Source organism: Vibrio sp. A1-b2 (genome assembly GCF_021726015.1).
GTDB lineage: Bacteria > Pseudomonadota > Gammaproteobacteria > Enterobacterales > Vibrionaceae > Vibrio > Vibrio diazotrophicus.
Map to the genome: position 1 here is coordinate 346,028 of NZ_JAKKCI010000001.1, position 57,671 is coordinate 403,698.

The 57,671-nt window shown below is 44.7% G+C and carries 49 protein-coding genes (2 of these 49 running past the window's edge); 26 read left to right on the forward strand and 23 right to left on the reverse strand.

The features are described 5' to 3' along the window. The 10 genes from L3V23_RS01535 to L3V23_RS01580 all read left to right on the forward strand — a co-directional run. Positions 1-403: the final stretch of an aromatic amino acid ammonia-lyase gene (locus L3V23_RS01535; protein ID WP_237291828.1), read on the forward strand. 1,142 nt of this gene lie to the left of the window's left edge; 403 of the gene's 1,545 nt are visible here — the last part of the coding sequence; its start codon lies beyond the left edge, outside the window; its stop codon occupies positions 401-403. 8 nt (positions 404-411) lie between these two features. Further along, complete coding sequence (locus L3V23_RS01540; protein ID WP_042481787.1) at positions 412-858, forward strand: acyl-CoA thioesterase; 447 nt, start codon at positions 412-414, stop codon at positions 856-858. Further along, on the forward strand, positions 855-1,481 hold the full coding sequence (locus L3V23_RS01545; RefSeq protein ID WP_102963456.1) for an outer membrane lipoprotein carrier protein LolA: 627 nt from the start codon (positions 855-857) through the stop codon (positions 1,479-1,481). The genes L3V23_RS01540 and L3V23_RS01545 overlap by 4 nt, the downstream gene beginning before the upstream one ends. Further along, positions 1,453-3,777, forward strand: coding sequence for an MMPL family transporter (locus tag L3V23_RS01550; protein WP_237291829.1), 2,325 nt, complete (start codon positions 1,453-1,455; stop codon positions 3,775-3,777). Before L3V23_RS01545 ends, L3V23_RS01550 begins: the two co-directional genes overlap by 29 nt. Continuing rightward, positions 3,774-4,388 (forward strand): DUF3261 domain-containing protein, encoded by a 615-nt coding sequence (locus L3V23_RS01555; RefSeq protein ID WP_237291830.1) that lies wholly within the window; start codon positions 3,774-3,776, stop codon positions 4,386-4,388. The genes L3V23_RS01550 and L3V23_RS01555 overlap by 4 nt, the downstream gene beginning before the upstream one ends. Before the next feature lie 10 nt (positions 4,389-4,398). Continuing rightward, complete coding sequence (locus L3V23_RS01560) at positions 4,399-5,586, forward strand: beta-ketoacyl-[acyl-carrier-protein] synthase family protein (protein ID WP_237291831.1); 1,188 nt, start codon at positions 4,399-4,401, stop codon at positions 5,584-5,586. After that, positions 5,579-6,043, forward strand: coding sequence for a hotdog family protein (locus tag L3V23_RS01565; RefSeq protein ID WP_237291832.1), 465 nt, complete (start codon positions 5,579-5,581; stop codon positions 6,041-6,043). The genes L3V23_RS01560 and L3V23_RS01565 overlap by 8 nt, the downstream gene beginning before the upstream one ends. Beyond that, entirely contained in the window at positions 6,040-6,765 is a 726-nt protein-coding gene (locus L3V23_RS01570; RefSeq protein WP_102986969.1) for a 3-ketoacyl-ACP reductase FabG2, read from the forward strand. The genes L3V23_RS01565 and L3V23_RS01570 overlap by 4 nt, the downstream gene beginning before the upstream one ends. Next, the gene (locus L3V23_RS01575; protein ID WP_042481765.1) at positions 6,762-7,991 is read left to right on the forward strand and encodes a beta-ketoacyl-ACP synthase; all 1,230 of its coding nucleotides are present in this window, start codon (positions 6,762-6,764) and stop codon (positions 7,989-7,991) included. Before L3V23_RS01570 ends, L3V23_RS01575 begins: the two co-directional genes overlap by 4 nt. A gap of 201 nt (positions 7,992-8,192) precedes the next feature. Further along, positions 8,193-9,113, forward strand: a complete 921-nt coding sequence (locus tag L3V23_RS01580) for an aminoimidazole riboside kinase (protein WP_102967895.1) — start codon at positions 8,193-8,195, stop codon at positions 9,111-9,113. A 94-nt stretch (positions 9,114-9,207) separates the two neighbouring features. Here the strand turns inward: L3V23_RS01580 and L3V23_RS01585 are convergent, their stop codons facing one another. Both L3V23_RS01585 and L3V23_RS01590 read right to left on the reverse strand, forming a co-directional pair. Next, entirely contained in the window at positions 9,208-10,848 is a 1,641-nt protein-coding gene (locus tag L3V23_RS01585) for a glycoside hydrolase family 32 protein (RefSeq protein WP_237291833.1), read from the reverse strand. Between the two features lie 180 nt (positions 10,849-11,028). Further along, positions 11,029-12,015, reverse strand: coding sequence for a LacI family DNA-binding transcriptional regulator (locus L3V23_RS01590; RefSeq protein WP_102967897.1), 987 nt, complete (start codon positions 12,013-12,015; stop codon positions 11,029-11,031). Positions 12,016-12,343: 328 nt separating this feature from the next. Here L3V23_RS01590 and L3V23_RS01595 point away from each other — a divergent pair, with 328 nt between their 5' ends. Further along, positions 12,344-13,783: a sucrose-specific PTS transporter subunit IIBC gene (locus tag L3V23_RS01595; RefSeq protein WP_042481754.1), complete on the forward strand. Its 1,440-nt coding sequence runs from the start codon at positions 12,344-12,346 to the stop codon at positions 13,781-13,783. A 78-nt stretch (positions 13,784-13,861) separates the two neighbouring features. Here L3V23_RS01595 and L3V23_RS01600 read toward each other — a convergent pair whose 3' ends face one another. The 8 genes from L3V23_RS01600 to L3V23_RS01635 all read right to left on the reverse strand — a co-directional run bounded on the left by L3V23_RS01600 (position 13,862) and on the right by L3V23_RS01635 (position 24,032). Then, the gene (locus L3V23_RS01600; protein WP_237291953.1) at positions 13,862-14,224 is read right to left on the reverse strand and encodes a DMT family protein; all 363 of its coding nucleotides are present in this window, start codon (positions 14,222-14,224) and stop codon (positions 13,862-13,864) included. A 94-nt stretch (positions 14,225-14,318) separates the two neighbouring features. After that, positions 14,319-15,584, reverse strand: a complete 1,266-nt coding sequence (locus tag L3V23_RS01605) for a HAMP domain-containing sensor histidine kinase (RefSeq protein ID WP_237291834.1) — start codon at positions 15,582-15,584, stop codon at positions 14,319-14,321. Next, positions 15,581-16,258, reverse strand: coding sequence for a response regulator transcription factor (locus tag L3V23_RS01610; RefSeq protein ID WP_237291835.1), 678 nt, complete (start codon positions 16,256-16,258; stop codon positions 15,581-15,583). Before L3V23_RS01610 ends, L3V23_RS01605 begins: the two co-directional genes overlap by 4 nt. A 224-nt stretch (positions 16,259-16,482) precedes the next feature. After that, positions 16,483-18,618: a TonB-dependent siderophore receptor gene (locus tag L3V23_RS01615; protein WP_237291836.1), complete on the reverse strand. Its 2,136-nt coding sequence runs from the start codon at positions 18,616-18,618 to the stop codon at positions 16,483-16,485. A 122-nt stretch (positions 18,619-18,740) separates the two neighbouring features. Then, the gene (locus L3V23_RS01620; RefSeq protein WP_042481744.1) at positions 18,741-19,646 is read right to left on the reverse strand and encodes a helix-turn-helix domain-containing protein; all 906 of its coding nucleotides are present in this window, start codon (positions 19,644-19,646) and stop codon (positions 18,741-18,743) included. Between the two features lie 158 nt (positions 19,647-19,804). After that, positions 19,805-21,340 (reverse strand): multidrug efflux MFS transporter permease subunit VceB, encoded by a 1,536-nt coding sequence (vceB, locus tag L3V23_RS01625; RefSeq protein WP_237291837.1) that lies wholly within the window; start codon positions 21,338-21,340, stop codon positions 19,805-19,807. A gap of 8 nt (positions 21,341-21,348) precedes the next feature. Then, positions 21,349-22,545, reverse strand: a complete 1,197-nt coding sequence (locus tag L3V23_RS01630; protein WP_237291838.1) for an HlyD family secretion protein — start codon at positions 22,543-22,545, stop codon at positions 21,349-21,351. 20 nt (positions 22,546-22,565) lie between these two features. Further along, the gene (locus tag L3V23_RS01635; protein WP_237291839.1) at positions 22,566-24,032 is read right to left on the reverse strand and encodes an efflux transporter outer membrane subunit; all 1,467 of its coding nucleotides are present in this window, start codon (positions 24,030-24,032) and stop codon (positions 22,566-22,568) included. A gap of 106 nt (positions 24,033-24,138) precedes the next feature. On the opposite strand from L3V23_RS01635, the gene L3V23_RS01640 reads away from it, so the two are divergent. The 4 genes from L3V23_RS01640 (at position 24,139) to L3V23_RS01655 (ending at position 28,429) form a co-directional block, all read left to right on the forward strand. After that, positions 24,139-24,741 carry a TetR/AcrR family transcriptional regulator gene (locus L3V23_RS01640; protein WP_042481732.1) on the forward strand — a complete coding sequence of 201 codons (603 nt, stop codon included), beginning with the start codon at positions 24,139-24,141 and terminating at the stop codon, positions 24,739-24,741. Between the two features lie 180 nt (positions 24,742-24,921). Next, positions 24,922-25,617 carry a pirin family protein gene (locus L3V23_RS01645; RefSeq protein ID WP_237291840.1) on the forward strand — a complete coding sequence of 232 codons (696 nt, stop codon included), beginning with the start codon at positions 24,922-24,924 and terminating at the stop codon, positions 25,615-25,617. 235 nt (positions 25,618-25,852) lie between these two features. Then, positions 25,853-27,289: a 6-phospho-beta-glucosidase gene (locus L3V23_RS01650; RefSeq protein WP_237291841.1), complete on the forward strand. Its 1,437-nt coding sequence runs from the start codon at positions 25,853-25,855 to the stop codon at positions 27,287-27,289. A gap of 117 nt (positions 27,290-27,406) precedes the next feature. Next, complete coding sequence (locus L3V23_RS01655) at positions 27,407-28,429, forward strand: LacI family DNA-binding transcriptional regulator (RefSeq protein WP_102966050.1); 1,023 nt, start codon at positions 27,407-27,409, stop codon at positions 28,427-28,429. A gap of 46 nt (positions 28,430-28,475) precedes the next feature. On the opposite strand, the gene L3V23_RS21375 is transcribed toward L3V23_RS01655, so the two are convergent. The 6 genes from L3V23_RS21375 to L3V23_RS01685 all read right to left on the reverse strand — a co-directional run bounded on the left by L3V23_RS21375 (position 28,476) and on the right by L3V23_RS01685 (position 35,985). Next, the gene (locus L3V23_RS21375; RefSeq protein ID WP_276573984.1) at positions 28,476-28,934 is read right to left on the reverse strand and encodes a CatB-related O-acetyltransferase; all 459 of its coding nucleotides are present in this window, start codon (positions 28,932-28,934) and stop codon (positions 28,476-28,478) included. Positions 28,935-29,408: 474 nt separating this feature from the next. Next, entirely contained in the window at positions 29,409-30,587 is a 1,179-nt protein-coding gene (locus tag L3V23_RS01665; RefSeq protein WP_276573985.1) for a sugar transporter, read from the reverse strand. A 202-nt stretch (positions 30,588-30,789) separates the two neighbouring features. After that, complete coding sequence (gene glpC, locus L3V23_RS01670; protein WP_102952906.1) at positions 30,790-32,001, reverse strand: anaerobic glycerol-3-phosphate dehydrogenase subunit GlpC; 1,212 nt, start codon at positions 31,999-32,001, stop codon at positions 30,790-30,792. Next, positions 31,998-33,338, reverse strand: a complete 1,341-nt coding sequence (gene glpB, locus L3V23_RS01675; RefSeq protein ID WP_102966053.1) for a glycerol-3-phosphate dehydrogenase subunit GlpB — start codon at positions 33,336-33,338, stop codon at positions 31,998-32,000. The genes glpC and glpB overlap by 4 nt, the downstream gene beginning before the upstream one ends. Next, positions 33,335-35,005, reverse strand: a complete 1,671-nt coding sequence (glpA, locus tag L3V23_RS01680) for an anaerobic glycerol-3-phosphate dehydrogenase subunit A (RefSeq protein WP_102966054.1) — start codon at positions 35,003-35,005, stop codon at positions 33,335-33,337. The genes glpB and glpA overlap by 4 nt, the downstream gene beginning before the upstream one ends. Positions 35,006-35,223: 218 nt before the next feature. Next, positions 35,224-35,985, reverse strand: a complete 762-nt coding sequence (locus tag L3V23_RS01685) for a DeoR/GlpR family transcriptional regulator (RefSeq protein ID WP_042481714.1) — start codon at positions 35,983-35,985, stop codon at positions 35,224-35,226. A gap of 327 nt (positions 35,986-36,312) precedes the next feature. Here L3V23_RS01685 and L3V23_RS01690 point away from each other — a divergent pair, with 327 nt between their 5' ends. The 4 genes from L3V23_RS01690 to ahpF all read left to right on the forward strand — a co-directional run bounded on the left by L3V23_RS01690 (position 36,313) and on the right by ahpF (position 41,277). Then, complete coding sequence (locus L3V23_RS01690; RefSeq protein ID WP_042481712.1) at positions 36,313-37,173, forward strand: MIP/aquaporin family protein; 861 nt, start codon at positions 36,313-36,315, stop codon at positions 37,171-37,173. Positions 37,174-37,218: 45 nt separating this feature from the next. After that, entirely contained in the window at positions 37,219-38,730 is a 1,512-nt protein-coding gene (glpK, locus tag L3V23_RS01695; RefSeq protein ID WP_042481709.1) for a glycerol kinase GlpK, read from the forward strand. Positions 38,731-38,953: 223 nt separating this feature from the next. After that, positions 38,954-39,511 carry an alkyl hydroperoxide reductase subunit C gene (ahpC, locus tag L3V23_RS01700; protein ID WP_042481706.1) on the forward strand — a complete coding sequence of 186 codons (558 nt, stop codon included), beginning with the start codon at positions 38,954-38,956 and terminating at the stop codon, positions 39,509-39,511. A gap of 197 nt (positions 39,512-39,708) precedes the next feature. After that, positions 39,709-41,277: an alkyl hydroperoxide reductase subunit F gene (gene ahpF / locus L3V23_RS01705; RefSeq protein ID WP_102966055.1), complete on the forward strand. Its 1,569-nt coding sequence runs from the start codon at positions 39,709-39,711 to the stop codon at positions 41,275-41,277. A 102-nt stretch (positions 41,278-41,379) separates the two neighbouring features. Here the strand turns inward: ahpF and L3V23_RS01710 are convergent, their stop codons facing one another. The 5 genes from L3V23_RS01710 to dsrO form a co-directional block, all read right to left on the reverse strand. Then, on the reverse strand, positions 41,380-42,432 hold the full coding sequence (locus tag L3V23_RS01710) for a c-type cytochrome (RefSeq protein WP_102966056.1): 1,053 nt from the start codon (positions 42,430-42,432) through the stop codon (positions 41,380-41,382). Positions 42,433-42,441: 9 nt separating this feature from the next. Next, entirely contained in the window at positions 42,442-43,020 is a 579-nt protein-coding gene (locus L3V23_RS01715) for a c-type cytochrome (RefSeq protein WP_237291954.1), read from the reverse strand. A 183-nt stretch (positions 43,021-43,203) separates the two neighbouring features. Beyond that, positions 43,204-46,296 (reverse strand): tetrathionate reductase subunit A, encoded by a 3,093-nt coding sequence (locus tag L3V23_RS01720; RefSeq protein WP_102966058.1) that lies wholly within the window; start codon positions 46,294-46,296, stop codon positions 43,204-43,206. Positions 46,297-46,308: 12 nt separating this feature from the next. Continuing rightward, positions 46,309-47,406: an NrfD/PsrC family molybdoenzyme membrane anchor subunit gene (nrfD, locus tag L3V23_RS01725; protein ID WP_102966059.1), complete on the reverse strand. Its 1,098-nt coding sequence runs from the start codon at positions 47,404-47,406 to the stop codon at positions 46,309-46,311. Further along, entirely contained in the window at positions 47,403-48,170 is a 768-nt protein-coding gene (gene dsrO / locus L3V23_RS01730; protein WP_102952899.1) for a sulfate reduction electron transfer complex DsrMKJOP subunit DsrO, read from the reverse strand. Before dsrO ends, nrfD begins: the two co-directional genes overlap by 4 nt. A 176-nt stretch (positions 48,171-48,346) precedes the next feature. On the opposite strand from dsrO, the gene L3V23_RS01735 reads away from it, so the two are divergent. The 7 genes from L3V23_RS01735 (at position 48,347) to L3V23_RS01765 (ending at position 55,651) form a co-directional block, all read left to right on the forward strand. Next, positions 48,347-50,134 (forward strand): PhnD/SsuA/transferrin family substrate-binding protein, encoded by a 1,788-nt coding sequence (locus L3V23_RS01735; protein WP_102966060.1) that lies wholly within the window; start codon positions 48,347-48,349, stop codon positions 50,132-50,134. Between the two features lie 22 nt (positions 50,135-50,156). Beyond that, positions 50,157-50,771: a response regulator gene (locus tag L3V23_RS01740; RefSeq protein WP_102966061.1), complete on the forward strand. Its 615-nt coding sequence runs from the start codon at positions 50,157-50,159 to the stop codon at positions 50,769-50,771. Between the two features lie 158 nt (positions 50,772-50,929). Next, entirely contained in the window at positions 50,930-51,643 is a 714-nt protein-coding gene (locus L3V23_RS01745; protein WP_237291955.1) for an AzlC family ABC transporter permease, read from the forward strand. Beyond that, positions 51,633-51,950: an AzlD domain-containing protein gene (locus L3V23_RS01750; RefSeq protein ID WP_102966062.1), complete on the forward strand. Its 318-nt coding sequence runs from the start codon at positions 51,633-51,635 to the stop codon at positions 51,948-51,950. The genes L3V23_RS01745 and L3V23_RS01750 overlap by 11 nt, the downstream gene beginning before the upstream one ends. A gap of 101 nt (positions 51,951-52,051) precedes the next feature. Next, complete coding sequence (locus L3V23_RS01755) at positions 52,052-52,888, forward strand: AraC family transcriptional regulator (protein WP_237291842.1); 837 nt, start codon at positions 52,052-52,054, stop codon at positions 52,886-52,888. A gap of 22 nt (positions 52,889-52,910) precedes the next feature. Further along, positions 52,911-53,525: a LysE family transporter gene (locus L3V23_RS01760; protein ID WP_102966063.1), complete on the forward strand. Its 615-nt coding sequence runs from the start codon at positions 52,911-52,913 to the stop codon at positions 53,523-53,525. Positions 53,526-53,770: 245 nt separating this feature from the next. Further along, positions 53,771-55,651, forward strand: a complete 1,881-nt coding sequence (locus tag L3V23_RS01765; protein ID WP_102966064.1) for a methyl-accepting chemotaxis protein — start codon at positions 53,771-53,773, stop codon at positions 55,649-55,651. Positions 55,652-55,785: 134 nt separating this feature from the next. On the opposite strand, the gene L3V23_RS01770 is transcribed toward L3V23_RS01765, so the two are convergent. Together L3V23_RS01770 and L3V23_RS01775 are read right to left on the reverse strand one after the other, a co-directional pair. Then, positions 55,786-56,724 carry a diguanylate cyclase gene (locus L3V23_RS01770; RefSeq protein ID WP_237291843.1) on the reverse strand — a complete coding sequence of 313 codons (939 nt, stop codon included), beginning with the start codon at positions 56,722-56,724 and terminating at the stop codon, positions 55,786-55,788. Next, on the reverse strand, positions 56,717-57,671 hold the end of the coding sequence (locus tag L3V23_RS01775; protein ID WP_237291844.1) for a CHASE domain-containing protein. 3,845 nt of this gene lie beyond the right edge of the window; 955 of the gene's 4,800 nt are visible here — the last part of the coding sequence; its start codon lies off the right edge, out of view — the gene reads right to left on this strand; the stop codon is at positions 56,717-56,719. Before L3V23_RS01775 ends, L3V23_RS01770 begins: the two co-directional genes overlap by 8 nt.

The window sequence follows — 57,671 nt, forward strand, 5'->3', positions numbered from 1 at the left end:
ACGTAAACCGATCAACCACGGCTTCAAAGCGGTACAAATTGGCATTTCAGCTTGGACAGCAGAAGCATTGAAACACACCATGCCTGCAAGCGTATTCTCGCGCTCAACGGAGTGTCACAACCAAGATAAAGTCAGCATGGGTACAATCGCCGCTCGCGACTGCTTACGCGTATTGCAATTGACTGAACAAGTGGCGGCGGCTTCTCTACTTGCCTCCGTTCAAGCCATTGAGCTGCGCAAGCGCCATAATGAGATCGATGAGCGTCATATGAGTGCCAGCGTGAATCAAATCGTTGCTAATGTTCAGCAGGACTTTAAGTTTGTGGTAGAAGATCGCCCGTTAGAAGCAGAGCTACGTTTGTGTATTGAACGCATTCAAACCCAGCACTGGAAGCTGTACTAGGAGTGTTAATGGAGAACATTAATTTCCCATTAGAAACCGAAGTGACAGTCACCACTTCGTTTCAAGATGCCGATCCTATGGGCGTAATTTATCACGGTAACTACTTCCGCTATTTCGAAGAAGCACGACGTGTATTACTAGATAAAATCGCTTACGGTTACATAGCGATGAGTGAATCAGGCCACATGTGGCCTGTTATTGATACTCGCGTAAAATATGTCAAAGCGATTCCGTTTAACCATGAAATCCGCATCAACGCCAAGCTGACCGAATGGGAAAACCGTCTGCGCATTGATTACGTAATTTTTGATGCACAGACAGGTCAAAGAATGTGTAAGGCACATACCACTCAAGTTGCGGTCAGCATCGCTGAGCAAGAAATGTGTTTTGTCTCACCAAAACTGTTCTTAGATAAAGTTGAACATTGGCACCAAACCGGAGAATGCTTGCAATGATTAAGGTGTTTAAAAACATCACTATGTCTGTTTGTTTAAGCTTAATTGCTACTACTGGTGTTTTAGCTCAAGTAACGGATTTAGCCTCCTTGCAAGCTCAGCTTCAACAATCTCCGATTATTCGTGGTGATTTTACTCAAAGCCGCACCTTAGCCATGTTTGAACAGCCTTTGGTATCGGAAGGCTCATTTCTGCTTGAAAAACAACACGGCTTACTGTGGCAGCAACACACACCGTTTCCTGTCAACTTGGTGCTGACACAGGACAAACTACGCCAAACTTTCGCCAATCAGCCTGCACAGGTGATTAACGCCAAAGAAAACCCGATGGCGTTTTACTTCAGCAAAATCTTTTTGTCCGTATTCCATGGCGACACAGAACAACTTCAGAGTCAGTTTGATCTGCAGTTTGCTCCTCAAAGTGAACACTGGCAGTTAGTACTGACACCAAAAGAAGCGCCACTGAATGCGGTGTTCAAATCGATCGTTTTGCAAGGCAATCAAAATATTGATTCGTTGGTTCTGCAAGAAGTAAGAGGCGACAAAACTGAAATCACCTTCACCAATCAAACTCACCAACCTGAGAATTTAACGGATGCTGAACAAGCTCAGTTCCAGTTTTAGTCATTCCAAGCTGGCGATAATCTGGCTTGTTTTGGTGGTACTAAGCTGCGCCCTACTGTTGAAACAGTGGGGCTTTAGCTCATCGGTACCCATTGAAACGGACATCATGAAGCTGCTTCCTCAAAGCCGACAAGATCCGTTAGCTCAAGTGGCGTTTGATAGAGTCACCAGTAGTGTTAGTGACAAGGTGGTGTTTGTCCTCAAAGGCAATAACGATCAGCAATTGTTCGGCGCTGCTGAGAGTTTGCAAAATTCACTCTCAAGCCTGAACGCATTTTCCCAAGTTACCGGCAAAATTGACCAACAAAAACAAAATGCTTGGAGCCGTTACTACTTCTCCCATCGTTTTCAGTTTTTAACCGACGAACAGCGTTCTCGTCTTGAACTCGCTCCAGAACAGCAAGTTCAGAAAGTGATTCAAACCATTTATAACCCTTTTTCCGGCGTTACCGGTTCAGAACTAAGCAATGATCCGTTTTTGCTGTTTCGTGATTACTTAAGTCACTTAAACCAGCTGACAACGCAATTTCAGATTCAACAAGGTTTCCTCACGACGCAATTTCAAAACGATACTTATGTGCTGATAACAGCAACGTTGGCGGATTCACCTTACAGTATGTCTGCACAGCAAGTTGTGCCTAAATTGAAGAGCTTAGAGCAGACGCTAAAAGCACAATACGATGTGGATAGCGCACACACTGGTGTGTTGTTTTATGCCGACTTTGGTACTCAAAGTGCGAAATCGGAAATCAGCACCATTGGTTTGTTCTCCCTACTCGGCGTTGTCGTCATTGTCCTGTTTGTCTTTCGCAGTGCCGCGCCGCTGTTATTAGCACTGCTCTCTATCAGCGTTGGGCTTTTAGTTGCACTTGTTGCGACCACCGCCATCTTCGGCAAAGTGCATCTGTTCAGTTTGGTATTTGGCGCGAGCTTGATCGGTGTTTCTATCGACTACGCGTTTCACTATCTGACTGACCGCCTAGCAGCACAAGACAAATGGGATAGCATCCAAGGGCTTAAACATATCTTCACTGCGATTACTCTTGGTTTGATTACCAGCTTAATTGGCTACTTAGGTTTATTAATTGCTCCATTTCCCGGTTTGCAGCAACTGGCGCTATTCTCAGCCATCGGTTTAATCGCGGCCTACGCTACTGTTGTCGCTTGGTATCCTATCCTTGCACGCAAAGCGACAGCAAATCGTCCCTTACCCGGCGAGATGTTATGGCGTTGGTGGTTAGCACAATGGCAAAAACGCAGTGTCAGAACGTCTCTACCTCTGGCGTTAATGATTTTCAGTGCAGTTCAATTAACGCAAGTGAACTACGACGATGACATTCGTCAGCTTCAAGCCATGCCTAAAGAACTAAAGCAGCAGGAAGAGCTGATTAATCAAGTCTCTGGTGTGAAATCTTCACAGCAGATGCTGGTTGTGCGTGCAGAGGGCGATGAACAACTACTTATAAAACTTGAACAGCTAGACCGCACACTTGCTCAATGGAAGCGGCAGCAAACAATCAGCGGCTATCAAAGTCTCAATCAGTATTTGCCATCAATTGCGAGACAAAAATCCGACTATCAACTGGTTAGCAAGCTCTATCAGAATTATGGTCCCTCACTCTCTGAGTCTTTAAAGTTGTCGGCTCAGCCAACGCTCACTGAGCCCATGATTCCGGTCAGTTTAGCGGACTACCTCAATCAAAACGTTTCAGAACCGGTTCAGTTCCTTTATCTAGGTAAAATTGGAGAAAGCGTTGCGTCTGTCATCATGCTAAGAGATGTGAGTAACTCAGATGAAATCACCGCTTTTACCAGCCAACGGGCTGATATCAGTTACTTGGATAAAGCAGGAGAAATCTCAGCCTTGTTTGGAGAATACCGAACTAAAGTGATGGAGCTGTTAGCGGCAGCTTTGATCGGCATATCTTTGCTGCTGGTTAAACGTTATGGTGCTGCCCATACAATACGAATTGTCTTCCCATGTATGGTTGCCTGCTTAGTCGGCATTGCGGTTACCACATTAACCGGTTCAACACTTAACTTGTTTAACTTGTTGGCGTTGGTGCTTGTCGTCGGTATTGGTATTGACTACACCTTGTTTTTTGCCGAACAGGCACAGAGTCGGAGCACTTTACTGGCGATTACTCTGTCAGCTATGACCACCCTACTTTCATTTGGCTTGCTGTCACTAAGTGAAACCCACGCGATTCACAGTTTCGGCTTAACGACATTAAGCGGCATTTTTGTCGCTTGGCTGCTTTCTCCACTTGCAATAAAAAGGCAAAAAATCCAATGAAATGGTTAACAACACTCTTTGCTTGCTTGTGGCTCAGTGGCTGTAGTTTGCAACCTCACACCTCTTCGACACAAGTGGAAATCGGTCAGGATATATGGGTAGAACTTCCCTTACCCAGTGAGCTGGGACAGTCTCTTAACGCCACTCAGTTGATCTCAGCACAGTGGCAAGATGAACAAGGCAATACGCAAACTCAACAGTTACCAGTGCAGTTACAAATCGATGACCAGCATATCGTGCTAGCGGGATTTTCTTCATGGGGAACTCGATTGCTGTCATTGGATTACAATGGTGAAAATATTTCCACCCAAGTGTTAAGCGGCCTAGAAAATACCCTTCCGAAACCGGAACAAGTACTATTTAATCTGATGATCACCCTATGGCCTCGAAGTGCTTGGGAAGCACCGTTAAATAAGGTAAGGTGGTCAATCATTGATGCCCCACATCAACGCATTATAAAAAACGAAGCTGGAGAACCCGTACTGATCATTAGCTATGCTGGAAAAACACCACTCGATGGTGATATTCAGTTTTTAAATAAGCCATTGGACTATTCGATCACGATCCAGACATTAAGTCATCAAGCTAAATTAACAACTTCAGAACAGTAGAAAAACCTAGATGAATTCTTCAACTTCATTTCCAGTGTTTATTCATGATTGTGGTTTTCACTCTGCGCTAGGGAGTGAAACGGTCGCTATTCATCAAGCACTACAATCCGGGCAGTCAAAAGGCATGCTCATAGACAATGAGATTCTCAACACCCATACGCCCACGGTGATTGGGCGAGTTACTGAGGCGCTACCAAAAATTCCTCAGCCTTTGTCAAAATATGCGACACGTAATAATCAGCTCGCTTTATCTGCTCTCTTGCAAATCAAATCCAGCGTTGAAAATGCTATTCAGCAATACGGTGCTGACCGTATTGCCGTCATTGTCGGTACCAGTACCTCTGGCATTTCTGATGGTGAAATCGCCTATGGGCAAAAAATCGCTCAAGGAGCATTCCCAGAAAACTATCACTACACCAAGCAAGAGTTAGGTGACAGTGCTCATTTTGTTGCGGATTACTTCAAGATCACCGGTCCTAGTTACTCGATTTCAACCGCTTGCTCTTCCAGTGGCCGCGTTTTTATCAGCGCAAAACGTCTGCTACAGGCAGGCATTGTTGACGCTGTATTGGTTGGTGGTGTCGATTCCATCTGTAAACTGACACTGAATGGATTTAATGGCTTAGAAGCTCTGTCGAATCAGCTTTGCCAACCATTTAGCGCAGACCGTTCAGGCATTAATATTGGTGAATCGGCGGCATTTATGTTGTTGGGCACAGAACCAAGTGATGTCGCATTGTTGGGTGCAGGTGACAGCTCTGATGCACACCACATTTCTGCGCCTCATCCAGAAGGTAACGGTGCAGAACAAGCCATGCAAAAAGCGCTTGAAGATGCCAGTCTTACACCAGAAGATATCGGTTACATCAACGCCCATGGCACAGCGACCCCACTGAATGACAGCATGGAAAGCAAAGCCATTTACCGTGTCTTTGGTAACAACGTACCCGTCAGTTCAACCAAGTCTTTAACCGGTCACACCCTTGGTGCTGCAAGTGCGACTGAAGCCGCTATCGCTTGGCACATTTTGCGTCATCATCTACCACTGCCTATGCAGCGCTGTGCAAACAAAGCAGACGATATTGAAATTTTACTGGTAGAAAGCGAGCAATTTTTGGGTGGCAAAGCCATTCTCAGTAACTCTTTTGCTTTTGGTGGCAACAACATCAGCTTAATTTTTGGATATCCCCATGACTGAACTACCTGCAATCGCAACACTGTTGCCTCATGATAATCCAATGATTTTGGTTGACCGCGCTTTGTCTATCGGGGCGACATCCATCCATAGTCAGGTGGATATTGATAAACATCTTATGTTCTTCAATCCCGAAACCAATACAGTACCAGCTTATGTTGGCATTGAATTTATGGCGCAATCCATCGCGGCTTGGTCTGGCTATCAAGCATTACAAAAAGGGCAAGAGCCTCCTATCGGATTTTTATTAGGCAGCCGCCGCTACGCCACAGAGTGTGACCAATTCACCCTAGGTCAGACTCTGGATATCTTCGCAGACCAAGTGATGGAAGATAACGGAATGGCTGTTTTCTCTGGCCGTATAGAATACCAAGGGAATACAATTGCTCAGTGCCAACTGAACGTTTATGTTCCTACACAAGAAAAATTACAAGAAATGAAAATTAGGAGTCATGTATGACCCGACAAGTTCTCGTCACTGGTGCCAGTAAGGGAATAGGCAAAGCAATTGCTATTCAGCTAGGTAAAGATGGCTTCAACGTCGTCGTTCATTACATGGGAGACCAGAATGGTGCCCAAGCAACACTTGATACGATTGTCGAAAATGGCGGTTCTGGCCGATTGATCAGATTTGATATTAGTAACCGTGCTGAATGTAGAAGCCAGATTGAAGCGGATATTGAACAACACGGCGCTTACTACGGTGTTGTTAACAATGCGGGTATCACTCGTGATACTGCTTTCCCTGCAATGACAGAAGAAGAGTGGGACGGCGTTATCCATACCAACCTCGACAGCTTCTACAATGTGCTGCACCCTTGTGTGATGCCGATGGTTCAACTGCGTAAAGGTGGACGAATTGTCACTTTAGCGTCAGTGTCCGGCATTGCGGGTAACCGTGGCCAAACCAACTACAGTGCAGCAAAAGCGGGCGTGATTGGCGCAACGAAGTCACTGGCTTTAGAGCTGGCAAAACGCAAAATCACGGTGAACTGTGTTGCTCCGGGTTTAATTGATACTGGCATGGTCGATGAGCATGTGAAAGAACATGCACTGCCGCTTGTTCCGTTGCGTCGTATGGGTGAACCAGAAGAAGTGGCAGGTCTGGTTAGTTATTTAATGTCTGATATCGCTGGGTATGTCACTCGCCAAGTTATTTCTGTAAACGGAGGTCTCGTATGAACCGCAGAGTTGTTGTAACCGGTATGTCCGGTGTTACTGCGTTTGGTAACGACTGGGAAAGTATCGAACCTCGTTTACGCGCTTGCGAAAACGCCACCCAATACATGCCCTCGTATGAACAATATGACGGACTGAATACAAAACTGGCTGCACCGGTCACTGATTTTGAATTACCGAAACACTATAAGCGAAAGCAAGTACGAGGTATGGGACGCGTTTCTATGCTCGCAACAGTCGCGACAGAGAATGCACTGATTCAAGCTGGCTTAATCGGTAATGAAGTACTTACTAACGGCCAGACAGGTATCGCTTACGGATCTTCAACAGGTAGTACAGACGCTGTTGGTGCATTCGGCGTGATGCTGAATGAAAAGACCACCAGAGCGATTACCGCAACGACTTATGTGCAAATGATGCCGCACACCACAGCAGTCAACGTAGGTCTGTTTTTCGGCCTTCGTGGTCGTGTAATTCCGACTAGCAGTGCTTGTACTTCAGGAAGCCAAGCGATTGGTTATGCCTATGAAGCGATCAAACATGGATATCAGACCATAATGGTCGCTGGCGGCGGTGAAGAGCTTTGCCCTACAGAGTCAGCGGTATTCGATACCTTGTTTGCAACCAGCCTGAAAAACGATGCACCAAAAACCACGCCTAGCCCATACGATAAAGATCGTGATGGTCTGGTGATTGGTGAAGGTGCTGGCACACTGGTTTTAGAAGAGTATGAACATGCCAAAGCTCGTGGTGCCAAAATCTATGCAGAAATCGTTGGTTTTGCCAGTAACTGCGATGCGGCGCACGTTACACAGCCTCAAATGGAAACCATGCAGATTTGTATGGAGCAGGCGCTGAAAAACGCGAATCTCTCTCCGGATAAAATTGGTTATGTGTCCGCCCATGGTACGGCGACGGATCGTGGAGACATTGCCGAAAGCAATGCTACAGAAAAAGCCGTAGGCAGAGTGCCAATCAGTTCCCTAAAGAGCTACTTTGGTCATACTTTAGGTGCATGTGGTGCGGTGGAAGCTTGGCTGGGCTTAGAGATGATGCATACAGGTTGGTTTAACCCTACCCTTAACCTTAATAACCTTGACCCAGAGTGTGGCGATCTTGATTACATCACTGGCTCTGGTCGTGAAATGCAAATCGATTACCTGATGAGCAACAACTTCGCTTTCGGCGGTATTAACACCTCGATTATCTTCAAACGAATTGCTGATTAAGCGTTAGCAATCCGTTTAAGCTTCAACAACGATTTTTTAAGCCGCCCTTATTGGTAAGATAAGGGCGGCTTTTTTATCTCCACCTCTATACTTCAATAAAAATTGTTAACGGGATTGGATAATTAAATCAATTTCGGGAACGTTACCGAAAACTGAATTATACTAGCCGCATTTGAAAGTAAGATTCGATGGAGAGACACAATGAATACTGTGTGGGTAACAGGCGACGCTGTCGTTGATTTAATTCCTGATGGGGAAAACCATTATCTCAAATGCCCAGGCGGAGCTCCGGCAAACGTAGCAGTGGCGATAGCGCGTCTTGGCGGTCAAAGTGCGTTCTTTGGCAGAGTGGGAAATGACCCGCTGGGAAGATTTATGAACCAGACGCTTTCACAAGAACAAGTGGATAGCCGCTATCTTATCTTGGATAACGACCAGCGCACGTCTACAGTGGTGGTCGATCTGGATGACAGTGGCGAACGCAGCTTCACTTTCATGGTGAAACCGAGCGCGGACCAATTTCTGCAAACCAGTGATATTCCAAACTTCAAACAGGGTGACTGGCTGCATGTATGCTCAATTGCTCTGGCAAATGAGCCTAGCCGAAGCAGTACTTTCGAAGCAATTGAACGAATCAAAAAGGCTGGCGGAAGCTTTAGCTTTGACCCTAACCTTCGTCCAGAAGTCTGGCAGAAACCACAAGAGATGGTTGCAACAGTGATGCGTGCAGTAGCGAACGCTGATGTGGTTAAGTTTTCAGAAGAAGAACTTACCCTGCTCACAGAGACCGACTCCATCGAACAAGGTTTGAATGCCATTAAAGCGTTGGAGATTCCTCTGGTAATCATCACTCAAGGCGCTAAAGGTGCACTTGTCGTGACTAAGGAAAGCCAGACATTAATCAGCGGGAAAGTAGTGAAACCCGTTGATACCACGGGTGCTGGTGATGCCTTTGTCGGTGGATTGTTGTACCAGCTTTCTCAAACGCCAGACTGGCAAAAAGCAGAGAACATTGCTCTTGCTGTCGAATGTGCTCACGGCTGTGGTGCCTTAGCAACCACACAGAAGGGCGCAATGACGGCTTTACCAAATCAACAAGCGTTGAAAGCGTTCCTTGAGTAAGCATTTAAAATAAGCGTTTTTAAATACAACAAAGCCACCTATTACTAGGTGGCTTTCGTTTATCGGGCTTTAGTTTCTCTTTATCTACTCTCAGCTAGACAGCAGGAGCAAATGTCGATTCCACGACCGATTTCAAAGGTGCAAACTCAGCACTGACGTTCGCTCCTTCTAAAATAATTTGTGTTGCTGACTCTGGCGTAAAGACCCTGCCCGTCATCACATGTTCACCATGGTTGATAAACACTTCCAACGATGAGTTATCGGCCAGTATCTGCAAATGTACCGCTTTGTCACTATCTAACGGCAGCTCACGAATGACATCACCTTCTCGAATTTGAGTTTGGCTTCGGTCGAAACGAAGTACACGTTTATCTGTATCAAGCTGCAACTTCACACCATAATTGTCGTCAGACATCAGTGTAAGAGCACTTCCCCAAGGCAGTTCAACGTTAAGCTCAAAGCTTTTGGTTTGTGCATCGACAGGACTGATTCCCAGCTCCAAACTTGATACTGACTCTCTAAGCTCCGCAAGCTCGCGAATTGGAGTTTGGACAATCTTGCCATTCTCCCATTTTAGCTCTCTTAATGCGGTGAGTTGGTGTATCCAGCCATGGTCACAACTTGGCTGGTTAACTTCATCGGGTAACCCCATCCAACCGACCATAACTCTTCTTCCGTCTTCTGTTTCCATGCTTTGAGGCGCATAGAAATCAAAACCCGCATCCAGTTGCCAACCTTCAAGGAAATGAATTTTTCCTTCACCATCCTGCTCAACATGATAAATGCGATTTTGGTGCTCAATAGTATGATTCGGATTCTCGGATTTAATCCCTTGTGGCCCAAACACAAAAAACAGATCACCGTTCAGCTCAAACATATCTGGGCATTCCCACATGTAGCCAAAAGGTTCAAGTTCATCACCATAGAGGGAATCAAAATCCCAGTTCATTAAGTCATTTGAATGATATACAGCTAAACGACCTTGCAGATCGGTAGTTTGCGCGCCTAGCAGCATATGCCACTTATTTTGGCGATAGAGTATTTTGGGGTCGCGGAAGTGTTCAGTAACACCAGCAGGTAAGGTGCGAATCACAGGCCCCAGTTTCTCCGCCGTATTGTCTTCGTTTAAGCGTGCGACACATTGCATCGTTTGTCTCTGACGATCATGGCCTAAACGTGTGTTACCAGTATAGAAAAGCAATAACTCACCTTCATGGCTTACTGCATGACCCGAGAACACACCATGGCTATCAAACCAGTCTGAAGGTGTGAGAGCAATGGATTGCCAATTCCAATTCACCAAATCGCGGCTTTTTAAAAGAACCCAGTATTTGTCTTTATGCTCACAAGCATAGGGATACCACTGATAGAACAGATAGTATTCACCATTGTGGTAAACAAAACCGTTAGGATCATTTAACAGACCTTGTGGTGGGGAGATGTGCCATTGTGGGCGATAACTGCAGGTCGTAGGTTGCAGATGTTCTTTTGCTGATGCTATTTGCTTCTCGGCAATCAAACGACCTAAGGAAGCCAAATCCTCATCACTAACGGCGCTGCTTCTAGGCATAGATAACTGCCATTCGCCTAACACCGACTCTGCTTGCACAGAATCTGGACAGGGCAATGCTTTTTGAGCATCTTTAACGGCAACAACCACCCGTCCTTCGGGAGCCAAAATACGTACGATGTTATCAACACCACCAGCGAGTTCGATAAGGAATTGTAGAGACATAGTCTTACCTAATTAAATTCTAGCGAAAACGAAAATAAGAGTTTTCTGTAAATTATTTCGGGAACGTTCTCAAAATATAAAACAACCGCTCAATTAGCAAGTATTTAAGCGGATAGATAAAAAAAGAGTCTGGTTAGTGTGAAGCTGGGCACAAAGCCCAGCCATTATTGAGGAAGGAATCTAGCAGGTTTCGCGGTCTATATTTTGGAAAGTGAGTACGACTTTACTCATCTCCAATCCTTTGCCTGCAATACGCTCTAACAGCATTTTCGCAGCATTTTCTCCCGCTTTATCAAAGGCATAATTAAAGGTTGATAAGCTGGGTGTACTGACAGAAGAAAGCTCATCGTTACCCACACCGAGTACTTTAATTTGTTTGCCCACTTCAACACCTTGCTCTAGCAAAGCTCGAATAGCTCCGAGAGCGATCCTGTCGGTGGCACAAAACAGCCCGTCCATATCCGGAAATGCTTTTAGCTGTTGCTTAGCTAGTCTATAACCAGATTCAATAGAAAAATCCCCGTGAGCATGGAACAACAGAGACAACTGGTTAAAACTTAAAGCTTGCTCCAAGCCTTGCGAGCGCTGGATATCAACAGCAATGTCGTCTGTTTGCACGCCTATAAAACCGATGCGTTTGCATCCTGCCGCGACTAAACGATTTCCCGCTTCAAAACCAACCCGCGTATCGTCATGGACCACGCTTGGAATGTTATAAAGAGAGCCGTCTTGACCGATGAGTACTACAGGTACATTGGAATTCTGGATCGCTTTAACCAATGGCGCATCTAAATGTGTCGCGTAGAAAATAATTCCTTCCACACGTTTCTGGTTAAATATTTGAATATATTCAAGTTCTTTTTCGTGAACCTGATGAGTATTGGCCAACAAGACGTGTTTTCCCGCTTGTTCAAAAATGGCCGTTAAACCGTCAACACCTTGTGCTGTGGCGTGTGAGCTTACACGGGGAACAATCACACCCACCAAATTAGTCTTCTGTGATTTTAAGTCTTTTGCGACCTGATTGACTACGTAACCGCACTCTTTGACAGCCTGTAACACCTTGATTTTCGTTGATTCTTTAACGCCATACTCGTTGTTAATAACACGAGATACCGTAGATTTCGATACACCAGATAATCTAGCGACGTCGTGCAAACTTGCCATAAAGTACCCTACTAAGAACAAATTGGGATTGATTGCAAACTTATCTGCATTCTTCGATTTATATATCGTGATTCTACCCTTGTTTTTGTCATTCTTGCCTACCCTTTTGGCGATCATCTTCACAATATTCACCGTTTGCTTTTGACCATGAGCAATTTTTTAACAAGAATCAATATTGCAAACGTTCCCAAAATAACAATTAAGAACCAATTTTTAACCTACCCAGTCAATCGGGCTTGCAGAAAGACTAGCGAAAGCTGGTGATGAAAATGCAACTTCAAGTGAGACGGGTATCTATACTGACTATTAACATGAAACGGGGTGAGTTATGGACTATCCAGTCATAGCAAAACAGCTTCTCGACCATTTGGGTGGTAAAGCCAATATCCAAGCTTTAGCACATTGTGCGACACGCTTACGCTTAGCGCTAAAAGACGATGCACTTATCGATGAAGCTGCGATTGAATCGCTTGAAGGCGTTAAAGGACAATTTAAGGTTGCTGGTCAATACCAGATTATCTTTGGTTCTGGCATCGTTAACCAAGTATACGCAGAGATGGCAAAACTAACCGGTATGACAGAAATGTCGACCAGTGATGTGGCAAGTGCTGGCGCAGATAAACAAAACATTGTGCAACGTGCAGTGAAAGGACTTTCGGATATCTTTGTTCCGATTATCCCTGCTATCGTGGCTGGCGGTCTGTTAATGGGTCTATTCAACGTATTAACAGCGCAAGGTCTGTTTATAGACGGACAATCGCTGATTGACGCAAACCCAGGTTTGGCTGATCTCGCTAGCATGATTAACACTTTTGCTAACGCCCCTTTTGTATACCTTCCGGTATTGCTAGCATTCTCAGCTTCTCGTAAGTTTGGCGGTAACCCTTTCCTTGGCGCAGCCCTTGGTATGTTGATGGTTCACCCAGATCTTCTCAATGGCTGGGGATTCGGTAGTGCATCGGTTTCGGGAACTGTACCGACTTGGAACATTCTTGGTCTAGAAATTCAAAAAGTAGGTTACCAAGGTTCAGTTCTACCTGTACTGGTGTCAGCGTTTATCCTTGCCAAAGTTGAAAATGGCCTGCGTAAGTTTATTCCATCTGTGTTGGATAACCTTCTTACACCTATGTTGGCAATTTTCATCACCGGTTTCCTAACTTTCACTTTGGTAGGCCCTATCACTCGTGATGTTGGTTTCATGCTTGGTGATGGTCTGAACTGGCTATACGATTCTGCAGGTTTTGTTGGTGGCGCACTGTTTGGCTTCATCTATGCACCATTCGTAATTACCGGTATGCACCACAGCTTTATCGCAATCGAAACTCAGCTTCTTGCAGATATTGCGGTAACTGGCGGTACGTTCATCTTCCCTATCGCGGCAATGTCTAACGTAGCACAAGGTGCAGCGGCTTTGGCGGTTGGTTTCAGCACTAAAGATATCAAGCTAAAAGGCATAGCAGTTCCTTCCGGCATTACGGCTCTACTTGGTATTACTGAACCAGCGATGTTTGGTGTGAACCTTAAACTACGCTATCCGTTTATTGCAGCCATCACTGGCGCAGCAGTATCGAGCGCATTTATCACATTGTTCAATGTAAAAGCTCAAGCACTAGGTGCAGCGGGTTTACCGGGTATTATCTCAATCTCACCAGATAAGATTAGCTACTACGTTGTAGGCATGGCGATTTCATTTGCAGTGGCATTCGGTATGACCATCCTTCTAGGTTTGCGTGCTAAAGCAAAACAAAATACCCAAGCGTTAGCGTAATCCCCCTCAATTATTACGCTTTACATTGCCCACTACGTTTGTAGTGGGCATTTTTATTTGTCCAGACTGGCTGAATAACTATGAAAGGGCTGCGATGATTTGTGGACGGAAGATAAAAAACACTGCGCCTAACAAGCAAAGCCCTGCCCACACAAAATCCATTCTGAAGGGTTCTTTCATGTAGATAAGCGCAAAAGGAACAAACACAGTTAGCGTGATCACTTCCTGCAATATTTTCAACTGCCCAAGATTTAATACAGTGTAGCCAATACGGTTGGCCGGTACCTGAAAAAGATACTCAAATAGCGCAATTTCCCAGCTTAGCAAGGCTGCAATAATCCACGGCTTGTGACTCAATTCGCGCAGATGGGCATACCAAGCGAACGTCATGAAGACATTGCTGATGAGCAATAAGCCAATAGTGATTAACATAGGAGGGATAGCAAACATTCAATGAAACTCCACGCAACAACAGCGATATTAATTGCGCGGAGTTTGCTACTAACAAACGCTTTTAGCAATAGGGATCACGCTGTTACTTGGTTGAAAAATTGATTCGAACATCGCGGCCATCAGTGAACTCTTCAATCGTAAAATCCCATTGATAATGACTTACGATTCTATTCGTTAATTCAAGGCCTAAACCAAACCCAAGTTGGTTTTGAGTATCACCACAACTTTCGTCTCGGTTCATGATAATGACTTGTGAACCAGCCTGCTCTATCACCACTCTGCCACGCAAGGTATGTTGATAAGCATTTCGAATCAGGTTGCTGAGTACGATACGGCTCATGGTGACTGGTAATTCAAATACGCCGCCGGACAGGCTTACCTCAACGTTTACGTCTTTATCGCGAATCAGATAGTTCAAATCTTGGCACAACTGCTTTATCAATTCACCGAGGTTGACTTGCGTCAGCTGCAACTCGTTGTGTCGCCCTCTGTTGAGCCACAGCAAGGTATCGCAGAGATCGGTCATAGTGACACCCGCTCTCAATATGCGTTCCAGCACTTCTTTTTGCTTTTCAATCGAATTGGGTTTATCGACCAGTTTCGCCATTAGCTCGGTATTACTGCGAACCACGGCAATCGGCGTTCTCAGTTCATGGCTAGCATGAGCAAGAAACTTGTGTTCACGGTGTAATGTTTCTTCAACCGAAGATAAGCTATTTTTCACAATCAATGCCAAACGATTGAGCTCGTTATATTGGAAATCGGGCAAGGGTCGATTAAGTTGGCAAGGCGTCAACGTTTTTGCCCATTTCGCTAAGCGTTCTATAGGGTTGGCAACCAATTGTCCGATAAAATACATACACACAGCGAAGAGAGTTAAAGCTATCGCTGCGTAAACAAGAATCTGACACAAATGAGGGAGCTTATCTTTGTTGAGACGGGAGCTCAGATCCGCCGCTTCAACTTCATCAATAATGCGTGAGATATAGAGAACTTCATTCTCACCTCGTTCGTATCGAAGCAAAAACAAGGCTCTATTCGGTTCAGAATACCAATTATCTCGATAAACTCGTTTACTAAAATCCAAATGCTTAGTTGGCTGAGTAAACACTTGTCGGATTTCGGGTGTGACATCTTCCCATTGGCGAACAACTTGAAAACCCAGAATGGTTTTCGGCGCGTCAACAGAGGAAAAGCGGCCAATTTCCTGCATGTTAATTCGCAGTCCGCTGTCTAACCCTTTCTCAAAGTAACTCGCAGTTAGCGTAGAGAAACCGACAACCGTGATGGTAGCCATCCCCATAATAGTACAGACAATGAATATTTTTAGACTACGGCGAATTTTCATGACGCATCCTGAGAACTGATAGCAAAGCCAAACCCCGGAATCGTTTGAATTAAAGGAGCCCAATCATTCTGGTCTACTTGCTTTCTCAAGTTGAAAATGTGCACTTTTAAACTGTTGCTGTCCGGTTGTTCGTCACCCCAAACCGTATGAATGATTTTTTCTCTTGAGACTCCTGAGGGGTACTCCCTCATCAATATTTCAAGAATTTTCAAAGCAATAGGAGAAAGTTTAAGAAGCGTTCCGGCTCTGGTTGCCTGACGATGGCTGAGATCCAGTTCAAGATCGTCAATCGTCAGTTTAGAAATTTGCCCACTGCGACGTTTGGCTAGCACCTGCATACGAACCAGCAGTTCTTCCATTGCAAACGGCTTCACCAGATAGTCATCCGCACCGCGACTGAATCCTTCCAGTTTGTCGTCAAGAGTATCTCGCGCAGTCAGCATCAAAACAGGCGTTTCAATACCATTGTTGCGAATGCGTTCGCAGACCACTAAACCTTCAACTTTAGGCAGGTTAAGGTCGAGAATAATAACGTCATAGCGATTAGACATAATCAGGTTGTAGCCAACCTGACCATCGGAAGCGTAGTCACAATCGATATCTTCCAATGACATATAGTCAATTAATGCCGTAGCAAGATCCAAATCATCTTCTACTAATAATGCCTTTAACATTTGCCGAACCTAACCTTCCTAACGCAACTTTACCGTTCGATGCCGAAACAAAAACGCCAAGGATACTATTTTAGCTACCCATCGTATAACGGTTCGGCGCATCTAATTTACAAATAACATTTTAACTGATGGCAGACTAAATCATCCGTAGTTAAGGAAAGGTTAAAACATAAACGCCCGACATTCGTCGAGCGTTTAGTAAAAAAATGAATTAATTCCTTCGGTTAAAACTCATAGTTGACCTTTAATTCAATCGTACGCTCAGCACCATACCAGCAATTCGCGCTGTCGTAGCAAGTGTAATACTCTTCATCAAACAAGTTACTGCTGATAAGTTCTGCTTTTGCGCCAGTAAGAGAATCACTAAGTTGTGCTAAGTCATAGCCAATCGACATGTCAGCCACTATGTAGCTTGGCACTTTGCCTTGAGTATTGGTTGCGTCCATATTCATCTGCCCGACATAACGACCGCCAGCACTGATTCTCAAACCATTCAACGTCCCTTGTTCTACGTTGTAGGTCGACCATAAGCTCGCACTGTGTGTTGGCACATAAATAGGCGTCGTACCCTGTAGGCCATTTGCGCTGTCTTCAGTCACTTCAACATCCGCGTAAGTATAGTTGGCTGCCACATCCCAGTTTGGCATCAACCACCAGCGACCTTCGACTTCAAACCCTTGTGAACGCACTTCACCCACTTGCAGTTCATCTTGATAGGTTGCAGATGAAGGGTCTGTAACCACCATATTGCTTTTGACAATACGATACAGCGATGCTGTCAATTGTTGACTCATATCAGCAGAAAGATACTTAACACCTAGCTCAACCTGCTCACCAACCTCGGGTTCGAACGGCTTACCAAACTTGGAATCGACTCCAGCAACAGGGGAGAAACTGGTGGCAAAGTTGGCAAACGGCGAAATGCCTGACTCAAATTCGTATAAAGCGCCTACACGGTAAGAGAACTCGTTATGGTCTGCTTGGGTATTGCTTCCTGAAAAGTTATTGATACCTTTATAGTTGTCAAAGCGACCACCAGCGATAAATACCCATTGGTTCCAGCGCAGTTGATCTTGAAAATACGCACCTAGCTGATCGACTGACACTTGATCGTTACCAGCATAAACTTCACTGACATTAGAACGATTCAGCAAACTGTTATTGGTATTGTAGATATTGAATTGATAAAAACCGCTGTCACTGGTTGAGTACTCTTTATAAGCGGAATCACCACTCAGTGTTTGATAATCCAAACCAAATAGCAGGTTATGTTCCACACTTCCCCAACGGACAACCCCAGATAGCTGGTTATCCACCACTAAGCCTTGATAATCTTCATCTGTGGTATAGATATTACGGCTTAAGGTTCCGGTCGTTTGATTAAACCCAGAAGCGGAGTGGTAAGTGTTTTCCTGAGAGAGTGAAGCATCCGTATAACGTAAATTTTGTAGAAAGCCCCAATCATCATTGAATCGATGCTGAATTTTGTAGCCAAGCATCATGATTTCTCGTTCGAAATGGCTCCAATTATTGTCCCCAGCATAGGTGGAAGGCGATGTTGAGCCATTCGTTATCGCCGCCAAAGGAAGTGAGGAGTTCATCCCCATCGCCGGATCCTTCTGATAATACATATTAAGATTAATCAGCGTATTTTCCGTTGCTTGCCAATCAATCGAAGGGGCTACCAAGTAACGCTCTTCCTCGGTGCCGTCCACCTGACCATCTTGCTTGCGAGCTTTTGCAATCAAACGATAAGAGACGCTGCTGTCGCCAAACTGCCCTGTGGTATCTAAAGCCGCTTGTGTTAGGTTACGCGAACCTGTGGAAGCAGATACCTCTGTGTGTTTCTGGCTTTGCGGTGACTTTGCAATGGTATTGATCATGCCGCCCGGCGGCATAGAGCCATAAAGTACGGATGTTGGCCCTTTGAACACTTCCACTCTTTGAATCGCAATCGGGTCGATTTGTGGCTGCAAGTTCCAGCCTTTCAGATATTGGAGGACCAAACCATCGTAATAGGTTTGATCGATACGAAAACCACGAATGTAGAAGTTATCGTACATGGTGACCGCGCCGCCTTTGGTTTCGGTCACAACACCTGACGAGTAACGCAGCGCCTGACCTAAAGAAGTTACACCACGCTGTTCGAGTTCTTCGCTTTCAATAACTGAAATAGCTTGCGGCGTTTCTTCCGCCTCTAATGCGGTTTTGGTCGCTGTATTTCGATAAGTCTGACCGAGAACGGTAACAGTTTCGACAGATTCTGAACTCTGATCTTGAGCAAAACTCAACGGAGAACAAAAAGCCGCTAATAAAGCCAAAGCTATCGGCGAAAAATGGATTTGTTTTTGTCTGTACATAATGTTTCAAATACCCTGCTTTCTTTATAAGAATAAATATCATTTGCATCTTACTCATCACAGCAGGGAAAAAGTTAACAATTTGGAGCATCTTATGAGGGCTGAACTGGAGATTTTGTCGCTCATAAACCAGTTACTGGCGAAACAGGCAACCAGTATTCCATCTCTGCATCATGGTCTTGGCAGTCATAACCTTGTGGGTAACGTTCAAGTTCAAATCCGTCTTCACCTCGATAATCAGACTGAGGTAACCAATGAAAAATAAACCACTCCAAGGTTTGAGCGAGGCCCGAAATCGGGCCTTTGTGTTTAATCACAGCGTAAGTTTGAGTGGGTATTATTAATTTCTCGATAAGGATCTCTGAACTAGGCAGCCTTTCAGTCACACCCGCTAAATAACGAAGGCGATGACCATTGGAGCTTGCTCCGGTAACGTCAACCACACCGGTGAGGGGATATTGTTTAACATCAGGAAAGCTCTCGTATAAACGAGCCCAAAGCTTAGGAACTTGCTGCGAAAAGTTGGGTTCCGGCGAGAATAGGCCGCGAATCTCCCCCATCACACCATAGCAATCAAAGTCGCTGGTTGTTTCGACTCTCACTTCAATCAGCTGTAGTGCAGTTTCTGTTTCTAGCAGGTTTTCCGTTGGCAGGGAGATTGGCGTCAACAAAGGTTTTCTCAACCCATATCGCTTACCTTGTTTTCGATATGAACGAGGACTTACACCAAAATGCTGTTTAAATGCACGGCTAAAACTCATTTCTGAATTGAAACCAAGCCCAATCGCGATATCTATAACGCGTTCAGAACCAGCTAATAACGATTCTGCGGCTGCACTCAGCTTAATTTCTCGAACATAGTGAGCAACGGATAATCCCGTTTCACTTTGAAACACTCGTTGCAACTGCCAGCGAGACCAACAACTTTGCTGCGCTAACTCTTCCAGACTGAATGCTCGCTCCATATTGGAGTGAATGTAGTTAAGCAGTTTGCAAACACGTTGAAAAGAGGCGCTGGAACGATTCATGACTTGCTACAAATGAGAAAACAGAGTGGCGCTATTGTCGCACAAAAATATCACCAATGATAATAATTATCATTTAATGATTATAAAAAAGGGCGTCAGCAAAAAAGAGTTCCATCTCTTCGCTTTAGCCCGTGGATTAAAGGTCAAATCTTTAAGTATTAATGTGCAGCGCTTGGATCAACCGCGTGCTTTGGTTTAGGGGCAAACCAGATAATGCATGCTGCGACAGCAAAAATAACAGCGATGACCATAAACAACTGATTGGTTGCCACCATGACACTTTGCTTTTGCAGTAGCCAGTCCATCGAAGAACGAACCTGCCCTATTCCCATGCCTGAACTTTGCATCGCTTGAGTCGCCACACCTGCTCTGTCGGTTAAACCTGCCAGCTCCGCATGGACATACCGAGTCTGACGTTCCCATGAGGTATTGATCATCGAAGTCGCAAATGCACCTGACAAAGTACGAATGAAGTTCATTAAACCAGCAGCTGATTCCATCTCACTGGGTTTTACACATCCCAGAGCAATAGCAGTCAGTGGAACAAAGAACAACGGCATACCAATACCTTGCAGGAACATGGGATAACTAACTTGTTCAAAAGTCATATCTAAGCTGCCAAAACTGCGTAAGAAGGTCCAAAGCCCTAACCACATTACCCCGGCAAACACGAACGGTCTTGGATCAAATTTAGACGACAAGTTCGCGATAATTGGCGCAAGGAATACGGCCAGAACACCCATAGTTGCGGTGGCGTAACCGGATATGGTTGCGGTATACCCCATATAGATTTGTAGCCACAAGGGTGTAATAACCGAGATACTGAAGAACGCGCCAAAAGCAAGAGATAGCGTCAGCATACTCATACTGTATCCACGATGGCGGAACACCTTCAGGTCAACGACAGGGTCACGCTCTGTCAGTTCCCAAATTAAGAAGGCGACAAAACCAATGGCAGCGATGACCGCCAAAATGACAATACGGCTTGATTCAAACCAATCGTGGTCTTTACCTTCATCCAGCATAATTTGCAGAGCGGCTACCCATACCACCAACAGTGCCAAACCCACTTTGTCGATTTTCGAACGTACTGTTTTGGTTTCAAACTGCTTGAGCAATTTCCAGCAAAGTATTGCGGCAACAATAGCGAAAGGAGTTTTGACAAAGAAGATGTAAGGCCAGCTAAATTGATCACACAAGACACCGCCCAAAATCGGTCCCATGATTGGTGCAACAAGTGTGGTCATACTCCATATGCCGATAGCAGCATGGCTCTTATTTTTGGGGAAGATCCGCATCATCAACGTTTGCGATAAAGGCATCAGCGGCCCACCCACTAAACCCGAAAATACGCGGAAAGTGACCAGCATCGTCATACTGGTTGCTAAGCCACAAAACACTGAGAACACACCAAACAGAGCGAAACAGGTTACAAATACGCGAATTGAACCAAAACGTCTTGATAGCCATCCGGTCAAGGGAACTGAAATCGCCTCTGCCACCGCATAAGAGGTAATCACATACGTACCTTGACTGGTTGAAGTGCCTAAACTGCCCGCAATACTTGAAACAGAGACATTCGCAATGGTGGTATCCAGAATGGCAAGAAAGTTCGCCATTGCCAGACACAGAGCGCCGATGAACAGCGCTCCACCAGTCAAAGGCTTGATGTCATTGTCTGATGAATGACTCATGATTCACCTTAACCTTGTTCAGAGAGCTTAGATGCACGGTATTGAGCGATGGTTTGCTTGTTCACATCCGCTTTAGTATCAATCGTGACTTGCATTGATAGACCAACTTGCAGCGGGTGAGCTTGCAAATCTTCCGGATCTAATTCAATACGAACAGGAAGACGTTGAACCACTTTAATCCAGTTACCTGTTGCGTTTTGCGCTGGAATCATTGAAAACGCTGAACCCGTTCCACCAGAAACACCCGCAACCACACCATGATAAGTGACTTCATCACCGTAAAGATCAGCGGTAATTGATACTGGTAAACCAATTTTCACTTCACTTAGTTCAACTTCTTTAAAATTGGCATCCACATAAATGTTCTGCACCGGAACGACTGTCATTAAAGGCGTACCCATTTGCACCTGACGACCAACCTGAACTTGACGTTTTGCAACAATGCCGCTGATAGGAGCACGAATAACAGTACGTTCTAGATTGATTTGTGCCTGATGAAGACGCGCTTTTGCTGCCAGTACTTCTGGGTTGTTTTCAACGGTAGTGTTGTCTGTCATTGCTGCGTTCGCCTTTTGCGCACCAATGGTGGATAAGCGATTTGCCTGAGCCTGAGCTAAAAACGCTTTAGCTGCGTTTAAGTTTGCCTGAGATTGCTCAAATGCCGTTCTTGCATTTGATAGTTCTTCACCAGACACAGAGCCTGAACGAACCAAGTCTTCACGACGCGTTAAATCAATTTTTGCTCGTTCAAAGTCAGCTTTTGCTGCGTTTAGCTGAGCTTTAGCACGCGCTTCATTGGATTTTTGCGCAGCAACCTGAGCATTAAGACCTTCGTCATTAGCCAGATAACTACGTACTCGGCGCTCTGCTAAAGCCAAGTTTGCTTGCGCTTGGTCTACTGCAATTTGCGCGTCTGTATCTTCGATTTGTACCAGTACTTCACCTTTGTTGACGTACTGTGTGTCCACTACGTTCACGCTGGCAATAATGCCGCCAATAGCAGGAGTCACTTCGGCTATTTCCGCTGCGGTGTATGCGTTATCGGTAGAAATATAACGCGAACCCACTAAGTACCAGTAAGCACCATAGCTGCCCCCTGCAAATATGATCGCCGCAGCTAACGCTAAGAACCCTTTTTTACGTGATTTGTTTGCACCAGACGCATCGAATTCTACAGCGTCGTTTTGTGATGGATTTGAACTCATGAATAGAAACCTTTTAAAAATTAAGACTCTGTGGTTTGAAGGCTATCGTCTTTAAAACCTCCGCCTAAAGCGTGGATAAGAGCAAGATCAAGACTGAATGCGCGAGACTGTAAGTTCACCAACGCTCGTTGGTTATTGAGTAGCGACTCTTCAGCAACAAGTACATCTAGGTAAGTTGCCAAACCACCCTGATAGCGGTTCGAAGCGATCTTCAATGCTTGTTCTGCTGCATCCACCGCTTCTTGCGTTTTCGCAATACGAGCATCAAGTGCTTGAGTGCTGGTCACGACGTCCGCTACTTCATGCAGAGCCTGAGTAAGAGTCGCGTTGTAGCCACTTACGGCTTCTTCATAACGCGCTTCTGCTGAGGTGAGTTGCCCATCAAGGCGACCCCCCGTAAACAACGGCAAATACAGAGCTGGACCTATGCTGCCGGCATCATTTCCGCTCTCAAATAAATCATTGAGACCAAAAGCCTGATAACCGATAAATGCCGAAATACTGAGATCTGGGTAGTACATCGCTTCCGCAATACCGACTCGTTGTGCTGCAGCCTCAGCGCGCCAGCGAGCGGCTGTAATGTCTGCTCGATGCCCAAGCAAGCCAACACCAGCTTCTTGCGGTAAACCGTATCGAGCATCCAACTGAATGCTTGGTTCAGAAATGGTCAAAGCTTTGTCCGGACCTTGCCCAACCAATGCCGCAAGCGCATTCTTCTGCAATGCTATAGATTCGTTAATACCCAACATCTCAGCTTCAACGTTCGCGGCAATCGCTTTTGCTTGATTGACTGACCCCAGCGTTTCTAAGCCGTTTTCATAACGCTTAGTCAATAGTTCTAGAGTTTTATGGCGAATGTCCAACGCGGTTTCTACCGTATGCTTATTCGCATACAAACGAGACAATTCCGCATAGGCATTTGAGACCGCTGTCGCTAACATCAAACGTGCAGATACAGCTTCGGCTTCAGCTGCTGCGAGTTCAGAAGTTGCCGCCGCAACCGATGCACGATTCTTACCCCAAAAATCAAAATCGTATTGAAAGTTAAGAGTCAATGTTCCGTAGTCATTCCAACCGTGAGGCGGCGTTGCTGTCTGATATCGGTAGCTCACTTTTGTTTCAGAAGCGCTAGCGGCTAATCCCACATTAACCGAGCGACTTGCGCCTGCTTGCTGTGCAATACCCTGTGCATTTTTCAGTCTGGCTTCAGCCATTTTCAAACTTGGCGCACCTTTAAAAGCGTCATTGATAAGTTGGTTTAACTGAGGATCTTGATAGCGATACCACCAGTCCTGAGTCGGCCACGCCATATTTTCTGTCACAGGCAGACTTTGCTGAAACGCATACTCATTGGCTTGCGAAATTTCAGGCAAGTTTTCATTTTTCGAGACCGAGCAGCCCGCCAATAGCGCGGCGCTGATCAAAGTTAGGGCAAAAAAAGGAACACTCTTATTTATGTGTTTGTTCCTTTGAATAGATTTTTTCACATTAGACAACCTTATAACTAAACCGTACGGTACAGTTATACTCTTGACAGAAAGATTTCGTCAAGCGAAACTTATCGACAATTTTCACTGGGGCTATAAAGAAACCATGCGAGTAAAAAGCGACGAAAAACGACAGGCCATCATAGATATTGCTAAGGAATGTTTTTCACAACAAGGCGTTAGCGGAACTTCCATGTCTCAACTAGCGAAACAGTTGGGCGGTTCTAAAGCCACTCTTTACAACTATTTCAGTTCGAAAGAAGAAATTTTCGCGGCGGTTATGCAATCTTCAGCGACAGAGCAAATTTCGAATTCCTTCCTTTCTTTGGATATAAATCGTGATGTTCGAACGTCGCTTTTGGAATTTGGTTACAATTTTCTGGACTCGATTTTAACCCCTGACGCTATCTCTATTTATCGCATGGCGGTAACAGAAGCCGATCGCTCAGATATAGGCCGTCATTTTTACAACAATGGCCCTAAAAAAGGCTGGAAACACTTGAGTGACTATATCGAACAACAGATTTCGAAAGGCGAGTTAAGCCAATGCAATGCTTGGGTTGCTGCTATGCAGTTTAAAGCGTTGTTGTCGGCAGAATATGTTGAACAATATGCGTTTGCCGCAATTGAAAAACCCAGTCAAAAACAAATCGAAGCAACAGTGGAACAAGCCGTCAATGCATTCATGAAGCTTTACGGCAAGTCATAACGCTTGCACTCTTTCCTACTCAAACCGTCACGTTGCCCTCATTCTAAATTTTCGAATAAGGGCAACGAATTCAACGGCTGTAATCGTAGCGCTTAAAACTCTAAGATCTCTTTCATAAATTGGTATTCCTGCTAATGACCCTGTTGTTCATTTGAGAGCGAGCCAAGTAAGGAGAACACTATGATTGAAATTAGAAAAGCATCACAACGCGGCCGCGCGAATTTTGGCTGGTTAGACAGCAAGCACACATTTTCTTTTGGGAGCTACTTTGATCCTAAACACATGGGATTTTCTGAGCTTCGTGTGATTAATGATGACAGCGTTGCCCCAAGTGCGGGCTTTGAAACTCATAGCCACCGCGACATGGAAATCATCAGCTACGTTTTAGAAGGCACCATCGCGCACAAAGACAGCGAAGGTAACATCGAGAAACTTCCTGCAGGTGAGTTTCAGTTGATGTCTGCTGGCCGTGGTATTTCTCACAGTGAGTTCAACGCGTCCGGCACTGAAACATTGAAGTTTTTACAAATCTGGATTCAGCCAAATAGCTATGGCGGAAAACCGGGGTACCAACAGAAAGATTTTGGTCAAGAAGCTGGCTTAACGACCATTGCAACACCAACAGGTGAAAACGGTACATTGCAGATCAAACAGGATGCGAAGCTGCACCAACTCATTCTGGAGCCTCTTACTGAGGTTAGCTATGAAGTTGAGAAAGGCCGTCGAGTTTATGTTCATCAAATCAACAGCGATCTGTTTGTTAATGATACTCAACTGACACCGGGAGACGGCGCAAAAATCGTTGCTGAGCAATATTTGAGCTTCTATAACAACAGCGATACACGCGCTACAGCGTTAGTGTTTGACCTACCATAATATTCTTATAGATTTTCATTCCTTCCCTTTTCGCCACGAGCAAATCACTCGTGGCTGTTTTCGATGTTTCGATAATTTGTTACCAGCCAGTCGTCTCTGTTTGGATGGATTCCAAATAGTAGACTTATGAAAAATCATTTTGTAACCGGTTTCATTTTGCTTTTTTCTGGATTAGAATGCCTATAACTCACCTATTCTATTTAGGCTCATTCACTTTATTTGAGAAGGTATCACTATGTCACAACAAGGTTTTCCAAAGGATTTTCTCTGGGGCGGAGCAGTGGCGGCGCACCAAGTTGAAGGCGCTTGGAACAAAGATGGTAAAGGCCCTAGCGTGGTTGATGTTCTCACCAAAGGTGCACATGGTGTACCTCGCGTCATCACCGAAACTGTTGAAGCCGATAAATTTTACCCAAACCACGAAGCGGTTGATTTTTACGGTCACTTCAAAGGTGATGTGGCTCTATTTGCAGAGATGGGTTTTAAGTGTTTCCGCACATCGATAGCTTGGACACGTATCTTCCCAAATGGCGATGAAGAGACACCAAACGAAGCGGGTCTCCAGTACTACGATGATCTTTTTGATGAACTGTTGAAATACAGCATTGAACCTGTAATCACCTTATCTCACTTCGAAATGCCGAACCATTTAGTAAAAGAGTACGGCAGTTGGAAGAACCGTCGGGTAATGGATTTGTTTGTAAAGTTCAGCTTAACCGTGATGGAACGTTACAAAAACAAAGTGAAATACTGGATCACTTTTAACGAAATCAATAACCAACGTAACTGGAAGCAGCCAATATGGGGATACTGCAACTCCGGTATGATTTATACCGATTATGAAAACCCAGAGCAGATGCTTTATCAGGTTCTTCACCACCAGTTCCTTGCTAGTGCACTCGTAGTGAAACAAGGTCATGCAATTAACCCAGATTTCAAAATCGGTAGCATGATTCATATGATGCCGCTTTACCCTGCCTCATGCCGTCCTGAAGATGTGCTGCTTGCACAGGAAATGATGCGTGAGAAATACCAATTCAGTGATGTGCAAGTTCGTGGTTACTACCCAAGTTACCTACTCAAAGAGTGGCAACGTAAAGGGATTACCGTTGACATGCTACCGGGTGACGATGAGATCCTGCGTCAAGGTTGTGCTGATTACTTAGCAATCAGCTATTACATGACCAACATCGTTTCTGTGAAAAAAGACTCGGAAACCGATACGCCGTCACTGTTCGAAGGCAGCCGCTTAAACCCTTACCTGCCCGCTTCCGACTGGGAATGGCAAATTGACCCAGATGGCTTACGCTTTGCGCTTTCTGAGCTTTACGAGCGCTACCAAAAACCTATCTTCATCGTTGAAAATGGCCTTGGTGCAATAGACCAATTAGAACAAGACGGTTCAATCAATGATGACTACCGCATTGACTACCTTGGTTCACACATCAAAGCGGTGAAACAAGCCATTAGTTATGACGGCGTTGATGTTATGGGTTACACGCCTTGGGGTTGTATTGATTGTGTGTCGTTTACCACTGGTGAATACAGAAAACGTTATGGTTTTATCTATGTAGATAAACACGATGATGGAAGCGGTACAATGGCGCGTTCGAAGAAGAAAAGCTTCCACTGGTACAAGAAAGTTATCGAAACCAACGGCGAAGTTATCTAGCCGCCGCACATCCGATAAATAACCCTTTCAAAACTCAATTGAAATTGGCTAAACTTGTCTCCCTCTCGACATGCCTACCATGTTTAGGTATGTCGAGTCGGATAGATAAGGAATTGTATGGCAACCATAAATGATGTGTGCAAAGCTGCTGGCGTTTCAAAAGCGACGGTGTCACGAGTACTGAACAACAGCCCTCAGGTCAAAGAAGTCACCAGAAATGCGGTTCTTTCTGTAATGAAAGAGTTGGGATATCAACCCAATACACTTGCACAGGCTTTGGCAACCAATACTTCCAACTCTATCGGCCTCGTTCTTCCTGAATTTAGAAGCAACTATTTTGGCAGCGTCCTCCATCATGCTGGGCAAGCCGCTCTTCAGGCAGGCAAAAAGCTGTTGGTTATTCGCAGCAAAAATAGCGCAGAGGGTGAACGCGAATCGGTTGAAACCATTGCTAACCAACGCTGTGATGCCATTCTGCTTTATAGTCGTCATCTATCCGAATTTGAACTGGTTGAACTGCAACAAAAAATCGCCCAACCACTAGTGATATTAAACCGCCAACTTAAAGCGGAATCGCTATCGAGCTTTGGTTTGAAACAAACTCAATTAGCCACATTAGCGATGGATCACCTTATTCAGTTGGGTCATAAAAACATCGCTTGTATTACTTCTCCGATTAATAGTGAAACTGGACGGTTACGTTTAGAAGCATACAAGAACCAGCTTAGTGTGGCCGGAATATCAGAAAAGAAAGACTGGATTGTAGAAGGCGATAACACTTTAGAAGGTGGTTATAAAGGCGCGCAAATCCTGCTGCAAACTGGCGAAAAATTCACTGCTATTTTTGCTTGTAACGATGATATGGCGATTGGTGCAATCCGTGCTCTGCACGACCACGGTCTAAGAGTTCCGCAAGATGTGTCGGTTATCGGTATTGATAACGAACCGGCTGCCGCCTATGCAATACCAAGCCTTTCAACGGTATCACTGCCGATTATCCGATTAACCCAAGATGCCACAGCCCTTGCCTTAACGCTGGCGAATAAGCAAGGCAACCTTACCAGCCATCAAGCCTACGACGGTGAATTGGTCGCGCGTGAATCCACGCAAGCTATTGCGGGTTGCATCATAGACGAGTGAGATTCCATTACTTGAAGAAAGCAAAGCCGCAGAACTCTCAATCCCTTTAAATACAGATAGGTTGAGGTTTGTATGGCTTTATTTCATTGCCTTTAATCATCTCCTCTAGAACCGGAACAAAAGCTGTTATATCTAAATCGACTTCTAGATTTTTCTGTCCGATGAAATCTCTAAAATCATATTTCCACCATTCGAGTTCGAGAAGTTTCTGTCTGATACTTTCAGAAAACCTATACTTCAATATTTTTGCTGGAACGCCACCAACGACGGCATAAGGTGGAACGTCTTTAGTTACAACAGAGTTCGCGGCGACCACTGCTCCATCACCTATAGTCACACCTTTTTTAAACAAGACGTCATTACCGATCCAAACATCATTACCTATAGTGATCCCTTCAGGTTCCTCAAACGGTGAAAACCTATAAGTTGAGTGCTTTAAATATCTAGGATGACAATAACTAATATTGGATGTTGTGAATCGATCCAGAGGATGTCCAATAGACATAAGTCTGACATTCGAAGCAATGCTCGTGTACCTGCCTACTGTCGCATGCAGATCAAGAGCTGAGTTCGAATATGAGAACGACCCCATACTGCATAAGTTTCTTCCACTGCAGAACCTAGAGTAAGGTTCAATTTTAATCGTGTCGGAAGACAGATTAAACGCGGAGAAAAAGCTCTTTTTAGGCAAGATAATATGAGATTTTTTTAACTTACTTCTCAATATCGGTGATATGAAGATTTTTCGATTGCTCATTGCGATTAGTAAATGCCATTAATGATTAATAAAATTATATCAATCAATTAGTTACAACTTACCTTTCACACCCCTCAATCCGTTTTATCCTACGTTATGTTCATAATTTTCCACATAACTGCATGTCAGAATTGAAGAATTTTGACTAGTTAGCAGCACTTTAATTCTAAACAAGAGGGACACCGACTAGAGGTGAACTAGCCGGTTTTTCAAATCAAAAAACTATCGAATTGCGGTATATCGCTTCATCAGGAACAAAATCCAGAGCAGTGATAGCAAGGCGAAAATCGCACTCACGTATCCGATGCCTTCAAGAGACATATAAAGAATCACTTTACCGCCGATCAGTGCACCTGCACCGATACCTAAGTTAATGATGCCCGAGAACATAGACATGATCATATCTGATGCGTTGGCGTCGATATTGAGCACTTTTACTTGCATAACCAGACAGACAATCATCAATGCTGCACTCCAAATCACCAGCAATATACTGATAGACCACAAGTGCGGTACTGCGAAATATAGCATCGCGGTACAAACCATCACTGTCGCAGTACAGCCGACCAATATCGGTGTATTCGGACGTTCGCCTAAGTTACCAAAAATCACACTACCTATGATTCCCGCAGAACCAAATAGCAGCAGAAGGAAGGTGGTAAAGTTTTCAGAGAGCAGCCCAATCGTCTTAAGGAAAGGTTCGATATAGCTGTAAGCCGAGTAATGCGCGGTAAAAATCATGAAGATAAATAGGTATAAACCCATCAAGGCTGGATTTTTCAATAACTCTGGCAGCTTCTTCATGGAACCGGTAAACAAGCTCGGCATTACCGGCAATAAGCGATAAAGGCTGAACATTATGACTAAAGCGGTTATACCGATAACACCAAAGGTGACTCGCCAACCAAGCCATTGACCTATGATTCGACCGAGTGGAACCCCTAATACCATCGCAAGTGAGGTTCCCGTTGCCAGAATACTGAGAGCAAAGGTCTTCTTACCCGGAGGAGCAACTCGTATTGCGATAGAGGCAGTGATGGACCAGAACACCGCATGAGCAAATGCAATACCAATGCGGCTGGCGATCAGAACTTCAAAGTTCCAAGCAAACACCGATAGACCGTGACTGACAATAAACAACGCAAACAACGCGAGCAGTAATTTTTTACGCTCAATTCGACTGGTGAGCATCATCATTGGTAATGACATTAATGCGACTATCCAAGCATAGATAGTCAGCATCCAGCCGACAGAAGCTGTCGATATCGAGAAATCATTCGCGATATCAGAAAGCAGTCCAACTGGCACAAATTCAGTGGTGTTAAAAATGAAGCCGCTGAAACCTAAAGCAAAAACGCGTAAGTATTGTGAACGACGAGAATTATCATTGGTTGCGGACATGGTTTGCGTCATATAACCGTGTAAAATAAGATGAAAAAATGTGCGCATATTGTGATTTAATTCACAATTAAAGCAATATGTTTATACAACTTTTTTAATAGTAGCGAGAGGATTTTATGTTTTATTAACAGGCAAAATCCTCGATATCTACTTCCTCTTTTCCACGGCTATTTTTTTCAATTTTCTCGAAGGCTGCTTTTGTTTAAAGCAGCGCTTCCGCTATCAAACTCACTGGGTGAATACACTCTAGCTGAGTGTTTTCCTCAATTTGCCACTTACAGGTTTCGCAATCTGTAATGGCGTAATCAGCGTTTGAACGTCTAATCTTGCTAAACAGGTCATCCCCTATCTTCATAGAGACTTCGTAGTTTTCCTCTTTAAAACCATAAGTACCTGCAAGACCACAACATTCACTATCAAGCACAACCACTTCTAAACCTGGAATCATCTTCAGTACTTCAATGGTAAAAACGGCTCCCCCACTCCTTTCAAGGTGACAAGGCGTGTGATAAACAATTTTCTTATTGAGCGGTTTCATTTTTGGCAAGTTGCCACTCATAAACTCTTTCAACAAAAAGCGGCTCACATAGTGGATCTTGTTCACTACATTTTCGTTTTCAACGCCGAGCACGTGAGGATATTCCTCCTGCAAGGTGAAAGAACAGGTTGATGAGGTGGACAATACGGCAATACTGTCTTGTTCGATGGCTTTGCCGACATGCTCAATATTAAACTCTGCGTTCTTTCTCGCTTTATCGTGAAAGCCGTTTGCTATCATCGCTACGCCACAGCATTTTTCTTTTTCCAGTAAACGCACACCTATGTTCATGGCGTTCATCACTCGGATAAAGTCTTTCCCCAGTTGAGGATGGTTATAGTTGACATAGCAGCCGTGGTAATAGCTAACCGCTCTCGGGTAAATTGACTGCTCGGTGACGTTTTTCTTAAACCAATTTCTAAACGTGCCATGCGAATACTTAGGCAAAGATTTATGTTCATGCACACCTATCGTCTTGTGCATGATCTTCTTCACCAGAGGCAATTGCGTCGCCGCATTCACGAGTGGTGCAAATGGCGTGGCGAGTGAACCAAACAGATCGGTATGGCTCAAGACAAAATCACGCACCAGCTTTGGATTCATCGGGCGCTTGCCGAATTTGCCTCTTGCTACCGCAATAATATCGCCAATACGCACACCTGACGGGCACGCCGTTTCACAGCGTTTGCAGTTGGTGCAGTGTTTCAACATGTCATCATAAAACTCTGGACTCTTGATGCGTAGTCGCTCACCGTCTGGTCCGCATTGTTTTGGTCCCGGAAAATCTGGGTTCGCCTTTGCTACCGGACAGTACACAGTACAAACGGTGCATTTAATGCATTGGTCAAAGGTGGTATCTCTGCTTGCCACTGTCATGCACTCACCTCCTTCATTAATAATTCGCTTCGTAAACCCGCAACAATTTGCTCGACAACCCAATAAGCGGTGCTGACTGCCACACCTCCGCCACAGCCGTGGGTAATAGGATTGTAGCCACTTAAAATCGCACCAATACAATGCAAGTTATTCACCTTTTGCCCTTGGATAAACGGGGTAAAGTTCTTGTCAGTCACAACGCCAAAGGACAAGAATGGATGCGGTTTTGAGCTGAAGAAATCATGCTGATGCCACTCATGTCTTTCACCCGTCACTTCCGTATCCAAATTAAAGATTGGCTCTTTGATTGAGTTCTGGTTCGCTATCAAACCCTTACTGAAGAAGCTACCGGACGCGAGTATGTAGTGTTTCGCCGTCAGATTCATTTCACCCATTTTTTTGGTTTGGATAGACGCCAAATTCATGCTGTCGCCTTGATCCTCAAACTGGCCGCCAAGCACTTCATCACCTTTGTGCAGCACACCGCCTTTTTTGATGAAGGTGTGCATCATGACATCCTCAATACGAATACCGAGCAGTGAGGGCGGCATGGTTGGTACTTCATGCAAATGGAGGCCCGTATAACGGCTGAGTTTATGCATCAGCTCTAGACCATCACCATTACCCATAATCGACGGCATCATCAGTAAATCTTCAGGTGTGGCGACTTTCAGCAATTGATTGGCAAATTCGGTGAATTGAGCTTCATCTCTTAAGATCCTAGAAATATCTATCGACCTAAGATCGTACGGATTACGATTCAGTTGCCCAAACGCCGTTAAACTGACTTTGGCGGTTTTGATGGTTATATCTTTAAATGCTGGGTGTTGCTGCAAATTGCCTAGTGCAATATGTGGCTGAAAATCTCTGAAGCCATCGACAGCAATCATCACAATACGTTTAAACTGCGCCAGATTTGAAAAATCCTGTTCTATTTTTTCAACATAGGGCTGAGAGAGCCAAGTCGATTTCAAGGTACCTAGCGTGGTAATTCGAAAATGGTTGTGTGACGAAGGCAAAGTGCTCATGGCAAGTCCATTTGCCGCAAGCATTTGTTGATACCAGTTCATGGCTGAACGAACATTTTTACCGCCGACTTTCGCATAAGGGTGCTGTGGAAGCGCAGTTGGTAAAGCGTCAATTTCAGCCCAAGGATCATCAATTAACTTATGCGTTAACGGGGAATGTGAAAGCAAATCAATAGAGCCGGATGAAAAATGTAAAGCACTCTGCCCGCTGCTCACCACCGCCGTTTTTAACCCGTGTTCTAAACATTTAATGGCAGCCGAATAGCCTGCAATTCCACTACCAATCACTATGACATCGTAATTCATCATTGCTGTTCTTGCTCCTGCGTTGACGGTGTAATGGTAGGTTTATCGATACTCGCTGGCTCAATGTCTCCACAGCCAAACAACCCTTCATAGATCCAGTAGCTAAACTCAGCCTCTCGTAAGGCATCACCCCAAAATATCGGTTTAATTCCCTTCCATCGCTCTTCCAAAAATTCTTTGAGCAGCAGTGCCGATTCATGGCCGCCAATGTCACCATATTCTTGGAATAAACTCGCAGCACGATAAGCACACAGTTCTCCCTGACACGGACCCATTCCCAACCGAGTGCGTCGACGTAAATCCACGAGGTTTTTTACGTCCAGTTTTTTAATTGCATACTCAATTTCACCTGCGGTGACCATTTCACATTCACACACAATCGCCTGACTGCGAGGTTGTTCAGAGAGAAAAGCTTCTGCCCTTTCCCCATGACGGTAGATGGCTGATTCATAAACTGGCTTAGCGATACTGGCACTTTTGCGAAGCGCTTTAGGAGATTCGACAGACCCAGGCAACGGCTTGGTATGAGTAATACAAGGCGCAGTATTGCCAAGCTTACGAGCAACAAGATCCGTTGCCTGTTCCGCCATCAAACGGTAAGTCATTAACTTGCCGCCAGTAATTGTCGTGAGACCTTTAAGACCATCGCGTTCCTGATGGTCGAGCAGGACAATTCCGCGACTAATGTTTCTGCCAGAACTGTCGCCACTGAGTGAAACCAAAGGCCTAACGCCTGCATAAGCTCTTAGCACTCGGGTATTTTTCATGATCGGCGCTAACTTGATACCTTCTTCCAGTAGCAAATCCACTTCTGCGGCAGTCACATGCAGGTCGTCTATCATGTCGTAATCGATATGCTCTGAGGTAGTGCCTATCAAAGAGATGGTATCGCCCGGCACTAAAATGTCTGCATCCGATGGTTTACGACAGCGGTTTATCACCAGATTATTGATTCGATAATCAAGGATCAGCAACGAGCCTTTTGCAGGGAACATTTTGATATCCAGCTCTGCGTATTCACAGATACCCTGCCCCCAAATACCCGCCGCGTTAATCACTTGCTGGGCAATCACTTCAAAAGGTTGGTTGGTTTGGGTATTGACACATTTCACGCCCAGTACGGTGTCGCCTTCACGGATCAGAGAAACGACGCGTGAATGGTTAAACAAACGTGCGCCGTGCTCTTTTGCATCAAGTACGTTAGACGAACAAAGGCGAAATGGGTCGAGCGTGCCATCTGGCACTTTGACGGCACCAATCAATTCAGGGTTAGTATTCGGTTCTAAACGAAGAGCATCTTTTGGCGAAAGAGTTTCCACATCGATATCAGCGGCTTTGCATTGCTCGATAAAGGTCTTTTGAAAGCCCAAATCATCTTCAGGCAAAGTGATGAACAAACCGCCTGTGTCTTCAATACAGTGTCGAGCGATTTTCTTCAGTATGCGGTTTTCTTGGATACATTCTTTTGCGGAATGTTGATCGGTGACGGCATAACGCGCACCAGAGTGTAATAAACCGTGATTTCGCCCTGTGGTACCTGACGCCAAATCGTCTTTTTCTAGCAAAATGCACTTTATGCCCCTCAGAGCACAATCACGCATAATCCCTGTACCTGTCGCACCACCACCAATGATGACAACGTCGGTTTCAAATCGAACTGTAGAATTCATTGTCGCCCCACCCTTAATTAACGCGTTTTTAGTGTGACATCAAAAAGATCAAATGTGCGAAAATTTAACTAAAAATGTTCGTTCGAGCACAAATTATGTTTATTTTAGCTAATGAATGGGGATAAATGATAAAAAATAGAGTGAATTTCATAAAAATGACATAAAAAAGACCTAAAAAAACCAGTCAAAACGATGACTGGTTTTTAAAACGAACATTATCAAACAATATCGAGCTGAATCTCATGCTCGCGGATAATGGCACAGATGCTCTCTGGCGGCATTTGATCGGTAATCACCAGATCAACCTCTTCGATTCCACCCAGTTTTACCATGGCATTACGCCCAAACTTAGTATGGTCAACGCCCAAATAGACACTGCGGCTATTCTCGATAATGGCTTTTTTAACTCTAACTTCATGGTAATCAAAGTCTAAGAGTGAACCATCGAAATCAATCCCACTGATCCCCAGAATGCCGAAGTCAAGACGAAACTGAGAAATAAAATCCATGGTCGCCTCACCAGTTACACCGCCATCTCGGTTGCGAACTTCACCACCAGCCAGTATCACTTTGAAATCAGGCTTGGTCATGAGTAATGACGCAACATTAATATTGTTGGTCACTATCCGTAGGTTCTGATGGTTTTGCAGCAACGCTCTTGCTACTGCTTCTGGTGTGGTACCAATATCGATAAACAAAGTGGCGCCATCTGGAATATGTTGAGCCAGCTTCAATGCAATACGTTGTTTTTCTTCTTGATGAGAGACTTTGCGCGTTTGATAAGAAGAGTTTTCGGAACTGGTGACTATGGTCGCGCCACCATGGTTTCGTTTGATTTGGTTAAGGTCTGCAAGCTCATTGAGATCTCTTCGAATGGTTTGAGGGCTAACATTGAATCGCTCAACAAGATCTTCGGTGCTGACATATCCCTGAGCTTTGACTAACTCGATGATTTCTTGATGACGTTTAATGGCTTTCAAAGTAGATCCTGATTGACTGTTTCCAATATCTAGCAGTGTACTTCTTCATGTTCATATTTGAAATATATAGATAAATACACTGTTGAATAAGTCACTTAATCTTCGCCGTTCTGCTCAATCCTGTTCTCTATCATCACACTGCCTTATTGAACTAATTTGATACAAAACTGTGCATTGCTTAACATTTGCGAACATAAAGTGAACATTTAATTGTTCGTTTGCTCATTTTGAGAGCGCCATATAGTTTCATGCGAATCCTTTTGATTAACATAATGCCCACATTATCTGCATGGGATAATGCCAAATCAACGTCCAAGGAAATAAATTATGGCTAATAAAAAACAACATACTCTCATTGGTGAGTGTATTGCCGAGTTCATAGGTACGGGTTTGCTCATATTTTTTGGTGTCGGATGTGTAGCCGCACTCGTATTGACCAATGCTCAGTTTGGGCAATGGGAAATCTCTATCGTTTGGGGCCTTGCAGTTGCCATCGCTGTCTACTGCACTGCTGGTGTCTCAGGCGCACACATTAATCCCGCCGTGACCATAGCGCTTGCCGCTTTTCATGGCTTCGAAAAATCTAAAGTTATTCCTTACATCGCTTCTCAAGTTGCCGGAGCATTTTGTGCTGCTGCTCTTGTTTATGGTCTTTACAGCAATTTATTTACCGCATGGGAAGTGACAAACGGTATTGCTCGTAATACACCTGAAGCACTTGCTACCGCTGGCATTTTTTCAACATACCCTAACGCTGCTTTATCTTTTTCTGGTGCATTTGCTGTAGAATTTGCCATTACAGCAGTACTGATGTTCGCAATTTTGGCTTTAGGTGATGAAAATAATGGTGCAGCACGTGGAGCGCTAAACCCACTTCTAATCGGTATCGTGGTTGCCACTATTGGTGGTTCGTTAGGTCCACTGACCGGTTTTGCGATGAATCCTGCTCGTGACTTTGGACCAAAATTATTTGCATACCTAGCAGGATGGGATTACGCATTAAGTGGCGCGAAAGATATTCCCTACTTTATCATTCCGATAGTTGCAACCGTTGCTGGCGCTTGTTTTGGTGGTTGGGCTTATCCTAAATTTATCGGTGCGTACGTACCGACTGTGGGCACAGGCTGTACCATTCCAAATCAGTGCGAAGAGTGTGAAATCGCAGATGACTCAAAAGCTCAGGTTTGAGCAATAAAAAGAATAAATCCAATAAAGTGAAAAGGATCCCTACCTATGAATAATAAATATATTGTTGCTCTTGACCAAGGCACGACGAGCTCACGAGCAGTAGTGCTCGATCATGACGCAAACATCGTGAGTGTTGCACAACGCGAGTTTACCCAAATCTACCCTGAATCAGGTTGGGTGGAACACGACCCTCTCGAAATTTACGCGACACAAAGTTCTACATTGGTTGAAGCATTAGGCCAAAAAGGCATTCGTTCAGACCAAGTAGCTGCGATTGGTATTACTAACCAACGTGAAACCACCATTGTTTGGAACAAAGAAACGGGCGAGCCTGTTTACAATGCGATTGTATGGCAATGCCGCCGAACAGCTGATATCTGTGCAGAGCTGAAGAAAATTGACGGCTTTGAAGAGTACGTACGCGAAAATACAGGTTTGCTGCTAGACCCATATTTCTCAGGCACAAAAGTGAAATGGGTGCTTGAGAACGTGGCTGGTGCACGTGAACTTGCACAGGAAGGCAAACTACTGTTTGGTACGGTTGATACTTGGCTGGTATGGAAAATGACTCAAGGTCGTGTCCATGTCACTGACTATACCAATGCTTCTCGTACCTTGCTGTTTAACATCAACACCCTTCAATGGGATGAAAAAATCCTTAAAGAACTGGATATTCCGCTATCAATGATGCCAGAAGTAAGAGCATCCTCTGAAGTCTATGGCGAAACTAACATCGGTGGTAAAGGCGGTACTCGTATTCCAATCGCAGGCATTGCAGGCGACCAACAAGCTGCGCTATTTGGTCAAATGTGTGTTAAACCGGGTCAAGCTAAGAACACCTATGGTACCGGCTGTTTCTTGTTAATGAACACTGGTAAAGAGAAAGTGACGTCGAAAAACGGCTTGTTAACAACGCTAGCTTGTGACCCAGAAGGTAAAGTCTCTTACGCGTTAGAAGGTTCAGTCTTTATTGGCGGCGCTGCTATTCAATGGCTTCGTGATGAAATGAAACTCATCACTGATGCAAAAGATTCTGAATATTTTGCAACTAAAGTGGATTCTTCAAATGGTGTTTATGTGGTTCCAGCCTTTACAGGGCTTGGCGCTCCATACTGGGATGCATATGCTCGCGGTACTATCGTAGGTATGAGTCGCGGCACAGGTATCAACCACATTATTCGCGCAACATTGGAAAGTATTGCCTATCAAAGCCGTGACGTAATTGATGCAATGCAAGCGGATTCGGGTATCAAACTGGCCACACTGCGTGTTGATGGTGGCGCGGTAGCGAACAACTTCCTAATGCAGTTCCAATCAGACATTCTGAACACGGATGTGCAACGTCCTAAGGTTACAGAAGTGACGGCTCTTGGAGCGGCATACTTAGCTGGCCTTGCTGTCGGATACTGGGGATCTTTGGATGAAGTTGCTGATAAAGCTGAAATCGACCGAGTCTTTGAACCAGCACAAGATGAAGCAAAACGAGCTCAACGTTACAACGGCTGGAAACGAGCAGTTAGAGGCGTATTGGCTGTTTCTCACTTTGCTGACGAATAACACTCTTACAACGTCAGGTTGGCGCTAGATCAAAAAGTATAAAGGGACGCTTAGCGTCCCTTTTTGTTTCACCGAGCAAAGTCTGCAATACCTACCAATAGTTTTTACCAATCAATTCAATAAGAACAAGCAATTTTTCTTAGCCATCTCTTCATGTGAATATACATCTCGAAGGCAAGAGACAGAAATTGCCAAACCAAAAAACTCTTAGGAAGGTAAAAACATGATTAACACTACTATCAAACCATTTAACGCAACGGCATTCAAAGACGGCAAATTCGTAGACATTTCTGAGAAAGACGTACTAGGTAAATGGGCTGTATTCTTCTTCTACCCAGCTGACTTCACATTCGTATGTCCAACTGAGCTAGGCGACCTAGCTGACCACTACGAAGAGCTTCAATCTCGTGGAGTAGAAGTGTTCTCAGTATCAACTGACACTCACTTCACTCACAAAGCATGGCACGATAGCTCAGACACAATCGGCAAAATCAACTACTACATGGTAGGCGACCAAACTGGCAACATCACTAACAACTTCGGTGTGATGCGTGAAGGCCAAGGTCTAGCAGACCGCGCTACTTTCGTTATCGACCCACAAGGTGTTATCCAAGCAGTTGAAATTACAGCTGAAGGCATCGGTCGTGACGCAGAAGACCTACTACGTAAGATCAAAGCTGCACAATACGTTGCTTCTCACCCAGGTGAAGTATGTCCAGCTAAATGGAAAGAAGGCGAAGAAACACTAGCTCCTTCTCTAGACCTAGTAGGCAAAATCTAAGCATAAAGCTTAAGACCTAATCCATTTGAAGCCGTTCGGCGGCTTCATATTGGAAGGTAGCTGAATTAGAGAGCTGGTCAGGCAATGTACCTAACGACCTACGAGCTTGACTGGCTCTCCCCCTCAGCAAATAAAGAATTGAATTTATCCAGAGTGACCGCTCTCTTTAATAGAATTACGAATAGGTATAACAAAAAATGTTAGATCAGGCGATTAAACAACAATTAAAACAATATCTTAGCAACCTTAAAGAAGAAGTTCAGTTAGTGGTCAGCCTAGATGAAAGCAAGGCATCTAATGATATTCAATCACTAGCGAACGAAATTGCAGAGCTAAGCGATTTAGTGACTGTGACTCGCGATGACGCAGCAAGCACTCGTCGTCCAGTAATGACAGTGACAAACCCTAAGAAAGGCACTCAGCTACGTTTTGCTGGTCTTCCAATGGGACACGAGTTTACCTCTCTGGTATTGGCTCTACTTCACTCAGGTGGTCATCCAATTAAGCTAGAGGCAGAAACGATTGAACAAATCGCTAAATTGGACAAAAAGCTCGATGTAGAAATCTTTATTTCTCTATCTTGCCAAAACTGTCCTGACGTAGTGCAAGCGTTCAATATGATGTCGGCGATTAACCCAGACATTCGTACAACCATGATTGACGGCGCACTGTTCCAAGATGAAGTGAAATCTCGCGACATCATGGCGGTACCAAGCGTATTCGTAAATGGCGAACTGTTCGGTCAAGGCCGTATGTCTCTGACTGAAATCCTGAACAAAATTGATGACGGCGCGGCAGACAAAGCAGCAGCAAGTCTAAACGAAAAAGAACCATACGATGTTCTTGTGATCGGTGGTGGCCCTGGTGGTAGTGCGGCTGCGGTATACGCTGCTCGTAAAGGCATCCGTACAGGTGTTGTAGCTAAACGCTTGGGTGGCCAAGTCATGGATACAATGGCAATCGAAAACTTTATTTCGGTTAAACATACTGAAGGTCCAAAACTTGCGCACGATTTAGGTGAACACCTAAAAGAATACGGTGTAGACATCATCACTGAGCAACAAGCTGATAAGCTAATGGGTGCTACTTACACAGAAGATGGCTACATCCACGTCAGCCTTGAAAGCGGTGCGACGCTGAAGAGTAAGAGTGTCATCCTTAGCCCAGGTGCACGTTGGAGAGAAATGAACGTTCCTGGTGAACAGGAATACCGTAACAAAGGCGTGGCTTACTGCCCACACTGTGACGGCCCACTATTCAAAGGCAAGAGAACAGCGGTAATCGGTGGTGGTAACTCAGGTATCGAAGCGGCAATTGACCTAGCAGGTATCGTTGAACATGTTACTGTTCTTGAGTTCGCAGACACGCTACGTGCTGACCAAGTGTTGATTAACAAGGCAAACTCTCTGCCAAACGTTGAAATCATCACAATGGCGCAAACGACTGAAGTAGTCGGTGACGGTAAACGCGTAACAAGTTTGAAATACAAAGATCGCAATACAGACGAAATCAAAGAGATTGAACTGTCAGGTATCTTCGTACAAATTGGCCTTGTACCAAACACTGAGTGGTTAAAGGATTCTGATGTCGAGTTGTCTGCTCGTGGTGAAATCGAAGTAGGCAGCCGCGGCGAAACTAGCATGGAAGGTGTCTTTGCTGCTGGTGACGCAACCACTGTACCTTACAAGCAAATCATTATTGCTATGGGCGAAGGTGCAAAAGCGAGTCTAGGTGCGTTTGATTACCTGATTCGAAAACAAGCTTAAATCATACATTTTATCTCCTATTAACGACAAAGGGCTCTACTTCGGTAGAGCCCTTTTTTTAGGTTTTAACAGCAACAAAGACGAGTGTCATCGTTGTATTTATTACTTCACAACTGCCGAAGGAAACGCATCGCTACCTAGCGTGTATCCATTTACAGATTTGCCGTAGAACCCATCATGAGCATGGTACTTTTTACGATTCTCTTCGAGACTGCCCTTGTATCTTGGGTCTTGTGGCCGCTCTTGGCTATTCACATAAGCGGATACATCCCAAGCTTCTTGTACAGTTAACTGAACGCTTTTACCCAATGGCATATTTTCATAAATGAAGTAAGCCGCAGTATTAATACGGTGCATGCCCGCGCCCCAGTTATACGCATTTTTGCCCCACAGAGGCGGAATATAAGAATGCCCCTCACTATCCGAGACGCCTTGTCCATCTTTCATATGACAAGCCGCGCAATTGTCTGCATACACCTGCATTCCGCGCTCAAGTGAAGGTTCCAGTTCAGGATTTGCTATCTTTGGATAACCTCGCCCTGCCAAACTGCCACGCTTATCAACCGGAAGAGCCTGAGCGATAACGTCTGGCATGGGAAACGACTCAGCCTTACCACCAATTTGCAACTGCTTATCGTCTAAAGCTGGCACTGGTTCATTTTCCAGACCATGTTGATCCATCAAACCGCCCATGGCTAACCAATAAGCATAAGCACTCAACGCAACCAATTCCGGAGAATCATAGGCTGGCGGTTTACCGTTCATTGAATAAGTAAAACATCCTTGGATTCGATCAGCGTAGCTGTTCACGCGATCATTCTTTTTACGGTATGCAGGATAAGCCATATACGCAGCCCACAAAGGCGCTGAGTTTGCCTTGCGACCCGCTTCCATATGACAGTTCACACAGTTCTGGTCATTGCCAACGTACTTACCACGCATCTGCTGTGAATTGACGAACAATGAGTAACCGAGTTTAACCTTCTCTCCAAATTCATCATTGGTGATAGTGGTTAAATCTCTTGGGACAAGATATTCGGCTTGACTGTTTTTCTTTGCCGCAGGTAATTCAGCCTGACGGTCAGGCAACTCAGTATTTGCTTTTGCCGATACAGAAAGCATGCTGAACGCCAACAATGAATAAATGACTTTCATAGCAAACTCCTAGTATCGAAATGACGCAAAGTAGAACGACAAATTTTCTATTTCATCGTCTGTTAGCTTTTGGGCAATGGTAGACATCATATTGAGTGGGTCGCCACTACGAACACCCTTCTTCCAATCATGAAGTTGCTTCTTCAGATAATAAGCATGCTGACTTGCTAAGCGAGGGAATTGCACCACACCCATCCCACTGGCGGCATGACAAGTGGCGCACGCGGGAATATTTCTGTCCCAATCCCCTTGATAAACCAGTTTTCGATAAGGGTTGCTGATATCGGCTTGAGAACCGCGCTGTTCGAGATTAGTAAACTCATAGCTAGGCAATGACGCATAGTACTCGGTCACTTCTTTGCGAATTTGAGGCTCACTCAGCTCTTTTGCCATCGGGCTCATCAGGGGATCTTTACGTTCACCGGATAAGAACAGCTGAATTTGGCTATCCAGATATTCCGCGCTTAACCCTGCAAGCATCGGTGCAATATTTGGCTGACCTTTCCCATCCTGCCCATGGCAACTGGTACAGACGCCAGCTTTGACTGGCATTTCCGCCGCCTGAATACTGACTGAGGCAACCAGCATGGGCAAAGCAGCCCATAGTTGTAAATTTGACATGCTGACTCACTATTACTACTTCTATTATTACTCCTACTATTGTCAGTATTATTAGTAAGTCGACTATTGTGGATTTCCACATAACGACATAAAACACCGCCTCTATCACTACGACTAAAGGCGATGTTGCAAGTCACTAAGTGCTTTGTTTTATGCTTTATAAATCCGAGCTGGCAGTGATTGACGTGCAGCAGCTCCCACCACCCAGTCGAGCAATACGCCTTTGCCTTCTCGGGTTGGATCAATCATGCCAATATCGTTGATGTTGACACCATCGCTAGTCTTCATTTTTACAGGCTGTTGTTTGTCGCCAATCCAGTGAGCACGTTCGCCCAATTCGGTATGACCAAAGCCGTGCTCGAAACCCAATGTCCCCGGTTGAATACCATCAAGCACCATAGCTGTCGCCTTAATTTGAGCGCTCGGCGTTTCCACAACAAAAAGGTCTCCAGTTTCAATACCCGCATATTGTGCATCTTTCGGATGGATATAGACCGGATTGGTTCCTTTTATTGAATGCAGACGTGGTGACAAGTTCGAAACCGCACTGTGAATGTTCGATTTAAAATTGGTGAGTGACATTGGCCATTCGCTCTTAGGATATCTCTCCTCTATTGGCGTACCGTCACTGAGTTTTTGCGGATGCCAGCTCGGGCAGCCAGTGTACAATTCGCCGGTCATGGTATTACGCGAAGTACCCACCTTTTCATTCCAAATCGCCACCGGACGGCTCCACTTATACTTCATCTCTTCGCCTTTATAGGCTTCCGTTGCGTTCTCAAACCTTCCTCCACGGGCAAAAATAAACGCAACTCTCTTCATCTCTTCAGGTGTTAACACTCTCTGCATCGCTGGCAGCAGTCTTTCCAATCCAGACCAAGCAATATCTTCCGCAGAAACCTCAGGCACGCCGCCTTTGACATAAGCTAAGTTGGCCGCCGAACGTAAGTAAAAATCTTCGGCGCTATGAATGGCATGCCACTGCCCTTGTGTATCTTTAACTGCGTTTTCACCAAACCCGCCCAGCTGCATTTTCTTCGCTACATCGATCAAGAAATTTTCCAGACAAATTGGACGACCATCCGCTGTTTTCTCAGTACGAGGCTCAACAATTGGCCAACGTGCAGTGACCGCTTTTACGGGTACGCCATGCCACGGACCGGCCATCCCCCAGCTTTCATACGTCACAGTATCTGGAACCAGATAGTCAGACAGCGATGTGGTTTCGTTGATAAAGGCATCCACAGACACAATCAAACCCAAGTGTTTCGGATCTTTTAGCTTATCTTCCAATAAGGTTTTTAGCCCCGGAACACCATAAAGTGGGTTCGCTATATGGTTTATCCACGCTTTTATGCGATAAGGGTAACCATCCACAGCGGCGGATAAATGTTCTGTCAAAAGCGGAGCGGATATTGGATACCAAGGAGCTCGTGTTGGATATGGCAATTGCCCTGCGGCCACTCTTCGCTTGTATTCGCTGGTTTTCTGATAAGGGAACTTGCTACGTGATAGGAAAATACCTTTCGGGCCGACTTTACCTTCAAACTTGGTGAAATCGTAGCGAGGTCCATCCTCAGAAGTCGGATAACCACCCGCTTTTGCCATCGCGCCACCTTTGAGGTTGATGTTCCCCACCAGCGCATTCAACATCAAAATAGTGAACGAATTATAGAAACCATTGCTGTGCATATTTCCGCCGTGAGTATCGACAACTGCTTTGGTGCCATAGCTGGTAAAACGCTTAGCCAATGCAATAATGTCTTCTTTAGCAATCCCGCATTGTTGGCTGTAAAAGTCCAAATCATATTTGAACGCCTCCTCTTTTAAACGTTGTAAAGAGGACTTCACCTTAACGAATACGCTTCCAAGCTTGACCTCTGTTTCAACAAACAAAGCCGCAGTGTCACTCTGAGTATGTAAAGCGAACTCACCACTTGTTGCGTTCACAACCACATAAGGGTCAGTGTCTGAACGAGGCTCGCCCGTAAACGGTAAACCCATATCCGAAGCGCGAAGAAAGCTGCCGTTTCTAGGATGAGTTTCGTCACTGATGACTAAGTGAGTCGCGTTGCACCAGTGAGCGTTACCCGCCTTTTTCATTGCCTCAACCCCCGGCTGGGCAAGAAAGTTCTGGTTATAACGTTGGTTTTCAATGATCCACTGAATCATCCCCAGTACTAAAGCTGAGTCAGTGCCCGGATTGATCGGTAGCCAGTTATTTCTGTCTGCGGCAGCAAGACTGGATGAACCGGCAGGCAAGCTCGGCGTCACTATGGTGTATTCCAACTTGCCGCTGGTTCTGGCTTGCGCTAACTGACGCGCCTGACGTTTAAACGGATTACCTGCCTGAGCTGGCGACATTCCAATAAAAATCACATATTCCGCATTATCAAAGTCAGGTTTTAAATGGGCATATTTGTCTAAATCATTGAGCAGAGCACCACTTCCGGCACGAAACGCGTAACCACAGTACGAACCATGATGACCAAAGTTACGAGTGCCGAAACTGTTGAAGGCAAAGCGCTTGATGATATCGTCACGCCCTTCATTCGAGGCATTAGTAACCAGCAATTGGTTGGCTTTAGGACCGTATTCAGGATTCTCTGGATCAAGCGGTGTTTTTACATCACGTATCGCTCGCAAACCATCCACATGTCCCTCACCGAAGAGGTCACCGCCTTCGATAATCTCTTCCAACAATTGTTCGTAACTGATAGGAATCCAACGACCTTCGCCGCGCTTACCCACTCGTTTTAATGGCTGAGTAATACGATATGGGCTATTGCGAACCTCCAACATACCATTGCCACGAGCACACGCTGTGGAGCGCCCTTCCAAGCCCGCTTCACCAGCCAAACTCAAATAAGCGTCTTTAACCGGTGTCTCAAATGGAATCGCTTTTTGGTGCGACAACGGGTGATACGGATTACCACTGATACGTAAAATCTCGTCAGTTTTATTATCGATACGTACCCGCAAACCGCACAAAGTCCAACAACCAAAACACATTGAAGGCGCGACTCGCTGATTTGGATTGGGAATCAAATTCCCCTTTGCGTTGACCGTATACTCAGCTTCCAGTGAATTACCATGATGAATATCCTTAGTTGGGCTGCCAGCTTTACCTTCAACCACGCCTTCGACCATATGTTTGGTTGTGGTCGCATAACCTGCTGCAAACGCACCTGCACCACCAACGGCGAGGCCAGACTTCAAAAACTGACGACGTTTATTGTCCATAGAACTGTTCCTCTAATTATTGATGAGTAGATGTGAATGTTTGTCACTGGATGAAACTAACTCGCTAGCCAGCAGAGCAAGAGCCAGCCATAGACCGAACATCCCTACAATACCCAGTAAGCCATCAGATCCTAATGAGAGCTGATACGGAATCGGTCCAATATCGTATTTGGCAATGGTCTGAACCTGCATCATGGTGACCCAACGTACAACCCATGCAGCACCAAGAGCCAACAACCCCATCATTAGCAAACCTGTTTTTCTGTAATGCTCTCGCAGACAAAACATGCCCCAGACAACGCTGAGTAGCATCAAAACTGAAATCATTGCCAGCTGATGTACCCACTCATTGCTGAGATATAGCGAAAATGTCTGATTATTCGACGCCCAAATCGGTACAAGCACCAATGAAAGAACGCTGCTCAATGAGACCACTTTTTTCAGCAGATTGAGATCAAAGGACGTCAGTGAATCTTGCTTACTTTTGTTTGGGAAAAGCAGCCAGACAAACAGCGTAAAACCCACGGCACCTAAGAAGGCAGAAACAAACCAAAACAGTGGCGATGCAGGCTGATTCCATAAAGGACGGGAATGTACCGCCATAATCTCAGCGCCGGTATACACCGCAATGGTTAAGCCAGAAAGAGCGGTGAACAGAGACACTACTAACATGTGTTTATGAGAAATCTGCCATTGACCCAGCGTCAGTTTGGAAATCCATCTGAACACTTTTCCTTGGCTATCACTTAATTTCATCAAGTCATTACGCAAGTACAACCAAGTCGTGATTATCGCCAAGCCGGAAAACACAGGTAACAACAGAGAACCTAACGACATCCATGACCATGGTGTGAAATATACGTAAAAATGCCATGCTCTACCCGGCTGATGAAGATCGCCAGTCAGTGCAAGCGGGCCGACTACAGCGCCAATCGCCATAGTGAGTACCAACGCAGCACGCAGACGATGGCTACTTTGCTGATCAAATTTTAACGCAATCACAAACAGTATCGCTGCTGCATAGGCCGAACCGATGTAGAAGAAATACTGAACGGCCCATGGCAGCCAAGCAACAGCCTGTGGTTGAACGAGAACTTCGGTAATGTTCATGCTGGTTCTCCTTGCGGTTCAAAAATCACAGATTGCCCTTGCAATGGATGAACAAACCTTTCGTTCATACCGATGTAGAACACATGCGGACGAGTATTTTCATTCGGTTTTAAAACCTTGAGATCATCACCATACTCTGCGATTAACTGACTGACGTGACTGTTCGGATCATTGATATCGCCAATCACCCTTGCACCACCTACACAGGTTTCCACGCAAGCAGGCAACAACCCTTTTTCAAGACGATGAGCACAGAAGGTGCATTTATCGGCGGTCAACGTGTCATGGTTGATGACGCGTGCATCATAAGGACAAGCTTGAACACAGTAAGCACAGGCAACACAACGACTGTTATCAACCATCACAATGCCATCGTCACGCTGAAAGGTGGCTTGTACCGGACAAACTGCAACACAAGGTGGGTTGTCACAGTGATTACACAAACGGGGTAAGGTAAACGCTTTTACGTTTTGCTTTGCAGATGAGCCATCTTCCAGAGTCACTTCGTATTGTTTGACTGTGGTTCTGAACTGACCAATCGGTATTTGGTTTTCCACACTGCAAGCAACCGTACACGCCTGACAACCAACGCACTTACGTAAGTCAATCACCATGGCGTAACGCTTACCAGTTTGTCCTTTTCGGTCTGGCGACTGGTTATTTCGTATCACGGTACTTGCTGTTGCTGTTCCAACACCCGTGATTGGAATCAAAGCAGCACCAGCAGTAACGGCACTCATGAAGCGTCTTTTGCTCGTATCCATCACTCACCTGCTAAATTTATAAGGGTTCTGTGTTTATTGTCAGAAAAGCCCCTACTTGCCGATATAGTGGATTTCCACATACCCAGATCAAAGTTGATCTAAAACAAATGTAGCTAGCAGTAAGATGCTGTTATCCTTAGCCATATAAGGATTTCAAACGGACAATTCAGGCGATGATGAGAACGGGTATACAGCACATTGCAGCTCTGCTTTTGGCAAGTATCTCTCTGCTGTGTTCTGCGTTCAGCTTTGGACAATCAACAGAGAAAAACTCTGTTGATATTGGTGTGTTAGCCATACGAGGCAACTTGTACGCACAGCAGCGTTGGCAACCGACAATGGATTGGCTGAGCCAACAAATTCCTGATAGCGACTTTATCCTTCATCCTCTGGATCTTGAGAGTATGGCAACCGCCGTGCAGAATCAGAGCATGGATTTCATCCTGACCAATCCCGGCCAAGCGGTGCGTTTGGGCAGACAGTTTGAACTGTCGTGGTTAGCCACCCTCAACAGCGGCCTAGCCAGTCACTTTAATCACACCATTGGCTCAGCCGTGGTGGTGCAAAAAGACGCTCCATATTTCAAAATCGAAGAGTTAGCAGGAAAACCGATGGCTGCGGTTTCAGAACGCGCGTTCGGGGGGTATCTGACGCTGCGCTATCAAGTGTTAGAAATGGGAATCAACCCGAATGACTTCTTTGCCAATGTTCGTTTTCTGGGCTTTCCGATCGACGCCAATCTCTACCAACTGCGAGACAAGATTGTCGACGCAGCAATAGTTCCAGTTTGCCTACTCGAAACCATGCAACATGAAGGATTATTGGAAGCCAATGCTTATCGAGTGATTAATGCGCAGACACCGAATGATTTCCCTTGTCAGGTATCGACTCGCCTTTATCCAAACTGGTCGTTTGCAAAAACTGAGCGTGCATCTTCTCAACTGGCAAAACAGGTCACTCGCGCCTTACTGGCAATGCCATCGGACAGCCAAGCGGCTATTGCTGCCGGAGCCTCTGGCTGGACATCTCCCGCCAGCCTTTTGTCCATTGATAAACTTTATCAGGCGTTAGACCTCCACCCATTTCAAGAACCTTGGTGGAAAGAAGCCTTTCGTTGGCTGCGATTTCATCAGGAATGGGCATGGGCAGTATTTGTATTTGTCATCGTTTTGAACGCTTATCACTTTTGGCTTGAATACCGTTTCAGCAAAAGTAAGCAGGCTCTGGAACAGACACAATCTCGACTTAAAGAAAAAAGTGAACAGCTTGAACACTCTCAGCGCGTAGCCATTGTCGATGAGCTGGGAAGCAGCCTTGCACATGAAATCAACCAACCTCTCGCTGCAATACGAAATTACAGTGAAGGTGGCTTATTGAGACTTTCTAAGCAAAGACCGAATGAAGATATCGTGCCGGTCTTTCATAAAATTCAAAAAGAGGTGGATAGAGCAGATGCCATTATTCATCGTTTACGCAATCTCATTAAAAAACGCAGCATCGAAAAGCAACCGAACAATGTAGAAGATCTGATAACCGACACCCTAGAGTTAATGCATTACCGGTTGCAGAAACACTCGGTATTACTGATGCGCGAAACGGAAGGTGACGTCATTGCCGCTGACATTGATTCCGTGGGCATGCAGCAAGTGTTAGTAAACTTATTAAATAACGCCATTGATGCCTGTATCAGCTTCCAACAACACCATAAAACTGAAGACTATCAAGCAACCATTACTGTAGAGGCTGAATATCATCAGGACAGCCTGCTGGTTAAGATTACAGACAATGGCACGGGGTTAGCGGGAATTGAAATAAACGACGCCTTCTTTACAACCAAAGAGAACGGACTTGGCTTAGGGTTAGCCATATGCCGAGATGTTATGGAAACCCACCATGGTCAGATTAAGTTGGAGTCTATAAAACCTCACGGCTGTATGGTCACGCTTTCGCTGCCCTATTTTTAATGGATCACCAGGAATATCACTTATGAACCACATCAATGCACAACTTCCTGTTTATGTCGTCGACGATGACGAGTCCGTTCGTGATTCGCTCGCCTTTATGCTTGAAGAACACGATTTTAAAGTGACTACATTTGAAGACGGCCAACTGTTTCTGGATTCTGTCGACATCACCAAACCAGGCTGTGTGATATTGGACAGCCGAATGCCACAACTTCGAGGTCAGCAGGTTCATCAAATTCTTAACGAAGCCAACAGTCCTTTAGCGATCATTTACCTCACTGGCCATGGTGATATCCCAATGGCTGTCGACGCTCTGCAAGAAGGCGCAATTCACTTTTTTCAAAAGCCGGTAAAAGGTGACGAACTGGTCCAAGCCATCATTGATGGACAAGCCCAATCTGCGGCCAAACTCGACTGGGTTGACGCCAAGGCTTGCTATGACTCGCTAACCAAACGTGAAAAAGACATACTCAGACTGATTATTTCAGGCAAACGCAACATCCGTATTGCTGACGAACTTTGTATTGCCATGCGTACTGTTGAAGTTCACAGAGCAAGTCTGTTAAAGAAATTCTCGGCTCATACTGTTGCGGAACTCGCCTATATCTATGGAAAGCTGACAAACAGTATTAAATAGTAATCCACGTGTCCGCCGACTTCGTCTAGCAACCTCATTCACTCCACTTGGTTGTTTTTATTTTGTTAATGGATTGAAAAAGTTCCTTACAACCTCAACATAAGAAATCATAAGCATAATTGCCTTCTTTGTAAGATAAGGAACGTCTTTTGTCAGAAATAGATTTAAACGATCTCAGGTTTTCCGCTCACCACTTCTATTCTGGTGTTCGGAAATTCTTACCTATCTCACTCTTTGTTGCCATATTTGGTGCGGCTTTTGGGTTAGCAGCTTCTCAAACCGGATTAGATGATCTTTCAACTGTGTTGATGAGTGCTGCTGTTTTCGCTGGCGCATCTCAGTTCGGTAGTCTGAATTTATGGGGTACTGAGGTACCTATTCTTCCGCTGGTCGTCACTGTTTTTGCTATCAACGCCAGACACCTTTTGATGGGCGCCTCTCTTTACCCTTGGTTAAAACATCTCAATCCATTAAAGCGATACGGCGTAATGATGGTCGCATCTGATGCCAACTGGGCGATGTCTTTGCAGGCGTTTAATCGCAGGGAATATGGCAAAGCTTTGGGCATATTGCTTGGTGGCGGGTTAACCATGTGGGTTTTCTGGATCGCAGGCACTTGGCTTGGTCTCTATTTCGGTAGTTCTATCAGTGACCCAAAAGCCTTTGGTCTCGATATGGTGATGTCGTGCTTTTTGCTCACCATGGTTCTGGAAGGTAAGAAAGATCAACGCACCTTGATCATTTGGGGTGGCGCTGCCGTGGCGTCGGTTTTGGCATATCTGTACTTACCTGAAAACAGTCACGTTTTTGCCGGTGCATTAGTCGGCGGTTTATTAGGCATTATTTTGAAGGAAGAATCACATGAGCATTGAAACCGCAGGAACTGGTGCACTTTTCGTTATTCTGATTATGGCGCTGGTCACACTGGTCACTCGCTGGGGCGGCGTGTTTGTCATGAGTTTTGTGCCGATTAATCAAAAAGTACAACAGTTCATTGCGGCAATGTCGGGTTCAGTGTTAGTTGCGATTATTGCACCTCTGTTAATCCAAGGTGATATGGGAGCAAAACTCGCACTTGCGATGACAGCGATATTCGCTTTAACAACCAAAAGACCGTTAACCGCAATAGCCTTAGGCATTGCAATGGCAGCGGTAACAAGGCAAATGGATATTTATTAAGTTTGATATCCAAGAGCAATAATGAGCAATTTTGTTCAAGTTTTCGATTCAGCGAGTAACTATACTGGGAACTATAGGAATCACACGTTAAGGGAATCGTTTTGAGTGCCAAACAAGAAAATCGCTTTCAGTTCAGCAGTAGTCAAAAGCAGCTAGTCACCGCACTAGAAGCAACGATGAGCGATTTTTCTTATGCCAAACATGCGCATGAGGAGTATTCCCTTGGCGTTACTCTGAAAGGTCGCCAAGATTTTTTCTGCCAAAACGCTTTCCATAAAAGCCCAGCAGGCGGAGTACTGCTCTTCAATCCTGAAGATGTGCACGACGGTCATTCCGGTGTTAGTGAAAGCCTCGAATATGTCATGCTCTATATTCATCCCAATGAATTGAAGCCGCTTTTTCAAGCGTTAGGTTACGGAAAAGAGGCGACATTAAGAGTAGACCGTCCGTTACTCAATGATCCCGTGCTAAGACACCAAATTCTAGCAATGCACCAACTCGTCAGTGAGTCAAACCACTCGACTATCGAGTTTGAAAGCGGGCTATTTCATATTGCGCATTCTTTAGTACGCAAAGCCGGAAAACTCAATCATGATTTCCATACACCTCTGTCGAAAAAAGATAGCCTGTTAACCAGAGCAAAAGATTTCATCATCGATCATATTGACCAAGATATTTCCATCGATGACGTCGCTCAAGCCGCTGCTATGTCCAAGTATCATTTTATTCGCTTATTTCATCGTCAGTTCGGTATTACCCCTCATCAATACGTGCTGAACTGCCGCATTAATGCTGCGCGTAAATATTTAGAAACTGGCTTACCTTCCAGCCATGTTGCACAACTATCAGGCTTTGCCGATAACAGTCATCTCAATCGTCATTTTAAAAGAACGTTTGGCATGACGCCTAAACAATACCAGCTACAACTCTGTTCTTAATTCCATACATTTGGAGCTTTCAATGTTAGAAATTCTCGCTTATGCCATTGGTGTAATGTACACCCCTGGCCCAATTAACCTATTAGGTCTACACAGTGGATTAAATGGTAAAACTCGTGAACATATTGGCTTTTTCGCCGGCGTGGGATGTGCCATGTTGATTCTGTTTATATTTCTCGGTTTCCTTGGGCTTAAATTTATTAACCCTTCTCTACTGCCATACATCAGTCTAATTGGTTGTATTTACATAGTTTATATTGCGTGGAAAGTGTTTCGTGCAAATATCAATATCTCAGACAATAAAGCTAACGTATCTATATTAAGTTTCAACAACGGGTTATTTATGCAACTGCTTAACCCGAAAGCACTGGTCGCTACTATGCCAATTTCAACCATTCAGTTTCCTGCCGCGGGTATTAGTGGCAGTGCGATTGTCGTTTGGTCTGTAGGCTTAGCCTTTCTGGCTTTTGGCGCACCAAGCAGTTATTCCTTAGCAGGAATGGTCATGGGGAAACGGATTGAGAACCCAATCTATTTCAAAACCTTCAATTTGTTGATGTCCGCATTATTGATTTTCGTTGCCACAAGTATTGGTTATGAGCATGTTTATCGTGCGCTTCTAGCATCACATTATTAAAAAATTATTATCACTCGTTGGCTTTTTCCAATCTTGCTGATTTCTATTTGAGTTCAATATACACAACTGTATAAGCCCCTTATTTCATATATGGTTAGCTCTGAAATTGACCCAAAATATGTTTTAGGAAAACTCTATAAATTTTGCCTACCGAATTAATGACAAAAAATATATAGTCGGCACAAATAGATTATCCATACGTAATGTATATATTTAAAGATTGCAAATTGCCAAATGAGGGAATCATGAATAGATTCAAACTACAGACTATCGGCACATTGAGTCTGCTCATAGCCGCTATTGTGATACTAATAGCAGCGTTAGATTACCGAGCTTTTAGAAATGAAAGCATTCATCAACATAAAGAATTATTGCGGGAACACAACGCAACAATTGAAGCCACACTCAATGCCAAGTTTGAAAGTTACCGCAGTGAGCTTGCAGCGCTTAGTACGTTTGAAGGTGATACAGAAGGAGGCAGCTTAGCCTCTCATGTCATCCGCCAGCTAAAAACCTTGCAGCGAGTTCAACAAGATGTCAGTGAATCCGTGTCAATTTTGACCAGTGATGGCAGCTTATTCAGTTCTGATGGTGAAAAACTGCCTTTCAACGCTAAAGAGATGAACCGCTCTTACTACAATGCCGTGTTTAACCAAGGCAAAGAGTTCTACGTCTCTGAACCGTTTAAATCTGTCGTGACGGGCCACCTAGTTATTGCAGTTACTTATAAACTCAATAGCGAAACCGCAATCACAGCAAACGTCAAAGCAAGTGCCGTTTTAGGTGCTTTTGCAGATAAAAAAGACATGTTCCTTTATGCTCACGATGGTTCAATTTTGCACTCTCCTTACCCTGAGCTTATTGGTAAAAATATCTTTGATGAGCGTCCACGATATAAAGAATTCAGTGAGTCAAATCCTGAGCTAGGCTACACCGCAGTAGTGAGAGGAAAGGATGTTGATTTTACTGCTTTCTGGACTCACCTTGAAATAAGCGGCTGGAACTTTGTTACCTTCACACCGAACAGTGAAATTGAACAAGGGGCCAACGACCAGCTTATTTACGCTGCAATAACCGGATTAATCTGTATCGTTTTGGCCAGCGGTGTATTGATGATGATCATCAATAAGTTAGTGTTAAGACCCGTCGGTGGAGCTCCAGATGAAATCGCAGCGCTAATGGAAGAGATGGCCACGGGTAACCTTTCGCACAACTTTACTAAAACTGGTAAAGAAACGGGTATTTACCTCTCTCTTATAAACCTATCAGCTCAGTTGTCCACATTGATCAAAAACTCGTTGAGCATTTCAGAAAATGTCTCTTCGGCAGCGCAAGAACTGAACGTTGTGATGAATGAAACGCAAAACAACGCTCAAGACGAATTGCAGCAAATGGAGCAGGTGTCGACTGCGATTAATGAGCTGTCTTCTACGTCTCAAGAAGTGAGCAACAAAGCCGTCATGGCAGAAGACGAAGCTAGAAAAACTCAAGACAGCGTTATAAGCGGTAAACAAACGCTCGAACAAAACATCGTCTTGACCGATAAGATCAGCCAATCGGTGACCAACACAGCAAGCATTGTCAGTGAGCTCAGCCAGTTGGTTTTGGAAATCGGCAGTGTTACTGAAGTTATCAATAACATCTCTGAACAGACTAACTTGCTCGCCTTAAATGCGGCAATTGAAGCTGCACGTGCTGGTGAACAAGGTCGCGGCTTCTCAGTTGTAGCTGATGAAGTCAGGGTTCTTGCTACTCGTACTCAAGAATCAACGGTCAGCATTCAGAAGATAATTGAAAGATTGCGTGGGCAGTCTGAAAAAGCCAACAAGAACATGATGGAAAACGTTGATTTAATCGAAGACTCCGTCGCTCTGGCAGATCAAATCAAAGCAGCATTTGAAGAAATCGCAGCGGCTTCACAGTCGATTTCTGATATCAACACTTTGGTTGCCACCGCATCCCAACAACAGTTTGCGGTAACCGAAGAAATTTCTCAGTCCATCACCAACACTTTTGATTTGGTGAACCGAAATGTTTCCGCTATCCATCAAACTCTGCAAGCTTCAACAGAACTTGCACAGTTAGCTGAAGCTCAAACGAATGAACTGGAATATTTCAAAGTCTAGTTAAACACCCGCTCCTCTTTCTGATCACTCGGAAAGAGGAGTGTTAACTCACTCTAATACGCAGATTCTTTTTACTGACGCAAAACACTCAGTATCTATCAGTTTAAAACCTCTATTTTTTCCTAGTGTAACGATTACACTTCCAACGCTTGGTAGGAATATCGATTACGTCCATCGTGTTTGGATTGATATAAAGCTTTGTCTGCGGCGCTGACAATATCAAGAGGGGTGACAGAACTAAAATCACACTGCATAGGATCTAACGTCGAATAGCCAACAGACACAGTTACGATTGGGTAGATAGCTTCCGGTGCGTGCTTAATCGCTAAATCAGCAATTGTAGACATTAAGCTACCGATGAGAACTTCGGCTCCTTTTTTATCCGTGTTTGGCAAGATTAGAGTAAACTCTTCGCCGCCAAAACGTGCAGCAAAATCCGCAGGACGTTTGGTAATTTTGTTCAATCCCCGTCCAATCGCTTTTATACAGTCATCCCCTTCCACGTGGCCGAAATAGTCGTTGTATTTCTTAAATTCATCGATATCTATCATCACAATAGATAGAGGTTCTTGTTGCCTGCGCGCACGCCTAAACTCGATATCTAATTGTTCATCAAATGCCAGCCTGTTAGCTAACCCTGACAAACTGTCTGTATGTGCCAGCTTGTTCAGTTGCACAAGGGCTTTATGATAAGCAAGGTGCGTTTGCACTCTAGCAGCGACGACGCGCGGTTTTAGTGGCTTAGTGATAAAGTCGGAAGCACCTGCATCAAATACTTTCTCCTCAAAACCTGCTTCTATCTTACTGGTAATAAAAAGCACCGGAATACTCGCGGTCGCCATATCTTCTTTAAGCATTATGCAGAGCTTAAGACCATTGATGTCTGGAAGCTCTACATCCAACAAAATTAAGTCTGGGCGAGTTTCACTGACCATCTCCAAAGCTTGAGAAGCCGTCGAGGCAAAACGAATTCGACCAACGTCTTGCAACACTTTATGTAATGCGATAACGACGGAACTGTCGTCGTCCACAATAAGGATCTCTGGAATGTTTTCTTCCGACAGCTTATCCATTATCTTTCCTTGAACTGAGTACAAAAGGCTCTAAGACCTCTTTAGCCTGTGTGAAATTCAAACGCTTTGTTGAATCCAGTAACGAATTGAACTTATCGCGTCCTAACAGATTGAATAAATGTTCTTTTTCTTCTTCAACCAATGTTAATGCATTTAAGTCTTGTTCGTTAAACATTTTCAATAATTCTATGGCGGCATCTAGTGAGGCTTCATTGTCAATCGTTGAAGGAACGATCGAGATTTCCTGACTTTGCTTCCATTGCATGATTGCCGCTTTAGAAGCCGCATTTAGCTCTTTAAGTTCTGATACCAGCTCCTGCATGATATTTTCTGCGTTTGTGTCTGGCTCCCTTAAGGTATTTTCAGCGGATGAAGCAAGCGTATGGAGCCGCTGCGCACCAACCATACCGGCTGAACTACGTAATTTGTGCGCTTGTGCGGCCAAACTCTCGCGAGTCTCGGGATTATCTAGACTATCGGCACCGATAGCTTTATCCGACAATAAGTTTTCATTGTCTTCCAGCAGATGCTGAAGCGTATTAAAAAACAGTTCTTTATTGTTCATTAACAGCTGTTTAGCTTCTGCTAAATTTAACCCCTTAATCGCTGGCCAGCTGTCTTCCGATTGTAAAGGCATATCAATAGAATCTGCTTCAATACTCGTTCCAAGCGGTTTCGATATATGAGTTCTCAACACACTGATTAACTGTGCCGGACTAATAGGTTTGGTTAAGAAATCGTTCATTCCGGCCTCGAAAGCACGTTTGCGTTCTTCAACCAAAGCTCCTGCCGTTAACGCTATGATAGGAAGTTCCGTCATACCAAGAGATTGACGGATGTGTTTCGTAGCAGAAAGTCCATCCATAACCGGCATTTGTACATCCATTAAAACAGCATCGTAATTTGACGAATCAGCTTCCAACTTATTAATGGCTGTGTCGGCACTA

Coding starts and splice junctions, on each gene's coding strand:
- L3V23_RS01665 (WP_276573985.1), bottom strand. CDS start 30,587: ATGTCCGCAACCAATGATAATTCTCGTCGTTCACAATACTTACGCGTT.
- nrfD (WP_102966059.1), bottom strand. CDS start 47,406: ATGAACATTACCGAAGTTCTCGTTCAACCACAGGCTGTTGCTTGGCTG.
- L3V23_RS01545 (WP_102963456.1), top strand. CDS start 855: ATGATTAAGGTGTTTAAAAACATCACTATGTCTGTTTGTTTAAGCTTA.
- L3V23_RS01770 (WP_237291843.1), bottom strand. CDS start 56,724: ATGGATAAGCTGTCGGAAGAAAACATTCCAGAGATCCTTATTGTGGAC.
- L3V23_RS01760 (WP_102966063.1), top strand. CDS start 52,911: ATGTTAGAAATTCTCGCTTATGCCATTGGTGTAATGTACACCCCTGGC.
- L3V23_RS01555 (WP_237291830.1), top strand. CDS start 3,774: ATGAAATGGTTAACAACACTCTTTGCTTGCTTGTGGCTCAGTGGCTGT.
- L3V23_RS01750 (WP_102966062.1), top strand. CDS start 51,633: ATGAGCATTGAAACCGCAGGAACTGGTGCACTTTTCGTTATTCTGATT.
- glpB (WP_102966053.1), bottom strand. CDS start 33,338: ATGATGAATTACGATGTCATAGTGATTGGTAGTGGAATTGCAGGCTAT.
- ahpC (WP_042481706.1), top strand. CDS start 38,954: ATGATTAACACTACTATCAAACCATTTAACGCAACGGCATTCAAAGAC.
- L3V23_RS01740 (WP_102966061.1), top strand. CDS start 50,157: ATGAACCACATCAATGCACAACTTCCTGTTTATGTCGTCGACGATGAC.
- L3V23_RS01630 (WP_237291838.1), bottom strand. CDS start 22,545: ATGAGTTCAAATCCATCACAAAACGACGCTGTAGAATTCGATGCGTCT.
- L3V23_RS01575 (WP_042481765.1), top strand. CDS start 6,762: ATGAACCGCAGAGTTGTTGTAACCGGTATGTCCGGTGTTACTGCGTTT.
- L3V23_RS01765 (WP_102966064.1), top strand. CDS start 53,771: ATGAATAGATTCAAACTACAGACTATCGGCACATTGAGTCTGCTCATA.
- L3V23_RS01620 (WP_042481744.1), bottom strand. CDS start 19,646: ATGAATCGTTCCAGCGCCTCTTTTCAACGTGTTTGCAAACTGCTTAAC.
- L3V23_RS01580 (WP_102967895.1), top strand. CDS start 8,193: ATGAATACTGTGTGGGTAACAGGCGACGCTGTCGTTGATTTAATTCCT.
- L3V23_RS01565 (WP_237291832.1), top strand. CDS start 5,579: ATGACTGAACTACCTGCAATCGCAACACTGTTGCCTCATGATAATCCA.
- L3V23_RS01655 (WP_102966050.1), top strand. CDS start 27,407: ATGGCAACCATAAATGATGTGTGCAAAGCTGCTGGCGTTTCAAAAGCG.
- glpK (WP_042481709.1), top strand. CDS start 37,219: ATGAATAATAAATATATTGTTGCTCTTGACCAAGGCACGACGAGCTCA.
- L3V23_RS01735 (WP_102966060.1), top strand. CDS start 48,347: ATGAGAACGGGTATACAGCACATTGCAGCTCTGCTTTTGGCAAGTATC.
- L3V23_RS01615 (WP_237291836.1), bottom strand. CDS start 18,618: ATGTACAGACAAAAACAAATCCATTTTTCGCCGATAGCTTTGGCTTTA.
- L3V23_RS01590 (WP_102967897.1), bottom strand. CDS start 12,015: ATGGCAAGTTTGCACGACGTCGCTAGATTATCTGGTGTATCGAAATCT.
- L3V23_RS01610 (WP_237291835.1), bottom strand. CDS start 16,258: ATGTTAAAGGCATTATTAGTAGAAGATGATTTGGATCTTGCTACGGCA.
- L3V23_RS21375 (WP_276573984.1), bottom strand. CDS start 28,934: ATGTCTATTGGACATCCTCTGGATCGATTCACAACATCCAATATTAGT.
- L3V23_RS01650 (WP_237291841.1), top strand. CDS start 25,853: ATGTCACAACAAGGTTTTCCAAAGGATTTTCTCTGGGGCGGAGCAGTG.
- glpC (WP_102952906.1), bottom strand. CDS start 32,001: ATGACAGTGGCAAGCAGAGATACCACCTTTGACCAATGCATTAAATGC.
- L3V23_RS01570 (WP_102986969.1), top strand. CDS start 6,040: ATGACCCGACAAGTTCTCGTCACTGGTGCCAGTAAGGGAATAGGCAAA.
- L3V23_RS01560 (WP_237291831.1), top strand. CDS start 4,399: ATGAATTCTTCAACTTCATTTCCAGTGTTTATTCATGATTGTGGTTTT.
- L3V23_RS01540 (WP_042481787.1), top strand. CDS start 412: ATGGAGAACATTAATTTCCCATTAGAAACCGAAGTGACAGTCACCACT.
- L3V23_RS01720 (WP_102966058.1), bottom strand. CDS start 46,296: ATGGACAATAAACGTCGTCAGTTTTTGAAGTCTGGCCTCGCCGTTGGT.
- dsrO (WP_102952899.1), bottom strand. CDS start 48,170: ATGGATACGAGCAAAAGACGCTTCATGAGTGCCGTTACTGCTGGTGCT.
- L3V23_RS01710 (WP_102966056.1), bottom strand. CDS start 42,432: ATGAAAGTCATTTATTCATTGTTGGCGTTCAGCATGCTTTCTGTATCG.
- L3V23_RS01550 (WP_237291829.1), top strand. CDS start 1,453: ATGCTGAACAAGCTCAGTTCCAGTTTTAGTCATTCCAAGCTGGCGATA.
- L3V23_RS01605 (WP_237291834.1), bottom strand. CDS start 15,584: ATGAAAATTCGCCGTAGTCTAAAAATATTCATTGTCTGTACTATTATG.
- glpA (WP_102966054.1), bottom strand. CDS start 35,005: ATGAATTCTACAGTTCGATTTGAAACCGACGTTGTCATCATTGGTGGT.
- vceB (WP_237291837.1), bottom strand. CDS start 21,340: ATGAGTCATTCATCAGACAATGACATCAAGCCTTTGACTGGTGGAGCG.
- L3V23_RS01595 (WP_042481754.1), top strand. CDS start 12,344: ATGGACTATCCAGTCATAGCAAAACAGCTTCTCGACCATTTGGGTGGT.
- L3V23_RS01640 (WP_042481732.1), top strand. CDS start 24,139: ATGCGAGTAAAAAGCGACGAAAAACGACAGGCCATCATAGATATTGCT.
- ahpF (WP_102966055.1), top strand. CDS start 39,709: ATGTTAGATCAGGCGATTAAACAACAATTAAAACAATATCTTAGCAAC.
- L3V23_RS01690 (WP_042481712.1), top strand. CDS start 36,313: ATGGCTAATAAAAAACAACATACTCTCATTGGTGAGTGTATTGCCGAG.
- L3V23_RS01645 (WP_237291840.1), top strand. CDS start 24,922: ATGATTGAAATTAGAAAAGCATCACAACGCGGCCGCGCGAATTTTGGC.
- L3V23_RS01585 (WP_237291833.1), bottom strand. CDS start 10,848: ATGTCTCTACAATTCCTTATCGAACTCGCTGGTGGTGTTGATAACATC.
- L3V23_RS01715 (WP_237291954.1), bottom strand. CDS start 43,020: ATGCTGGTTGCCTCAGTCAGTATTCAGGCGGCGGAAATGCCAGTCAAA.